The organism is Acidiferrimicrobium sp. IK (genome assembly GCF_025499425.1).
Lineage (GTDB): Bacteria > Actinomycetota > Acidimicrobiia > Acidimicrobiales > Palsa-688 > Acidiferrimicrobium.
This window is the reverse complement of record NZ_JAIMCB010000013.1, coordinates 56,329-113,999: the sequence shown is the minus strand read 5'-3', so window position 1 is coordinate 113,999 and position 57,671 is coordinate 56,329. Positions and strand designations below refer to the sequence as shown.

50 protein-coding genes (2 of these 50 only partly in view) are annotated in these 57,671 nt (G+C 72.0%); 15 read left to right on the top strand and 35 right to left on the bottom strand.

Annotated elements, in window-relative coordinates; all coding sequences use genetic code 11:
• From K6U06_RS19335 to ilvD, 6 genes are all read right to left on the bottom strand, one after another.
• Positions 1-82 carry the start of a hypothetical protein gene (locus K6U06_RS19335; protein ID WP_262323608.1) on the bottom strand. Its footprint begins 1,616 nt before the window's first position, so only the first 82 of its 1,698 coding nucleotides appear in the window; it begins with the start codon at positions 80-82; the stop codon falls past the left edge of the window.
• Positions 83-151: 69 nt separating this feature from the next.
• Positions 152-595, bottom strand: a complete 444-nt coding sequence (locus tag K6U06_RS19330; RefSeq protein WP_262323607.1) for a MaoC family dehydratase — start codon at positions 593-595, stop codon at positions 152-154.
• Positions 596-659: 64 nt separating this feature from the next.
• Positions 660-1,688, bottom strand: a complete 1,029-nt coding sequence (gene ilvC / locus K6U06_RS19325; RefSeq protein WP_262323606.1) for a ketol-acid reductoisomerase — start codon at positions 1,686-1,688, stop codon at positions 660-662.
• Between the two features lies 1 nt (position 1,689).
• Complete coding sequence (ilvN, locus tag K6U06_RS19320) at positions 1,690-2,223, bottom strand: acetolactate synthase small subunit (RefSeq protein ID WP_262323633.1); 534 nt, start codon at positions 2,221-2,223, stop codon at positions 1,690-1,692.
• On the bottom strand, positions 2,223-3,980 hold the full coding sequence (locus tag K6U06_RS19315; protein WP_262323605.1) for an acetolactate synthase large subunit: 1,758 nt from the start codon (positions 3,978-3,980) through the stop codon (positions 2,223-2,225). Before K6U06_RS19315 ends, ilvN begins: the two co-directional genes overlap by 1 nt.
• A gap of 250 nt (positions 3,981-4,230) precedes the next feature.
• Positions 4,231-5,913, bottom strand: coding sequence for a dihydroxy-acid dehydratase (gene ilvD, locus K6U06_RS19310; RefSeq protein ID WP_262323604.1), 1,683 nt, complete (start codon positions 5,911-5,913; stop codon positions 4,231-4,233).
• 161 nt (positions 5,914-6,074) lie between these two features.
• Between ilvD and K6U06_RS19305 the strand changes: the two genes are divergently transcribed.
• Together K6U06_RS19305 and K6U06_RS19300 are read left to right on the top strand one after the other, a co-directional pair.
• Positions 6,075-6,992 (top strand): DUF4333 domain-containing protein, encoded by a 918-nt coding sequence (locus K6U06_RS19305; RefSeq protein ID WP_262323603.1) that lies wholly within the window; start codon positions 6,075-6,077, stop codon positions 6,990-6,992.
• An 82-nt stretch (positions 6,993-7,074) separates the two neighbouring features.
• Positions 7,075-7,773, top strand: coding sequence for a glycosyltransferase family 2 protein (locus tag K6U06_RS19300; protein WP_410051103.1), 699 nt, complete (start codon positions 7,075-7,077; stop codon positions 7,771-7,773).
• Between the two features lie 17 nt (positions 7,774-7,790).
• On the opposite strand, the gene gatB is transcribed toward K6U06_RS19300, so the two are convergent.
• The 3 genes from gatB to gatC are packed head-to-tail and all read right to left on the bottom strand — an operon-like array spanning position 7,791 to position 10,977.
• Positions 7,791-9,224: an Asp-tRNA(Asn)/Glu-tRNA(Gln) amidotransferase subunit GatB gene (gene gatB, locus K6U06_RS19295; protein ID WP_262323601.1), complete on the bottom strand. Its 1,434-nt coding sequence runs from the start codon at positions 9,222-9,224 to the stop codon at positions 7,791-7,793.
• Positions 9,221-10,678 carry an Asp-tRNA(Asn)/Glu-tRNA(Gln) amidotransferase subunit GatA gene (gatA, locus tag K6U06_RS19290; protein ID WP_262323600.1) on the bottom strand — a complete coding sequence of 486 codons (1,458 nt, stop codon included), beginning with the start codon at positions 10,676-10,678 and terminating at the stop codon, positions 9,221-9,223. Before gatA ends, gatB begins: the two co-directional genes overlap by 4 nt.
• The gene (gatC, locus tag K6U06_RS19285) at positions 10,675-10,977 is read right to left on the bottom strand and encodes an Asp-tRNA(Asn)/Glu-tRNA(Gln) amidotransferase subunit GatC (protein ID WP_262323599.1); all 303 of its coding nucleotides are present in this window, start codon (positions 10,975-10,977) and stop codon (positions 10,675-10,677) included. The genes gatA and gatC overlap by 4 nt, the downstream gene beginning before the upstream one ends.
• Before the next feature lie 96 nt (positions 10,978-11,073).
• Between gatC and K6U06_RS19280 the strand changes: the two genes are divergently transcribed.
• On the top strand, positions 11,074-11,493 hold the full coding sequence (locus K6U06_RS19280) for an SCP2 sterol-binding domain-containing protein (RefSeq protein ID WP_262323598.1): 420 nt from the start codon (positions 11,074-11,076) through the stop codon (positions 11,491-11,493).
• Between the two features lie 213 nt (positions 11,494-11,706).
• Here the strand turns inward: K6U06_RS19280 and K6U06_RS19275 are convergent, their stop codons facing one another.
• Positions 11,707-13,908: a Stk1 family PASTA domain-containing Ser/Thr kinase gene (locus tag K6U06_RS19275; RefSeq protein ID WP_262323597.1), complete on the bottom strand. Its 2,202-nt coding sequence runs from the start codon at positions 13,906-13,908 to the stop codon at positions 11,707-11,709.
• A 239-nt stretch (positions 13,909-14,147) separates the two neighbouring features.
• Between K6U06_RS19275 and K6U06_RS19270 the strand changes: the two genes are divergently transcribed.
• The gene (locus K6U06_RS19270) at positions 14,148-14,918 is read left to right on the top strand and encodes a polyprenol monophosphomannose synthase (protein ID WP_410051096.1); all 771 of its coding nucleotides are present in this window, start codon (positions 14,148-14,150) and stop codon (positions 14,916-14,918) included.
• Between the two features lie 5 nt (positions 14,919-14,923).
• Here the strand turns inward: K6U06_RS19270 and ligA are convergent, their stop codons facing one another.
• Positions 14,924-16,981 (bottom strand): NAD-dependent DNA ligase LigA, encoded by a 2,058-nt coding sequence (gene ligA / locus K6U06_RS19265; RefSeq protein ID WP_262323596.1) that lies wholly within the window; start codon positions 16,979-16,981, stop codon positions 14,924-14,926.
• Positions 16,982-17,122: 141 nt separating this feature from the next.
• On the opposite strand from ligA, the gene K6U06_RS19260 reads away from it, so the two are divergent.
• From K6U06_RS19260 to K6U06_RS19240, 5 genes are read left to right on the top strand one after another with little or no spacing between them, the layout of a single operon-like run.
• Entirely contained in the window at positions 17,123-17,479 is a 357-nt protein-coding gene (locus K6U06_RS19260) for a hypothetical protein (protein ID WP_262323595.1), read from the top strand.
• Positions 17,480-17,485: 6 nt separating this feature from the next.
• Positions 17,486-18,433: an FAD:protein FMN transferase gene (locus K6U06_RS19255; RefSeq protein WP_262323594.1), complete on the top strand. Its 948-nt coding sequence runs from the start codon at positions 17,486-17,488 to the stop codon at positions 18,431-18,433.
• Positions 18,427-19,164, top strand: coding sequence for a ferric reductase-like transmembrane domain-containing protein (locus K6U06_RS19250; RefSeq protein ID WP_262323593.1), 738 nt, complete (start codon positions 18,427-18,429; stop codon positions 19,162-19,164). The genes K6U06_RS19255 and K6U06_RS19250 overlap by 7 nt, the downstream gene beginning before the upstream one ends.
• The gene (locus K6U06_RS19245) at positions 19,161-20,477 is read left to right on the top strand and encodes an NADH-ubiquinone oxidoreductase-F iron-sulfur binding region domain-containing protein (RefSeq protein WP_262323592.1); all 1,317 of its coding nucleotides are present in this window, start codon (positions 19,161-19,163) and stop codon (positions 20,475-20,477) included. Before K6U06_RS19250 ends, K6U06_RS19245 begins: the two co-directional genes overlap by 4 nt.
• Positions 20,474-20,758, top strand: coding sequence for a ferredoxin (locus tag K6U06_RS19240; RefSeq protein ID WP_262323591.1), 285 nt, complete (start codon positions 20,474-20,476; stop codon positions 20,756-20,758). Before K6U06_RS19245 ends, K6U06_RS19240 begins: the two co-directional genes overlap by 4 nt.
• On the opposite strand, the gene mnmA is transcribed toward K6U06_RS19240, so the two are convergent.
• Both mnmA and K6U06_RS19230 read right to left on the bottom strand, forming a co-directional pair.
• Positions 20,716-21,768 (bottom strand): tRNA 2-thiouridine(34) synthase MnmA, encoded by a 1,053-nt coding sequence (gene mnmA, locus K6U06_RS19235; RefSeq protein ID WP_262323590.1) that lies wholly within the window; start codon positions 21,766-21,768, stop codon positions 20,716-20,718. The two genes, K6U06_RS19240 and mnmA, sit on opposite strands and share 43 nt — an antisense overlap.
• Before the next feature lies 1 nt (position 21,769).
• Positions 21,770-22,948 (bottom strand): cysteine desulfurase family protein, encoded by a 1,179-nt coding sequence (locus K6U06_RS19230; RefSeq protein ID WP_262323589.1) that lies wholly within the window; start codon positions 22,946-22,948, stop codon positions 21,770-21,772.
• A 178-nt stretch (positions 22,949-23,126) separates the two neighbouring features.
• On the opposite strand from K6U06_RS19230, the gene K6U06_RS19225 reads away from it, so the two are divergent.
• Positions 23,127-24,113, top strand: coding sequence for an HIT domain-containing protein (locus K6U06_RS19225; protein ID WP_262323588.1), 987 nt, complete (start codon positions 23,127-23,129; stop codon positions 24,111-24,113).
• 40 nt (positions 24,114-24,153) lie between these two features.
• On the opposite strand, the gene K6U06_RS19220 is transcribed toward K6U06_RS19225, so the two are convergent.
• From K6U06_RS19220 to K6U06_RS19200, 5 genes are all read right to left on the bottom strand, one after another.
• Complete coding sequence (locus K6U06_RS19220) at positions 24,154-25,446, bottom strand: Ig-like domain-containing protein (protein WP_262323587.1); 1,293 nt, start codon at positions 25,444-25,446, stop codon at positions 24,154-24,156.
• Positions 25,447-25,504: 58 nt separating this feature from the next.
• On the bottom strand, positions 25,505-27,811 hold the full coding sequence (gene glgB, locus K6U06_RS19215) for a 1,4-alpha-glucan branching protein GlgB (RefSeq protein WP_262323586.1): 2,307 nt from the start codon (positions 27,809-27,811) through the stop codon (positions 25,505-25,507).
• An 80-nt stretch (positions 27,812-27,891) separates the two neighbouring features.
• On the bottom strand, positions 27,892-29,343 hold the full coding sequence (locus K6U06_RS19210) for a phosphotransferase (protein WP_262323585.1): 1,452 nt from the start codon (positions 29,341-29,343) through the stop codon (positions 27,892-27,894).
• On the bottom strand, positions 29,340-31,040 hold the full coding sequence (gene treS, locus K6U06_RS19205; RefSeq protein WP_262323584.1) for a maltose alpha-D-glucosyltransferase: 1,701 nt from the start codon (positions 31,038-31,040) through the stop codon (positions 29,340-29,342). Before treS ends, K6U06_RS19210 begins: the two co-directional genes overlap by 4 nt.
• Positions 31,041-31,047: 7 nt before the next feature.
• Complete coding sequence (locus K6U06_RS19200; protein ID WP_262323583.1) at positions 31,048-33,024, bottom strand: alpha-1,4-glucan--maltose-1-phosphate maltosyltransferase; 1,977 nt, start codon at positions 33,022-33,024, stop codon at positions 31,048-31,050.
• Between the two features lie 123 nt (positions 33,025-33,147).
• On the opposite strand from K6U06_RS19200, the gene glgP reads away from it, so the two are divergent.
• Together glgP and K6U06_RS19190 are read left to right on the top strand one after the other, a co-directional pair.
• Positions 33,148-35,682, top strand: coding sequence for an alpha-glucan family phosphorylase (gene glgP / locus K6U06_RS19195; protein WP_262323582.1), 2,535 nt, complete (start codon positions 33,148-33,150; stop codon positions 35,680-35,682).
• A gap of 21 nt (positions 35,683-35,703) precedes the next feature.
• On the top strand, positions 35,704-36,723 hold the full coding sequence (locus tag K6U06_RS19190) for a class I SAM-dependent methyltransferase (protein WP_262323581.1): 1,020 nt from the start codon (positions 35,704-35,706) through the stop codon (positions 36,721-36,723).
• Here the strand turns inward: K6U06_RS19190 and K6U06_RS19185 are convergent.
• From K6U06_RS19185 to meaB, 3 genes are all read right to left on the bottom strand, one after another.
• Complete coding sequence (locus K6U06_RS19185; protein WP_262323580.1) at positions 36,720-38,264, bottom strand: hypothetical protein; 1,545 nt, start codon at positions 38,262-38,264, stop codon at positions 36,720-36,722. The genes K6U06_RS19190 and K6U06_RS19185 overlap by 4 nt on opposite strands.
• A gap of 64 nt (positions 38,265-38,328) precedes the next feature.
• Positions 38,329-39,105: an enoyl-CoA hydratase/isomerase family protein gene (locus K6U06_RS19180; RefSeq protein WP_262323579.1), complete on the bottom strand. Its 777-nt coding sequence runs from the start codon at positions 39,103-39,105 to the stop codon at positions 38,329-38,331.
• Between the two features lie 14 nt (positions 39,106-39,119).
• Positions 39,120-40,118: a methylmalonyl Co-A mutase-associated GTPase MeaB gene (gene meaB / locus K6U06_RS19175; RefSeq protein ID WP_262323578.1), complete on the bottom strand. Its 999-nt coding sequence runs from the start codon at positions 40,116-40,118 to the stop codon at positions 39,120-39,122.
• A gap of 69 nt (positions 40,119-40,187) precedes the next feature.
• Between meaB and K6U06_RS19170 the strand changes: the two genes are divergently transcribed.
• Both K6U06_RS19170 and K6U06_RS19165 read left to right on the top strand, forming a co-directional pair.
• Entirely contained in the window at positions 40,188-41,345 is a 1,158-nt protein-coding gene (locus tag K6U06_RS19170; protein WP_262323577.1) for a M20 family metallopeptidase, read from the top strand.
• A gap of 13 nt (positions 41,346-41,358) precedes the next feature.
• Positions 41,359-42,936, top strand: coding sequence for an MFS transporter (locus tag K6U06_RS19165; RefSeq protein WP_262323576.1), 1,578 nt, complete (start codon positions 41,359-41,361; stop codon positions 42,934-42,936).
• A 4-nt stretch (positions 42,937-42,940) separates the two neighbouring features.
• Here the strand turns inward: K6U06_RS19165 and K6U06_RS19160 are convergent, their stop codons facing one another.
• From K6U06_RS19160 to K6U06_RS19145, 4 genes are all read right to left on the bottom strand, one after another.
• Positions 42,941-43,519 carry an alpha/beta family hydrolase gene (locus tag K6U06_RS19160; RefSeq protein ID WP_262323575.1) on the bottom strand — a complete coding sequence of 193 codons (579 nt, stop codon included), beginning with the start codon at positions 43,517-43,519 and terminating at the stop codon, positions 42,941-42,943.
• Positions 43,516-44,910, bottom strand: a complete 1,395-nt coding sequence (locus tag K6U06_RS19155) for a hypothetical protein (RefSeq protein WP_262323574.1) — start codon at positions 44,908-44,910, stop codon at positions 43,516-43,518. The genes K6U06_RS19160 and K6U06_RS19155 overlap by 4 nt, the downstream gene beginning before the upstream one ends.
• A 110-nt stretch (positions 44,911-45,020) precedes the next feature.
• Entirely contained in the window at positions 45,021-46,541 is a 1,521-nt protein-coding gene (locus K6U06_RS19150; protein ID WP_262323573.1) for an NAD(P)/FAD-dependent oxidoreductase, read from the bottom strand.
• 180 nt (positions 46,542-46,721) lie between these two features.
• Positions 46,722-48,359 carry a glycosyltransferase family 39 protein gene (locus K6U06_RS19145; protein WP_262323572.1) on the bottom strand — a complete coding sequence of 546 codons (1,638 nt, stop codon included), beginning with the start codon at positions 48,357-48,359 and terminating at the stop codon, positions 46,722-46,724.
• Positions 48,360-48,557: 198 nt separating this feature from the next.
• Here K6U06_RS19145 and glpX point away from each other — a divergent pair, with 198 nt between their 5' ends.
• The gene (gene glpX / locus K6U06_RS19140) at positions 48,558-49,559 is read left to right on the top strand and encodes a class II fructose-bisphosphatase (RefSeq protein ID WP_262323571.1); all 1,002 of its coding nucleotides are present in this window, start codon (positions 48,558-48,560) and stop codon (positions 49,557-49,559) included.
• A gap of 40 nt (positions 49,560-49,599) precedes the next feature.
• Here the strand turns inward: glpX and K6U06_RS19135 are convergent, their stop codons facing one another.
• The 10 genes from K6U06_RS19135 to K6U06_RS19090 form a co-directional block, all read right to left on the bottom strand.
• Positions 49,600-50,562 carry a GNAT family N-acetyltransferase gene (locus tag K6U06_RS19135; RefSeq protein WP_262323570.1) on the bottom strand — a complete coding sequence of 321 codons (963 nt, stop codon included), beginning with the start codon at positions 50,560-50,562 and terminating at the stop codon, positions 49,600-49,602.
• Positions 50,505-50,915: an ATP synthase F1 subunit epsilon gene (gene atpC / locus K6U06_RS19130; RefSeq protein WP_262323569.1), complete on the bottom strand. Its 411-nt coding sequence runs from the start codon at positions 50,913-50,915 to the stop codon at positions 50,505-50,507. The genes K6U06_RS19135 and atpC overlap by 58 nt, the downstream gene beginning before the upstream one ends.
• 1 nt (position 50,916) lies before the next feature.
• Positions 50,917-52,356: a F0F1 ATP synthase subunit beta gene (gene atpD, locus K6U06_RS19125; protein ID WP_410051102.1), complete on the bottom strand. Its 1,440-nt coding sequence runs from the start codon at positions 52,354-52,356 to the stop codon at positions 50,917-50,919.
• A 94-nt stretch (positions 52,357-52,450) separates the two neighbouring features.
• On the bottom strand, positions 52,451-53,359 hold the full coding sequence (locus K6U06_RS19120; protein WP_262323567.1) for a F0F1 ATP synthase subunit gamma: 909 nt from the start codon (positions 53,357-53,359) through the stop codon (positions 52,451-52,453).
• Positions 53,359-54,897, bottom strand: a complete 1,539-nt coding sequence (atpA, locus tag K6U06_RS19115; protein WP_262323566.1) for a F0F1 ATP synthase subunit alpha — start codon at positions 54,895-54,897, stop codon at positions 53,359-53,361. The genes K6U06_RS19120 and atpA overlap by 1 nt, the downstream gene beginning before the upstream one ends.
• Positions 54,898-54,958: 61 nt before the next feature.
• A complete protein-coding gene (atpH, locus tag K6U06_RS19110; RefSeq protein WP_262323565.1) occupies positions 54,959-55,528 on the bottom strand; it encodes an ATP synthase F1 subunit delta in 570 nt (189 codons plus the stop codon).
• Positions 55,525-56,130, bottom strand: a complete 606-nt coding sequence (locus K6U06_RS19105; RefSeq protein WP_262323564.1) for a F0F1 ATP synthase subunit B — start codon at positions 56,128-56,130, stop codon at positions 55,525-55,527. Before K6U06_RS19105 ends, atpH begins: the two co-directional genes overlap by 4 nt.
• A gap of 8 nt (positions 56,131-56,138) precedes the next feature.
• Positions 56,139-56,381: an ATP synthase F0 subunit C gene (gene atpE / locus K6U06_RS19100; RefSeq protein WP_410051101.1), complete on the bottom strand. Its 243-nt coding sequence runs from the start codon at positions 56,379-56,381 to the stop codon at positions 56,139-56,141.
• Between the two features lie 63 nt (positions 56,382-56,444).
• Positions 56,445-57,230, bottom strand: a complete 786-nt coding sequence (atpB, locus tag K6U06_RS19095) for a F0F1 ATP synthase subunit A (RefSeq protein ID WP_262323562.1) — start codon at positions 57,228-57,230, stop codon at positions 56,445-56,447.
• Positions 57,227-57,671, bottom strand: partial view of an ATP synthase subunit I gene (locus K6U06_RS19090; protein WP_262323561.1) — the 3' portion only. Its footprint extends 68 nt past the window's final position; the window shows 445 of its 513 coding nt (coding positions 69-513); its start codon lies off the right edge, out of view — the gene reads right to left on this strand; the stop codon is at positions 57,227-57,229. The genes atpB and K6U06_RS19090 overlap by 4 nt, the downstream gene beginning before the upstream one ends.

The window sequence follows — 57,671 nt, the reverse complement described above, 5'->3', positions numbered from 1 at the left end:
GCCGGCGCCGGGCCCGGCGCAGGTCGGCGAGGGTGATCGCCGACGCTTGGTCGAACGAGGTTTCCTCGGCGATGGCGGCCATGGTGGCCAAACCTACTTTGATGCCGCCGCGCCGCCCAGGCGCCGGGCCTGCGTGGCCCGCGGCAGGCGTTCAGTCAGGCCGCCGGCCGAACAGGCCCCGCCCCGACATGGTCATCACCGTCTCGCCGGACTGGTTGGTGACCTCCCAGTCCAACACGAGCGTCCCCCGATCGGGGCGGGTCGCGGACGGTGTGGCCGAGGCGACGCGGACCACGGCCCGGAGGGTGTCGCCCGGGCGCACCGGGCGCAGCCAGCGCAGGGCTTCGATGCCCGGCGACCCTTGGGAGTCGGCGTCGGAGAGCATGGCGTCTACGTAGAGGCGCATGATCATCGCCGCGGTGTGCCAGCCGCTGGCGATCAGCCCGCCGAAAGGCGACGCGGCCGCCGCGGCCGGGTCGGTGTGGAACGGCTGGGGGTCGAACTGACGCGCGAAGGCCAGGATCTCGGCCTCGGTCACCGTCTTGGTGCCGAGGTCGATTACCTGGCCTTCGGGGAAGTCTTCGAAGTAGCGCACTCCCGCTGTCTACCGGAACCGGCGGTCGGGCCGGGCGGGCGGCGGGAGCGCCGGGCCGGGAGGCTCAGCCGCCGGAGACGTCCTGGACCCGCCCGCCGCCGGCGTTGATGAACGGCATCATGCTGCGCAGCTGGGCGCCGACTACCTCGATGGGATGCTCCTCGCCTTCCTTGCGCAGCGCGTTGAAGCGGTGCCCGCCGGAGCGGTACTCGTTGATCCACTCGTCGGCGAACGCGCCGGAGCGGATCTCGTCGAGGATCTTCTTCATCTCGGCCTTGACGCCGTCGCTCACGATGCGCGGCCCGCGGGTCAAGTCGCCGTACTCGGCGGTGGTCGAGATCGAGTAGCGCATCCCGGAGATGCCCTGTTCGTAGATCAAGTCGACGATCAGCTTCACCTCGTGGAGGCACTCGAAGTACGCCGACTCGGGGGCGTAGCCGGCGTCTACCAGGGTCTCGAACCCGGCCTGGATGAGGGCGGTGAGCCCGCCGCAGAGCACGACCTGCTCGCCGAAGAGGTCGGTTTCGGTCTCCTCCGAGAACGTGGTCTCGAGCACCCCGGCTCGGGTGCCGCCGATGGCGTACGCGTAGGACAGGGCCAGGTCCCGGGCGTGGCCGGAAGCGTCCTGGGCCACCGCGATCAGCGACGGCACGCCGCCGCCGCCCTCGTAGGTGCGCCGTACCAGGTGGCCGGGGCCCTTCGGGGCGACCATCGCTACGTCGACGCCTTCGGGGGCTTGGATCAGCCCGAAGCGGACGTTGAAGCCGTGAGCGAAGAACAACGCGTCGCCGGCCTTCAGGTGGGGGGCGATGTGCTCCTCGTGGATGGCCTGCTGGTCGGTGTCGGGGGCCAGGTTCATGATCACGTCGGCCTCCGCGGCGGCGTCGGCCATGGTGGCCACCCGCAGGCCGGCGGCTTCGGCCTTGGCCGCGGAGCGCGAACCGGGGCGGAGAGCGACGATGACCTCCACCCCCGAGTCGCGCAGGTTCAGGGCGTGGGCGTGGCCCTGCGAGCCGTAGCCGATGATCGCCACCTTGCGGCCCTTGATCAGGCCGGGGTCGGCGTCTTTGTCGTAGTACACGGTCGCGGCCATATCAGCTCGCCTTTCCTGTCACGTTGCGCAGGCGCGGGGCCTGTCGCTCCAGTCGGGGCAGCGCCACCCGTCCGGTGCGCTGCAAATCGGTGATCCCGTAGGGTCGCAGAAGTTCCTCGAGGTCGTCGAGTCTGGCCGGTTCACCGGCCAGCATGACGGTGAGGGTGTCGTAGCCGACGTCCTCGATCTTGCCGTTGAACAAGTCGACCAGCTCGACGACCTGGCTGCGGTTGTCGCCGGCCGCGTTGACCGTGGCGAGCAGCAGTTCCCGCTCCACGCTGTCGGCGGGGTCCAGCTCTGTGATCTTGACCACGTTGACCAGCTTGAAGAGCTGCTTGGTGATCTGCTCGACGGAGGTGGTCTCGATGTCGATGACGATGGTGATGCGGGAGAACGCCGGGTCGTCGGTCGGGGCCACCGCGAGGGAGATGATGTTGTAGCCCCGCCGGGCGAACAGGGAGCTGACCCGGGCCAGGACCCCGGAGCGGTTCTCGACGAGGACCGACAGCGTCTGGTGGGTGGCGCGCCCGGCCATCACTGCACCACCCGCTCGCCGCCGGGGGCCTGCGACGGGTGCACGACGACCTCGTCGTTGGACGCCCCGGCGGGGACCATCGGGAAGACCTTCTCGCTGGCGTCGGTCCGGAAGTCGATGACGACCGGCCGGTCGTCGATGCTGTTGGCCTTGTCGATCGCCGGCTGCACCTCCTCGGGGTGCTCGACGCGGATGCCGACGCATCCCATGGCCTCCGCCCACTTGACGTAGTCGGGCAGGTCCGGGGACAGATACACCTCCGAGTAGCGCTCCTCGTAGAACATCTCCTGCCACTGGCGGACCATGCCGAGGTAGGCGTTGTTGAGGATGGCGACCTTGACCGGGATCCGCTCGCTGGCCGCGGTGGCCAGCTCCTGGGCGGTCATCTGGAAGCAGCCGTCGCCGTCGACGGCCCACACCGTGCGGTCGGGGCGGCCGACTTTGGCGCCGATGGCGGCCGGCACCGAGAAGCCCATGGTCCCGAGACCCCCGGAGTTCACCCACGTGTACGGGTGGTTGAACTTCCAGAACTGGCTGGCCCACATCTGGTGCTGGCCGACGCCCGACACGAGGATGGTCTCCTCGGGGGCGGAGTCGCGGAGGGTCTCCATCACCATCTGCGGCTTGAGGGCGTCGCCCTCGACCTGCGGGTCGTAGTGCAGCGGGTAGCGCTCCTGCCATCCGGAGATCCGGGAACGCCACGGGGTCCGGTCCGGGGTCGGGGGAGCGTCGTCGGCCCCGTCCAACTGGCGCAAGGCCCGGACGATCTCGGTGATGACCTGGCGGCAGTCACCGACGATGGGCACGTCGGGCTTGCGGATCTTGTTGAGCTCCGCCGGGTCGATGTCGACGTGGACGACCTTGGCGTCGGGGGCGAACGCACCGACTCTTCCGGTGACCCGGTCGTCGAAGCGGGTGCCGAGCGCGATCAAAAGGTCGGACTGTTGCATCGCGGTGATGGCCGTGTAGTTGCCGTGCATGCCGGGCATGCCCAGGCACAGCGGATGGTCGTCGGGGAACGCGCCGCGGGCCATGAGGGTCGTGACCACCGGGATGCCGGTGGCCTCGGCGAGCTCCTTGAGCGCCTCGGCGGCCCGGGCCTTGAGGATCCCGCCGCCGGCGTAGATGACCGGCCGCTCGGCGGCGGCGATCAGGCGGGCGGCCTCTTTGATCATCCGGGGGTGGCCCTTGGTGGTCGGCTTGTAGCCGGGCAGCGACGCGGCCAGGTCGGCGTCGGTCGGCCACCACCAGTCGAGCTCGGCTTGGAGGATGTCCTTGGGCACGTCGACGAGCACCGGGCCGGGGCGGCCGGTGGTGGCCAGGTGGAACGCCTGGCGGATGATCAGCGGCAGCTCGTCGGGGTCCATCACCAGCTCGTTGTGCTTGGTGACCGAGCGGGTGATGCCGACGGTGTCGCACTCCTGGAAGGCGTCGGTGCCGATGAACGGGCGACCGACCTGTCCGGTGATGGCCACCATCGGGACCGAGTCCATGTAGGCGTCGCACAGCGGGGTGACCATGTTGGTGGCCGCCGGGCCGCTGGTCACCATGGCCACGCCGGGGCGGCCGGTGACGTGGGCGTACCCCTCCGCCATGTGGCCGGCGCCTTGCTCGTGGCGGACCAGGATGTGACGGATCGGGGAGTCGAGCAGCGGGTCGTAGGCGGGCAGGATGCAGCCGCCGGGGAGGCCGAAGATGACCTCGACGGACTCCATCTCCAGGCTCTTGATGAGCGCTTGTGCTCCGGTGAGCTTCATGGCGGTCCTTCTGAGAAAAGGGCGGGAGTGGCGGGGAGTGTGCGGGCAAAAGAAAACGACCTCCCGTTTGGGAGGTCGTTGGACGCACGCACGGAGGAACCGGGCGTGCGTCAGGTGATGAGTACGAGAATGAGGCGTGCGCCGGTCACGCCGGCCACTTTGCCACAGGCCCGGTGGCCTTGCAACACGTCGAGGTTGAATGTCCAGTTGTCCCCGGCCAGCGGTGGGCAACTGGACGTCGAGCCGGGCGCTACGGCTCGGTGACCGCGCCTCGCTCGGCGCCGGTGACCAGCTTGGCGAACTTGGCCAGCACCCCCGAGCGGTAGCGGGGTTCGGGCAGCTTCCATTCGGCTTTGCGCCGTTGCAGCTCGGCGTCGTCGATGGCCACGTCGATGGTTCGCCCGGCGACGTCGATGGTGACGATGTCGCCGTCGGCGACGAACGCGATGGGGCCGCCGTCGACGGCTTCGGGGGCGACGTGGCCGATGCAGAACCCGTGGGTGCCGCCGCTGAAGCGGCCGTCGGTGAGCAGCGCGCAGTCGCCGCCGCGCCCGGCGCCTTTCATGGCGCCGGTGACGGCCAGCATCTCGCGCATGCCGGGGCCGCCCTTGGGGCCTTCGTAGCGGATGACGAGGACCGTGCCCGGCTCGATGCTGCCGGCCAGGATCGCCTCCATCGCCCCGTCCTCACCGTCGAACACCCGGGCCGGACCCTCGAAGCGGTCGGTGTCGATGCCCGCCACCTTGACCACCGCGCCCCGCGGCGCCAGGGACCCGTGGAGGATGGCGATGCCCCCGTCGACGTGGATCGGCGCCGACAGCGGATGGACCACCGACCCGTCGGGGGCGGGCGGGTCCAGCGCGGCGAGGTTGTCGGCCATGGTCTTGCCGGTGACGGTCATGCAGTCGCCGTGGAGGAGCCCGGCTTCGAGCAGTTCGCGCATGACGACCGGCACGCCGCCGATGCGGTCCACGTCGGCCATGTGGTACCGGCCGTGGGGTTTGGTGTCGGCGATGTGCGGGGTGCGCTTGCCGACCCTGGTGAAGTCGTCGAGGGTCAGCTCGACGCGGGCCTCGTGGGCGATGGCCAGGAGGTGGAGCACCGCGTTGGTGGAACCTCCGAGGGCCATGGTCACCGCGATGGCGTTCTCGAACGCCTCCTTGGTCAGGATGTCGCGGGGCCGGATACCGGCTTCGAGCAGGCGGACGACGGCCTGACCGGACGCGTAGGCGTAGTCGTCGCGGCGGCGGTCGACCGCCGGCGGGGACGCGCTGCCGGGGAGGGCCATGCCGAGCGCCTCGGAGACCGACGCCATGGTGTTGGCGGTGAACATCCCGGCGCAGCTGCCCTCGGTCGGGCACGCGTTGCGCTCGATCAGCGCCAGCTCTTCGTCGGTCAAGGCGCCGGTGGCCCGGGCGCCGACCGCCTCGAACACCGAGGTGATGTCGAGCGCCTCGCCTTTGGCGCCCCGGCCGGGGAGGATCGAACCGCCGTAGAGGAACACCGAGGGGAGGTTGAGCCGGGCCGCGGCCATGAGCATGCCGGGCAGCGACTTGTCGCACCCGGCGAAGGTCACTAGGCCGTCGAAACGCTCCGCGTGCATCACCGTCTCGACCGAGTCGGCGATGACCTCGCGGCTGACCAGCGACGCCCGCATGCCCTCATGTCCCATGGAGATCCCGTCGGACACCGCGATGGTGACGAACTCCAGCGGGAACCCGCCGGCGTCTCGCACTCCGACCTTGGCCCGCTTGGCCAGCCGGTCGAGGGGCATGTTGCAAGGCGTGACCTCGTTCCACGACGAGGCCACCCCGATCTGGGGCTTGTCCCAGTCGCCGTCGGTCATGCCAACGGCGCGCAGCATCGCCCGCGCTGGCGCCCGCTCGAACCCGTCGGTGACGTCATGGCTGCGGGGACGGCGATCGATCGGCATGTCCCCAACGATAGGGCGTGACGGTGTCGGAGCCCGGCGCAGCGCGGCCGGCGCGGTCGGGGTCCGCCAAAGGGACGGCGGAGCAGGCGGCGAATCCGGGGAATCCCCCGAATCCGGGGAAGCCTGCTCAAGCCTGGGCCGGCCCGACCGACACTTTCGGTGTGGGACGTGTCGGGTGGGTTCCCGCTCTGGCCGCGACGGGCATGATCGTCGTGGGGGCAGCCAGCTGCTCGGCCGTGCCGAACCAGACCCTCGACACGGTGTCGCTGCAGCAGCGGATCGCGACGTGGCTGGCATCCCGCTACGACTTGCCGGCGCCGGCGGTCAGCTGCCCGACGCGGGTGTCGGGGCGGCCCGGGTCTCACTTCGACTGCACCACCGCCGTCGCCGGGTCGGCGATCACGGTGACCGGCACGGTGTCTGACAGCTCGGGCCGGTTCAGCATCACCCTCAACCGGGCGGTCATCGACGCCAAGAAGGCCGGCAAGGCGCTGGCCGCGCAGCTCCACGCCGAGGGGGCGGTCGCCCCGATGGTGGACTGCGGCCCGGATCGGGTCCGGGTGGTGGCGCCTGGAGGCACGATCACCTGCACCGCGACCTCCGGTGGGGTCACCCAGACGGTGACGGGGGTCGCGTCGGGGACCTCCGGCGAGGTCGCGTTCTCCGTGCTGGTGCCGCCGGTGCCGGGCGGGGCCGCCTCGCCGGGCTCGACCACGACCACCACCGCCCCCGAGTCGCCCCCGCCCGACACGGCGCCCTCGACGACGCTCCCATCGAGCGCCCCTCCCTCCGCCATCCCGCCCTCCGCCATCCCGCCCTCCGCCATCCCGCCCTCCGCCACCCCGCCCTCCGCCACCCCGCCCTCAGCCGGTCAGCCCTCGGCCACCGCCCCCACCACCACGGCGCCATCCACCACCGTGCCGGGCGCCACCGGCTCCTCGGCGCCGCCCAGCGCGCCTGGCCCGTCCGCCGCGGCGGGAACGACGCCGCCTACCTCCGCTCCTTCCGCCGCGACCCGGCCGGCCCCGACCGAGGCCACCGGCTCGACCTCGACCGCCACCGCGACGGCCGCCGGGTAGGGGCACCGACGCTAGAGTCCGGCTCATCTCGCACGCAGATGACGCCCCCCGGACCGGGCCCGCAGGTGGGGAAGCGGCCTGCCTGTCGGTGATCGTGCCGTGCTACAACGAGCAGGACACGGTGAGCGAGCTGCTCGCCCGGGTGCTGGCGTCGCGGTGGGTGGCCGAGGTCATCGTCGTCGACGACGGCTCCACCGACCGCACCCTCGAACTGGTCCGCTCGCTTCACGACCCGCGGCTGCGGGTCGTAGCCCAGGGCGTCAACCGGGGGAAGGGCGCCGCGTTGCGGCGGGGCTTCGCCGAGGCCCGCTCGGAATTCGTGGTGGTCCAAGACGCCGACTTGGAATACGACCCCGGCGAGTACGGCGACCTGCTCGGCCCCCTGCTCGGCGGGCACGCCGATGTCGTCTACGGCTCCCGGTTCCTAAGCGGGCGACCGCACCGGGTCTTGTACTTCTGGCATTCGCTCGGCAACCGGGCTCTGACGCTGCTGTCCAACGCGTTCACCGACTTGAACCTGACGGACATGGAGACCTGTTACAAAGCCATGCGCCGGGAGGTTCTCGACTCCTTGGTGATCGAGGAGGACCGGTTCGGTTTCGAGCCGGAGATCACCGCCAAGCTGGCGCGCGGCGGCTGGCGGATCTTCGAGGTGGGCATCTCCTACCGCGGCCGCACCTACGCGGAGGGCAAGAAGATCGGCTGGAAGGACGGCCTGCGGGCCTGTTACTGCATCGTCCGGTACTCGACGCTCGGCGAGTGCCTCCTCCGGCGGGGCTGACCCGCCGGAGGAGCGGCTCAGCCCCGGCGGGCCCGAAGCAAAGCGCTGGCCTCTTTCAAATCCGCGTTGCCGCCGGTCGCGGCCTTGATCTTGCCGATCAAGAACCCCTGCACCTTGTCCTCCCCGGCCGCGAAGCGGTCCCACTCCCCCGGGTTGTCGGCGATCACCTGGTCGATGACCCCCGACAGGGCGCCGGCCGCCATCGCCTCGAAGCCGTGGGCCTTGGCGATGGCCGCGGGGTCGCCGCCGTGCTCGAGGAGCTCCTTGAGCACCGTGCGGGCCTGGGCGGTGGTCAGCTCTGAGCGGCTCTCCATCCCGACCACGGCGGCGAACGCCCGCGGGTCGAGGGTCGAGGCCTGCTCGAGGCCGGCGGCGACCTCGTTGGCCAGCCGCTTGACGGCCAGCTCGCCGTCGGCCCCGGCCGCCACCGCGGCGTTGAGCAGCGGGTCGAGGTCGAGGCGGACGACGGTCACGACCGGGTCGGCGTCGGGGGCCATGCCGGCGGCTTCGGCCACCGCGGCCCGCCGGTCGGCGGGCATCGGCGGCAAGGCATCGGCGACAGCCTTGACCCACTCCGCTGACGGGGCGATGGGCACCAGGTCGGGCTCCGGGAAGTACCGGTAGTCGTAGGCCTCCTCCTTGGAGCGCATGGTGGAGGTCCGTCCGAGCGTCTCGTCCCAGTGGCGGGTCTCCTGGCTGATCGTGCCGCCGTCCTCCAAGATGGCGATCTGGCGGGCCGCCTCGTACTCGATGGCCCGCCCGAGGCTGCGCAGCGAGTTCATGTTCTTGATCTCGCAGCGGGTGCCCAGCTCGGGGGCGCCCCGCCGGCGGACCGACACGTTGGCGTCGACGCGCAGCGACCCTTCTTCCATCTTGCCGTCGGACGCTCCCGTCGCCACCAGGATCGCCCTCAGCTCATCGACGTAGGCCCGGGCGTCCTCGCTGGAGCGCAGGTCGGGGCGCCCGACGATCTCGACCAGCGGCACCCCGGCCCGGTTGTAGTCCACCAGGCTGTAGTCGGCGCCGTGGATCCGCCCGCTCTCACCGACGTGGGTGCTCTTGCCGGTGTCCTCCTCGATGTGGGCCCGTTCGATGCCGACCCGCCGCCCGTCGGGCAGCGCCAACCAGCCGTCGGCGTTGATCGGCACGTCGTACTGGCTGATCTGGTAGTCCTTCGGCATGTCCGGATAGAAGTAGTTCTTCCGGTGGAACAGCGAGGATTGCACCGTGCAGTGCAGCGCGGTGCCGATCCGCATGGCGTACTCGACGGCCATGCGGTTGAGGACCGGCAGCGACCCGGGGAGGCCCAGGCACACCGGGCACACGTTGGTGTTGGGCTGGTCGCCGAAGTTGTTGGCGCACCCGCAGAACAGCTTGGTGGCGGTGCACAGCTCGGTGTGCACCTCGAGGCCGATGACGGTCTCCCACTCGGTCGCCGTGGCGGCGGTCATCGGGCGCTGCTCCCGGGCCCGGCGGGGGCCATCGCCTCGAGCGCGGCCGCTACTTGGAACATGACGGTCTCCCCTAGGGCGGGGGCCAGGATCTGCACGCCGAGGGGCAGGCCGTCGGCGCCGGCGCCCCACGGCACGCTCATCGCGGGGTGCCCGGCCAGGTTGGACGGGATGGTGCACACGTCGTTTAGGTACATGACCAGCGGGTCGGCGGTCTTCTCGCCGAGCGGGAACGCGGTGCCGGGCGCGGTCGGCGACAGCAGCACGTCGAAGGACTGGTAGGCGGCGTCGAAGTCCCGGATGATCAAGGTCCGGACCCGCTGCGCCTGCCCGTAGTAGGCGTCGTAGTAGCCGGCGGAGAGGGCGTAGGTGCCGAGCATGATCCGCCGTTTGACCTCGGCCCCGAACCCCTCGCTGCGGGTGGCGACGTACATCTCGGTGATGTCGGCGGCCCCCTCGGCGCGGTGCCCGTAGCGGACCCCGTCGTAGCGCGACAGGTTGGAGGACGCCTCGGCCGGGGCGATCAGGTAGTAGGCCGACAGCCCGTAGACCGTCGCCGGCACGCTGACCTCGTCGACCTTGGCCCCGGCGGCGGCCAGCGCGTCGGCCGCGGCGCGGGTCCCCGCGACGACCTCCGCCGAGAGGCCCTCGGCGCCGACCAGCTCGGTGACCAAACCGACGCGCAGCCCCTCGACCCCCTCCCCCAGGCGGGCGGAGGCGACCGGAGCGGCGCCGGGCAGGGACGTCGAGTCGGCCGGGTCGTGACCGGCGATCACGTCGAAGAGGAGCGCGGCGTCGCCGACGGTGCGGGCGAAGGGCCCGACCTGGTCGAGCGACGACGCGAAGGCCACCAGCCCGTAGCGTGACACCACCCCGTATGTCGGCTTGACGCCGACCACGCCGCAGAGCGCGGCGGGCTGGCGGATCGAGCCGCCGGTGTCGGAGCCGAGGGCCAGGGGGGCGTAGCCGGCGGCGACGGCCGCCGCGCTGCCGCCCGACGAGCCGCCCGGCACCCGGGACAGGTCGAGGGGGTTGCGGGTCGGCCCGAACGCGGAGTTCTCCGTCGAGGACCCCATGGCGAACTCGTCGAGGTTGGTCTTGCCCACCGCCACCGCGCCGGCGGCCGCGACGCGGGTCACGACCGTCGCGTCGTACGGAGGCTGCCATCCCTCGAGGATCCGCGACGAGCAGGTGGTCGGGATGCCTCGCGTGCACAGGTTGTCTTTGAGGGCGATGGGCACCCCGGCGAGCGGGCCCGGGTCCTCACCGCGGGCGACCGCGGCGTCGACCTCGCCGGCCGCGACCCGCGCCCTTTCTCCGAGGACGGTGTTGAAGGCGTGCACGTCCGCCTCGGTGGCGTCCACCCGGGCCAGGTGCTCCTCGAGCACGTCGACGGCGGAGCGCTCGCCGCGCCGGACCGCGGCGGCCAGGTCGAGAGCCGGGTTGGCGGTCACGGTGCCTCCCCGAGGATGCGCGGCACCCGGAAGCGCCCCGACTCGGAGGCCGGGGCCTGGGCCAGGACCTCCTCGCGGTCCGCGCAGGGGACCACGACGTCGTCGCGCAGCACGTTGTCGATCGGCAGCGGGTGCGCGGTTGGTGGCACGCCGGTCGTGTCGAGGGCCTCGACGTCGGCGGCGTGGGCCAGCACGGCGGCCAGCTGCCCGGTGAACTGCTCGAGCTCCTCGTCGGTCAGCGCCAGGCGGGCCAGGCGGGCGACGTGGGCGACATCGGCGGTGGAAATGGGGGTCGCCATGGCCGGTCATGCTAGGCGGCGGTCTTGCTACCGTCGGCGGGACATTTCCAGCGGTCTCCTGCAGGCGCCCGCGGGGTCGCCGGCGAAAGAGGTGCAGTGGCCAAGTTTGCGTTCCTGAGCGACGAGTGGGTCGAGGAGGCCCGGCGCATCCGAGCCGAGTACGCCGGCCGCGCCCCCGCGCCTCCCGTCCCGGTCCGAATGAACCAGGTGGTCAAGGGGGTCCCCTTCGGCGACGGTGTCGTCGAGGCCCACCTCGACACCACCTCCGGGGACCTCGACCTCGAGACCGGGCACCTGGAGTCGCCGGATCTGACCATCACCGTCGAGTACGAGACCGCCCGGGCGATCCTGGTCGACGGCGACCCCCAGGCGGCCATGCAGGCGTTCATGTCCGGGCGGATCAAGGTCGACGGCGACATCACCAAGCTGCTCACGCTGCAATCGAGCGGGGTGATCGGGGCGGTCGACCCGGCGTCGATCGAGATGGCCCGCCGGATCCAGGAGATCACCGAGTAGCCAGACCGCCGTCTCAGCCAGACCGCCGCTTCGCCCCCGCGGTGCGCCCGGTCCGGTCGGTTCGGGAGGGGCGGCGGCACCGGCAGTGGCTGGGGATCACTGCCTCAGCTCACCGCCCCGCCCGAAACGACCTGTGCTCAAAGTGTAGGACGGCGGCGGGCCCACGCGGCGGGCGGCCCCGAAACATCTCGCCGGGCGGCTCCGCCGTGACGCTCAACCGGTGACGATGGTCACCTGGGCGCCGCGGTGCACCACGGTGCCGGCCGCCGGCGACGTCCCCGAGACCGCCGCGGTCGGGTTGCCCGACACTCCCGTCACGCTCAGCCCGGCGGCGGCGAGCTGCTCGGCGGCGGCCGCTACCGAGGCTCCTTGCACCGACGGGACGGTGACCACGTCGGGGCCCTTCGACACGACGACTGTGACGCCGGTACCGACCCGGACCTTGGTGCCGGCCGCCGGCGAGGAGGCGATGACCTGGCCCTTGGGCACCGTGTCGCTGAACTGGTCGTTCTCGCTGGCCGGCAGGCCCAGCGCGGAGAGCGCGGCCTGAGCGGCGGTGAAAGTCGAGTCGAGGGAAGGGACGGTCACGAACGGCTTGCCGGCGGAGACCGTCAAGGCGACGGGCTGGCCGGGCAGCAAGGTCCCCGACGACGGCGACGAGCTGATGACCTGCCCCTCGGGGACGGTCAGGCTGTAGCTCTGGGTGACGGTCCCGACCTTCAGCCCGAGGGTGGTGAGAATGGTCGTCGCGTCGGCCTGGGACTTGCCGGCCAGCCCGGCGGGGACCGGGATCGGTTGCGGTCCGAGCGACAACGTGACGCCCACCGTGGACCCCTCGCGGAGGGTTCCGCCCGAGGGGACCTGGGTCAGGATCTCGCCGGCGGGCACCACCGGGTCGTAGGAGCGTCCGGTGACCGCCAGGTGCAGGTGCAGGGGGGCCAGTACCGCGCCGGCGCGGGCCTGGTCGAGGTGGACCAGCGCCGGGACCGGGTGGCTCGGCGGGGGGCGGGTGAGCTCGTACGCGGCGGCGCCTCCGCCGGCCAGGATCACCACCGCCAGCACCGCCAGCAGCCACCGGCGCCACCGGCGCCGCCGGGGGGCGTCGCCGCCGTCCTCGTTGTCGTCGTCAGCGGCGGCGGGCCCGCCGACCGTCGCGACAGCGGCGGGCGTGCCCGCGCCGAGCGCGACCGTGTCATCGGGCCTGGCGCCGAGCGCGACCGTGTCATCGGGCCTGGCGCCGAGCGCGACCGTGTCGTCAGGCCTGGCGCCGAGCGCGACGGTGTCATCGGGCCTGGCGCCGAGCGCGACGGTGTCGTCGGGCCTGGCGCCGAGCGCGACGGTGTCGTCGGGCGCAACCCCGCCCGGGTCCGAGCCGGGCCCGCCCCGCAGCGCTCCGGCCGGGGCGGCGGGCTGGCCGGTCGCGCCGGCGGGGGCCGGGGGCGCGCCAGGGGCGGGCCGGGCCGCGCCCTCCAACGCCTCGATGTCGAAAGGGGCGGGGCGCCCGCCCGGGATCGCGGTCGGCGCGTCGTCGCGCTCGACGTCGTCGCGCTCGAAAACGCCGACGAGGGGCAGGCGGCTCGGCGGCGGGAGGCGCAGCGCGGCGGCTTCCAGCGCGTCGGCCATGCCGGCCGCGTCCAGGCGCCCTTCGCGCTCGACGGTGCCGGCGGCGGCCACCACCTCGGCGAGAGGCCCGAGGCCGGTGCCGGGATCGATCGGGCGTTCCAGGCGGGCCATCACCGTGCCGACCGTGTTGTCCGACGCGAACGGCACGCTTCCGGTCACCGCCTCGACCATCACCAGGGCCAGGGCGTACACGTCGGCGCGCCCGTCGAGCACCTGGTCGCGGACCTGCTCGGGAGCGGCGTAGCGGGCCGTTCCGAGGATCCCGCCGATCGGCTCGGTCCACGTCGCGGCGGCCAGCGCCCGGGCCAGGCCGAAGTCGGCGACGGTGGCTCGGCCTTCGTCGTCGAAGAGCAGATTGGCCGGCTTGATGTCGCGATGCACCACCCCGTGACGGTGGGCGTAGTCCAAGGCTCGCGCCACGTCCGCGCCGACCCGGGCCGCCTGCGAGGGGGTGAGCAGCTGGCCTCGGTCGAGCAGGCTGCGCAGGCTGCCGCCTTCCAGCAGCTCCATGACCAGGTACGGCGTCCCTTGGTCCTCGCCGGAGTCGTACACCTGCAGGATGTGGGGGTGGCGCAGCCCGGCCGCGGCGTGGGCCTCGGCCCGGAACCGCCTGGTGAACGCCTCGTCGCCGGCCAATCCAGGATGGAGGACCTTGACCGCGACCCGCCGGCGCAGGGTGATGTCGTCCGCGGCGTAGACGTGCGCGCTCGCACCTGTGCCTATGGGGCGAGTCAGGCGGTAGCGGTCACCGAGGACGCGACCCACCAGCTCGACGCTGCGTGACGGCGCCACACCCTGAGGCTAGCGACGGGCCGGCCCGAACCGGGGGATGGCCCGCAACCCCGCCGGCCCCGACCGCGACCCGGTCGGCGGCACCACTCGGGGGGCGAAGCGGCACCCCGCTATGATTTCCGCCCAACATCGGCCTGGGCCGCCGGCAGCGCCGGGCAGCCAGGGAAGGACCAGGTATCTCTGCGTCGAGCGACACGACCGAAAGCGAGGGCAGGCCCCGGACCCGCCTCGCGATCGCGGTGCCGACCTACGACGAAGCGGAGTCGCTGCCGCTCCTGGTCGCCGCTCTCGACGACGTGCTGGCCGGGCTCGACGACGTGCTCGCCACTCTGCTCGTCATCGACGACAACTCCCCGGACGGGACCGCCGCGGTCGCCGAGGGGCTGGCAGCCGACGGAGCCCACCGGCACCTGAACATCGAGGTGCTGCACCGGAAGGAGAAGGCCGGGCTCGGCCGGGCCTACATCGCCGGTCTCAGCCACCTCCTCGAGCGCGGCGGCTTCGACTTCGTGCTCCAGATGGACGCCGACTTGTCCCACGACCCCCGCCACATCCCGGCGATGCTGCAGCAGGCCGCGACGGCCGACCTGGTCGTCGGGTCCCGCTACCTCCCGGGCGGCGCCACGCCGGACTGGACCGCGTACCGCAGGCTGGTCAGCCGGATGGGCAACCTGTACGCCCGCCTGTTCCTCGGGTCGCGCATCACCGACTACACCGGCGGCTTCAACCTGTTCAGGACCGGCCTGCTCGAGGCGCTGGACCTCGCCGGGCTGCAGGCGGAGGGGTACGGGTTCCTCATCGAGCTGAAGTACTCGGCGCTGCGGACCACCAACCGGGTGCAGCAGGTTCCGATCGTCTTCGTGGACCGCCGGGTCGGCGCCTCGAAGATCCCCCGCAACACCATCTTGAAGAACCTCCTGCTCGTCCCCCGGGTCCGCTTCCAGGGACCGCCGGCGACCGGCGAGCCCCCCCGCCTGGTCCGCTCGGGTTCTGGCACCACGAGCCGGTGAGCGGGTCAGCCCGGGCCCGGGTCCTGGCTGGCTGAGGGGACCTCGCCGGTCTCGAGCAGGGCGGCGAAGCCGGCCTCGTCGAGCACCGGGACCCCGAGCTCATTGGCTTTGGCCAGCTTGGCCGCCCCCGGCTCGGCGCCGAGCACCACCGCGGTCGTCTTCTTCGACACGCTGCCGGGAGCCTTGCCGCCCCGGCCCTTGATGGCCTCCTCCGCCTCCTCGCGGGTCCACCCGGCGAGGGTGCCGGTGACGACCACCGACTTGCCGGCGAGGAGCTGCGGCAGCGCCGGCGCCTCGGGGCCTTGCATGTTGACGCCGGCGGCCCGCAGCCGTTCGACGACGTCGCGGTTGCGCTGCAGAGCGAAGAACTGGTGGACGCTGGCCGCGATGACCGGCCCCACCCCCTCCACCTGCGCCATCTCGTCGGTCGAGGCGGCGAGGATGCGATCCATGTGGCCCATGGCCCGGGCCAGGGCCCGGCTGCCCGTGGTCCCCAGGTGGCGGATCGACAGCCCGACGAGCAGGTTGGCGAGCGGCCGGTCCCGCGACGCGTCGACGGCCCGGCGCAGGTTGTCGACCGACGTCGGCCCCCAACCCTCGAAGGTCGCCACCCGGTCGTAGTCGAGGGTGTAGATGTCCGCCACGTCGGTCAGCAGCCCGGCCTCGACGAACGCCCGGACGGTGCGCTCGCCCAGGTGCTCGATGTCCATCGCCCCTCGCGAAGCGAAGTGCGAGATGCGCTGCACCTGCTGGCCTGGGCAGTCGACGTTCACGCAGAACGTGTCGCTCTCCCCCTCCAGGCGTACCAGCGGCTGCCCGCACGCCGGGCACGTCGAGGGGAACACCCACGGCGCCAGGCCCTCGGGGCGGGCGGCCAGCACCGCGCCGCGCACCTCGGGGATCACGTCGCCGGCCCGGCGGACCACGACGGTGTCACCGGGACGGACGTCTTTGGCGGCCACCTGGTCCTGGTTGTGCAGCGTGGCCAAGGAGACGGTGGCCCCGCCGACCACTACCGGCTCGAGCATCGCGAACGGTGTGGCCTTGCCGGTGCGGCCGATCGACACCATGATGTCGCGCAGGAGGGTGGTCCGCTCCTCCGGCGGGAACTTGTACGCGATCGCCCACCGGGGCGCCTTGGACGTCGCCCCCAGCTCCCCCCGCTGGGCCAGGTCGTCGACTTTGACCACCGTGCCGTCGATCTCGTAGTCGAGCTCGTGGCGGTGCTCAAGCCAGTGCCGGCAGTACTCGTCCACGGCTTCCAGGCCGTCGAGCAACCGGATCTCCGGGTTGACCGGGAAGCCGGCGTCGCGCAGCCACTCCAGCGTCTCCCAGTGCCTGGTGAAACGAGGTCCGCCCTCGATCGCCCCCATCTGGTAGGACCAAAACGACAGGTCCCGCGAGGCGGTCACCGCCGGGTCCTTCTGCCGCAGCGAACCGGCCGCGGCGTTGCGGGGGTTGATGAAGGTCCGCTCCCCGGCGGCGGTCTGGCGGTCGTTGAGCGCGTCGAACGCCGTCGTGCTCATGTAGATCTCGCCGCGGACCTCGACCAGGTCCGGCGCGCCCGGCCCCAGCGTGCGAGGAACGGCCCGGATGGTCTCGACGTTGGCGGTCACGTCCTCGCCGACCAGCCCGTCGCCGCGGGTCGCGGCCTTCGTCAGCCGGCCGCCCTCGTAGAGCAGGTTCATGGCCAAGCCGTCGATCTTCAGCTCGCAGGTGAAGCGGACCTCGCCGCTGATGTAGCGCTCCATTCGCTTCCCCCACGCCTGCAGCTCCTCGTAGCTGGTCGTCTTGTCCAGCGACATCATCGGCTGGCGGTGAGTGACCGGCGTGAAGAGGGCTGACACCGCCCCGCCGACGCGTTGGGTCGGGGAGTCGGGCCGGACCAGCTCCGGGTGGGCGGCCTCCAGCCCGGCCAGCTCGTCGAGCAGAGCATCGAACTCGGCGTCGGTGATCTCCGGCGCGTCGTCGAGGTAGTAGCGGCGGGAGTGGTGCTCGATCAGCTCCCTGAGCGCATCGACGCGCGCCGCGGGATCGGCGCCAGGCGACATTCCAGACGGCATCAGCCGGACCCTACCCGCCGGCTGCGACGATCCCGCCGGGAGGGCCTCCCGGCGGGGCTACCGGGCCGCCCCGGCCAGCGGCGCGCAAACCTTGGGCGCCGCTTCACCGAATCTTCAGATCGGCCCCGTACCTTCACACCCATGATCCCCCCGTCATCCTCAGATCGCCTGGCCCGCCAGCGCCTCCGGGAACAGGCGAGCCGCCGGGTCACCAACGCCACCAAGACCCTCGGGGTGCTCTCGGTAGCAGGCGCCGGCGTGCTCGGCGTGGTCTTCACCCACTCCACCCACACCGCCGGCCGCAAGGTGACCTCGGCCAGCCCGGCCGCGGCGTCGCCCGCCACCGCGCCGGCGTCTTCGGGCACCAGCCCGACCACCGGCTCCTCGGACGCCAGCCCGGCCACCGCGCCGGCGACCACCCCGGCGACGATCACCCCGACCACCCAGGCGCCGCAGATCACCTACCAGGCCCCGGTTGCCACCTCAGGAGGCAGCTGACCTCCGATGAGGCCCGCCCTCTTGGCCGTCGCTCGCTACGAGTGCCAGGCCATCGGCACCGGATGCGTGCTCGCCGTCGCCGGCGAAGACCCGATCCGGCCCGAGCTGACCGTCATCTTGCACCGGGAGCTGGAGCGCGTCGACCTCCTGGCGTCGCGGTTTCGCGACGACTCTGAACTGACCGCCCTCAACCGGTCACCGCAGCCCACGGTGGCGGTCAGCGCCGGGCTCTTCGATCTGATCGCCGCGGCCCTCTGGGCCGCGGAAGCTACTCACGGCGCCGCCGACCCCACCGTCGGCCGGGCGGTGGTGGCGGCCGGCTACGACCGGGACTTCGCTTCGGTACCCGCCGTCCGGCCGGGGAGGATCTCGCCGGTCGCTTCCCCGGGCTGGGCTTCGCTGCGCTTGGACCCCGACGCCCTCACCGTCACCCGCCCGCCCGGGACGGCCGTCGACCTGGGCGCCACGGCCAAGGCGGTCACCGCCGACCGCTGCGCCCGAGCCGTCGCCGACGCGTCCGGCCTGCCGACGCTGGTGTCGCTCGGCGGCGACATCTCGGTGGCCGGGCCGGTCCCCGACGAAGGTTGGAGCGTCGGCATAGCCGAACAGTGGTGGGCTGACGCCCCCGACCGCATCGCGCTGCGTACCGGCGGGGTCGCCACCTCGAGCACCACCGCCAGGCAATGGCGGATCGGCGACCGCGACGCCCACCACATCATCGACCCGGCGACGGGACGCCCGGCCGACGGTCCGTGGCGCTCCGCGACCGTCGTCGCCGCGGACTGCCTCCAGGCCAACGCGGCGTCCACGGCCGCCATCGTGAAGGGGAGCGGAGCCCTGACCTGGCTGGAAAGCCTCGACGTGCCGGCCCGCCTGGTCGGCCACGACGGGCAGGTCGCGGTCACCGACGCGTGGCCCCGAGCCGACGCCCCCCGGCAGGCGACGCCGTGCTGAGCGCGGTGGCGGCCACGACGCCGGTCAGCCCCATGTGGGCGGCGACCCGGGCGACGGGCATCGTGGCGCTGGTCCTGCTCACCGGCACCCTGGTGCTCGGCATCACCGCCGCGGCGGGCCTGACGACGACGAGATGGCCGCGTTTTGTGTCCCAGGACCTGCACCGCAACCTGTCGCTGCTGTGCGTCGCGCTGATCGCGGTCCACGTGTTGACCACCATCTGGGACGGATACGTCCCGGTCGGGCTGATCGACGCGGTCGTCCCGTTCCACTCCCCATACCGGACCGTGTACGTCGGTCTCGGCGCGGTGGCCTTCGACCTGTTCCTCGCGCTGCTCGTCACCAGCGGGCTGCGGCACCGGATCGGGTTCGCGGCGTGGCGAGGGGTGCACTGGATGGCGTACCTGTGCTGGCCGATCGCGATGGTCCACTCGCTCGGCACCGGCACCGACGCCCGCAACCATCTGGTCACTTTCATCGACGTGGTCTGCGGGGCCGCGGTGTTGGCGGCGTCGCTGGCGTGGGTGGTCCGCCGGCGCGACCTGCAACCGAACGTCCGCGCCGCGGGAGCCGTCGGCGCCATCCTCGCGGTCCTGGCCATCGTCGTGTTCGCCGCCGCCGGCCCGCTGCGCGCCGGGTGGGCCCGCCGGGCCGCTCCAGCGGCGCCGTCCACCGTCGCGGCGCTGGCCGCCGCGACCCCGACGGCTGTCACCCCGGCGGCCGGCCGATGAGCGCCGTGCTGCCCCGGCTGCTGCGGGGTCTCGGTCCCGACGGGGCGAGCATCGACCTCGCGGGCCACCTGGACCTGTGGGGGGCGCTGCCCGCGGCGGACCCCGGACGGCTCATCGACGCGGTCGGCGACGCCGGCCTGAGAGGCCACGGCGGCGCCTGGTTCCCGGCAGCGACCAAGTGGCGGGCGGTCGCCGGCGCCGGCCGGCGGGCGGTGGTCGTGGCCAACGGGGCGGAGGGCGAGCCGGTCAGCGCCAAGGACGCCCTGCTCCTCGAACGACTCCCCCACCTGGTCCTGGACGGGGCGGTGGCCGCGGCCGAAGCGGTCGGCGCCGGCCGAGTCATCGCCTTCGTCCCGTCCCGGCGCCGGGCCAGGCTGCGGGAGGCCATCGAGGCCCGGCGCCGAGCGCGTATCGACGGGATGCCCATCGAGTTGGCGATCGCCCCCGACCGGTTCATCTCCGGCCAGGAGACCGCGGCGGTCAGCTTCTTGAACGGCCGGGGCGGCCTGCCGACCTCCGCCCGTCTAGAGCCGGTCTGGCGCCGCGGCGTGGACGGCGCCCCGACGCTGCTGCACAACGTCGAGACGCTGGCCCACGTAGCGCTCATCGCCCGGTTCGGCCCCGACTGGTACCGCCAGGCCGGCCGTCCCGACGCCCCCGGGACCGTGCTGCTAACCGTTACCGGCACCGACGGGCGCCCGACGGTGGTCGAGACCCAGAAGGGGGTTGCGCTCGGCGCTGCGGTCGGGAGCATCGACCGGCGGCGCTGCCGGGGTGTGCTGCTCGGCGGTTACGGAGGGACCTGGCTCGATCCCGACTCCGCCAACACCCTCCCCGTGAGCGAGGAGGCGGCCAGAGCGGCTGGCGCCACCCTCGGGGCGGGCATCGTCGCCCTGCTCCCCCACGACCGCTGCCCGCTGGCCGAGACCGCTCGCCTGGTCCGCTACCTCGACGGGGAGAAAGCCGACCAGTGCGGCCCGTGCGTGCGTGGCCTGACCGGGTTGGCCTACGAGCTCGAGGCGCTGGCGTTCGGTCCGCGGGTGGTCGGTGACGCCGGGCGGCGCATCGAGCAGCTGTGCGACCTGGTCGAAGGCCGCGGCGCCTGCCGCCATCCCGACGGGGCGGCCCGCCTGGTGCGAAGCGCGCTTCGGGTTTTCGCCGACGAGGTCCGCCAGCACCAAGAGCGCGGCCCCTGCCCCGAGGCGGGCGCCGCGGCGTGGCTGCCCACCGGCGACGACGGCCGGCGGCGGCCTTCGCCCCGGCCGGGCCCGCCGCGGCCGGCCGGCATGGCGAGCGCGTCGAGGTTCCGGTGACCCGCCTGGCGCCCCAGGTGATCGTCGTGGACCCCGTCGCCTGCGACGGCCACGGCGTGTGCGCGGAGCTGCTGCCGGAGATGATCAGCCTGGACCCGTGGGGGTACCCGATCATCAGCGGCGACCCGGTCCCCCCCGGCTTGCTGCGCGAGGCTGAGCGGGCGGTGGCGTCGTGCCCCCGCCTGGCGTTGCACCTCCTCCCGGCGCCGGAGGTCCCGCCGGTGAAGCCGGCCCGCCGTCAGGTCGCGATGCCGCCCCCGAGGACCCGGTCCCGGTCGTAGAGGACCACGCTCTGCCCGGGGGCCACCAGCCGGACCGGGGCGCTCATGGCCAGCGTCGCCACCCCGTCCCACACCGCGCCTACCGGCGCGCCGTGCGCGCTGCTTTGCACCTCGACGGGTGATCCCGGCGCGGGTCGCGCCCCGCACCACGTGACGCCGGTGACCTCCACGGTGCTGGTCATCAGGTCCTCGAGGGAGCCGACTGTCACCGTGGCGGCGGCGACGTCCACGCCCAGCGCGTACCGCCGGTCGGCGCGCGTCGGCGGCCCGGTCGTGTGGCCCAGACCTCGGCGCTGCCCGACCGTGACCAGCTCCACCGCCGGTACCGTCCCGACCGGGTGACCTTCCCCGTCGACGACCCGGCCCGGCCGGAGCGGGATGCGAGCGCCGAGGAACGCCTCCCTGCCTCCGGAACGGGAGATGAAGCACACGTCCTGGCTGTCGGGCTTGGCCGCGGTGCGCAGCCCGAGCTCGCCGGCGCGGGCCCGGACCTCCGCCTTTGGGAGGTGCCCCACCGGCAGGAGGACCCGGGACAGCTCCCGCTGGCCGAGCATGTGCAGGACGTAGGACTGGTCCTTGGCCGGGTCGGCGCCGCGTCGCAGGACCCAGCCGTCGCCGTCGGGGGCTGACCGTTCGATCTTGGCGTAGTGACCGGTGGCCACCGCGTCGAAGCCCATCTGCTCCGCGCGGCGCAGCAGACGGTCGAACTTGAGGTGACGGTTGCAGGCGACGCACGGGTTGGGGGTCCGCCCTGCGGCGTGCGCCGCGACGTAGGGGTCGACCACGTCACGGTCGAATTCGGCGCTGAAGTTGGCGACGTGGTGGGAGATGCCGAGCTGCTGGGCCACGCGGGCGGCGTCGTCGACATCAGCGACCGAGCAGCACCCGGAGTCGGACGGGCCGCCCCACAGCTTCATGGTCACCCCCGTCACCTTGTGGCCGGCTTCGATGAGCAGCGCGGCGGCCACCGACGAGTCGACGCCGCCGGACATCGCGACCAGGACCCGCATGTCAGCGCCCTGCCCGCAGCCGGGCCACTGCCGGCGGGACGACCCGCAGCGCGGCGTCGATGTCCGCGGCGGTGGTGGTCCACCCGAGGGAGAAGCGGATGCTGCTGGCGGCGTCCGCCGGGACGAGGCCCATGGCCAGCAGCACGTGGCTCGGTTCGAGGGCGCCGCTGGCGCACGCGGAGCCCGCCGACGCGCACACCCCTTCCTCGTCGAGGAGGACCAAAAGCGCCTCGGACTCGACGCCGGGGAAGCGGAGATGGCAGTTGCCGGCCACCTTCGCGGCCCGGCGGCCGGTCTCCCGGGCGTCGCTGATCTCGGCGATAAGCCCGTCGGCCAGGCGGTCGCGATGCGCGGCGACGCGGGCGGTCTCCTCGACGCGCGACGCGTCCGCGGCGACCAGCGCGGCGGCCATGCCTGCGATCCCGGCCACGTTGTGGGTCCCCGATCTCCGTTCGCGCTCCTGGCCGCCCCCGAAGACGATCGGGGCTACCTCGGCGCCGCCTCGGACCGCGAGGGCCCCGACGCCTTGCGGGCCGCCGAACTTGTGGGCGCTGATGCTGATCAGGTCGGCGTCGGCGGCCGCGGTCCGCAGGTCAAGCCACGCCGCGGCCTGCACCGCGTCGGTGTGCAGCACCGCGTGCGGCGCCCGGCGGCGGACCAGCGCGGCCACCCGGTCGAGTGGTTGGACGGTGCCGATCTCGTTGTTCACGAGCATCACCGACACGACCCGCACGTCGTCGTCGAGCACCGCGGCCAGCCGTTCCATGTCCACCATGCCGTCCCCGTCGAGCCCGACGGTGCGCACGTCGGTGGCGAACCCCTTGGCCGCGTGGAGGACCGCGTGGTGCTCGGCGCCGGTGGTCACCACCGCGCCGGGCCGGGCCCGCAGCGCGCCCCCGACCGCCAGGTTGTCGGCCTCGGTGCCGCCGCTTGTGAACACGATGCCCGCCGGCGCGACGCCGAGCAGACCGGCGACGGTGTCGCGGGCGTCGTCGACCGCCGTCCGGGCGGCGCGGGCGACGGGATGGGATCCCGACGGGTTCCCGAAGCGCCCGGTCAGCCAAGGGAGCATGGCGTCCCTGGCCTCGGGCCGGACCGGCGTGGTGGCGGCGTGATCCAGGTACACGACCCTCGCCGGCGCGTCGCGGGGAGCCAGGGCCTGGGCGCCGGAGGCGGACATGACGCCAGGCTACCGGCGCCTCCGCGAGGTCGGTCCCGCGGCGCCAAAGCGGCCCGCGACGCGCCCGGCGACTCGGTGCGCGCCGCGCCGCCCGGCGGAGCGCTACCGTCGGTCTGTGCCCTCGTGTCACCGGTCGTCCCGGTAACCCCCCGATGAGCCAGCCCCCGCGAGCCGAACAGTGAGCCAACTCCGCCTCGATCCCCTTACCGGCCGGTGGGTGATCATCGCCGGCGAGAGGGCCGAACGGCCCTCGGCGTTCGTCAGCCGGCGCCTGCCGGTGGAGGGCGACCCCGGGCGGGCCTGCCCGTTCTGTCCGGGCCACGAGGACATCGGCCCTCCGGCGCTAGAGAGCTACGGGCCTGGCGGCGCTTGGCAGGTGCGGGTGGTGCCCAATCGTTACCCGGCCTTCAGCGGGGCGGAGCCGATGGTGGTGACCCACCTGGGGCCGATCTTCACGCAGGCGCCCGCCAGCGGGATCCACGAGGTGTTCGTCCTCACCCCCGACCACGACTCCAGCTGGGCCGATCTATCCGACGCCCACGCCGCTTTGGTCATGGCCGCGCTGCGCGACCGGATGGCCGAGCACGCCGCCATCCCCGGCCTGCGCTACAGCCAGGCCGTGGTCAACTCCGGTCGCGAGGCCGGCGCGTCGCTCAGCCACCCGCACGGGCAGCTGATGTCGATGCCGTTCGTGCCCGGCGAGACCGCCAGCGAGATGGCCGGTTTCGCTCGTTTCCAGGGCAACTGCCTGCTGTGCGCGGCCATCGACGCCGAGGAGGAAGCCGAACACCGGATCATCCACGCCGACGACCGGGTGGTGGCGTTGACCCCGTTTTGGAGCGGCACCCCTTACGAGATGCTGCTGATCCCCCGCCAGCACGGCCCGCACCTGTACCGGGCGTCCGACGACGACCTGGCCGCGGTCGGCCGGTCGGTGAAGCTGGCGCTGTCAGTGCTGCGAGCCAACTTGGGCGACGCGGCCTACAACATCATGTTCCACTCGGCGCCCTACCGGGTGAGCGGTGACTACCACTGGCACGTCCACGTCGTGCCCAAGGTCACGACCCGAGGCGGCTTCGAGCTGGGGTCGGGGGTGCTCATCAACGTGGTCCCCCCCGAGCAGGCCGCCGACGAGCTGCGAGCCTGGGTGGCCGCCCCGGCGTGACGCCCCGGGGCTGACCCGCTTCGGCGCTGTCGGGGAGCGCTCAGAGCTGGGCGACGGTGGCGGGGGTGAACTGGCTCCACGCGGTGTCCCAGTCCATCACGCCGTGATCCCCGTAGACCGGAGGGCGGGGGCCGCCGACGACCTGGATGATGTCGCCGATCTGGCTGAAGGCCATAAAAGCGGCCGCGTTGGCCGGCGCCAAGTTGATGCACCCGTGGGACACGTTGGTGTTTCCCTGGGCGTTCACCGACCACGGCGCAGCGTGGACGTACTCCCCGCTGTCGGAGATGTGCACGTCGCTGTAGACCATCTCGTCGTAGCCGGCCGGCGAGTTGACGGGGATCCCCACCGTCGACGACACCATGTGGACCACGCTCTCCTTGTCCATGGCGATGTGGATGCCGTTCATGGTCGGGTACACCGTGGAGCCGGCGCTGATCGGGTAGGTGGCGACCACGTTGCCGTTGTCGCTCACCGTCATGACGTGGGTGTCGAGGTGGGCGACGGAGATGTGGGCGTCGCCGATCGAGAACTTGACGTTTACGTGGCCGGCCCCCCATCGCCCGGCGCCGGCGTCCCAGCCGTTGAGGTCGCTGGTCACCGAGATCTTCTCGCCGGTCGGCCAGTACGCCTCGGGCCGGAAGTGCAGCTCGTATTCGCTGAACCAGTGCCATCCACCGGGCACCGGCTGCGATTCGGCGACGGTCAGATGCAACAGCACCGACGCCTGCTCGGCCGCGGTGGAGATGGGGTGGTTGAACCGCACGACCACCGGCTGGCCGACGCCGACGACGTCGCCGTCGAGGGGAAAGAGGGTGTTGGTCACCGTCTCGGTCGGGGTGAGGGTGGTGAACGACGAGTGGAACGGGGCGGTGATCCCGTCGGTGCCGGCCACCTCGCCGGTGACGGTGTAGGTGGTGGCGACCGCCAGCGGCGCGCTGCTAGTCCACTGCTGAGAGCCTGCAGCCATCGTCCCGGCGACGGCGGCGCCCGCGGCGCTCGACACGATGACGTTGGAGAGCTGACCCTCGGTGGTGGTGACAGTCACCGGGCTGCTCGGGACGACGGCGGTCGCGCCCGCGGCGGGGCTGACGGTGACCGCAGAGGCCAGCTTGGCCGCCAGCTGGGCGCGGGCTTGCTCCTCGCTGGCCTGGCGTTGGGCGGCGTCGGTGGTGGTGGTCTTGGGCGCCGACGCGCTCGGGGGTGGCGAGCCGCCGGAGTTGGTGATCACCAACACCAGCGCCCCGACCACGATGACGGCCAGGGCCGCTACCCCGCCGACCAGCCAAGGCGACGCTCCCCGCCGTGCTGCGTGCTGCTTGTGCTGAGCCACCAAGAGCGAAGGTTAGGCGACGCTACGCATCAAACACTGGTCGGGGTCGGGCAAACGGTCACTCCGCGTCCGGCGTCAACCAGAGCACCGCGAGGGGCGGCAGCACGAACGCCGCCGACGCCGGCTGGCCGTGCCACGCCCGGTCCTCGGCGTGCACCCAGCCGCCGTTGCCGAGGCCGCTGCCTCCCCATTCGGCGGCGTCGGTGTTGAGGATCTCCTGCCATCGCCCCGCCCTCGGCAACCCGATCCGGTACGCCTCCTGAGGCACTGGGGTGAGGTTGGCGACGCATACCACGACGTCGTCGGCCGGGGCGGGAGGCGCCGGCCACGCCGGCGGAGCGCCGGTGCCGTCGGAGGCCGGCGGCCGGCGGCGCATGAACGAGAGGACCGAGCGCTCGACGTCGCTGGCGTCGATCCAGGCGAAGCCGTCGGCGGTGAAGTCGGCTTCCCACATGGCCGGGTAGGCCCGGTAGAGGGCGTTTAGGTCGCCGACCATCGCCTTGAGGCCGCGGTGCTCGGGACGTTCGAGCAGCCACCAGTCCAGGTCCCGGTCGTGGTTCCACTCCCGTTCCTGGCCCAGCTCCGCTCCCATGAACAGCATCTGCTTGCCCGGGTGGGCCCACATCCAGGCGTACAACGCCCGCAGGTTGGCGAGCTGCTGCCAGCGGTCGCCGGGCATCTTGGCGAGCAGCGACCCCTTGCCGTGGACGACCTCGTCGTGAGACAGGGGCAGCACGAAGTTCTCGGTCCACGCGTACACCAGCCCGAAGGTCAGCTCGTTGTGGTGGTAGCGCCGGAACAGGGGGTCCTGCGAGAAGTACTCGAGGGTGTCGTGCATCCAGCCCATGTTCCACTTGAAGCCGAAGCCCAGGCCGCCGAGATAGGTGGGACGCGAGACCGAAGGCCACGCCGTCGACTCCTCGGCGATCATCGTCGCGCCCGGGTAGGTGCCGAACACCGCCTCGTTGGCCTCGCGGAGGAAGGCCACCGCTTCGAGGTTCTCCCGTCCGCCGAACTCGTTGGGGACCCACTCCCCGGCTTTGCGGGAGTAGTCGAGGTAGAGCATCGAAGCCACCGCGTCGACGCGCAGTGCGTCGATGTGGAACTCCTCGATCCAGTACAAGGCGTTGGCTACGAGGAAGTTGCGGACCTCGTTGCGCCCGAAGTTAAACACGAGGGTGCCCCAGTCGGGCTGGGACCCCTTGCGGGGGTCGGCGTGCTCGTAGAGGGCGGTCCCGTCGAAGCGAGCCAACGCGAACTCGTCCCTCGGGAAGTGCGCCGGGACCCAGTCGACGATCACGCCGATCCCCGCTTGGTGCAGGGCGTCGACCAGCGCCCGGAAGTCGTCGGGGGAGCCGTAGCGCGACGTCGGGGCGTAGTACGCCGACACTTGGTATCCCCATGATCCCGAGAACGGGTGCTCGGCGACCGGCATCAGCTCCACGTGGGTGAACCCGAGCTCGGCCACGTAGGCCGGTAGCTGCTCGGCCAGCTCCAGGTAGGTGAGCGGCCGGCCGCCGCCGGCCCCGTCGGAGGTGTGCAGCCACGAGCCGAGGTGCAGCTCGTAGACCGACATCGGCCGGCCGAGCAGGTCGGTGCGGGCCCGCTGGTCGATCCACGAGTCGTCGCGCCACTCGTGGCGGGCGGGATGGGCGACGATGCTGGCGGTGGCCGGCGGCACCTCGGTGGCCCTCGCCATCGGGTCGGCCTTGAGCACCGTGCGCCCGTCGGCGCCGATGACCTCGTACTTGTAGCGGCTCCCGGCGGCCACGCCGGGGATGAACAGCTCCCACACCCCAGACGAACCGAGGGAACGCATCGGGTGCACCCGGCCGTCCCAGAAGTTCCAGTCGCCCACCACCCGCACGGCTTGGGCGTTGGGGGCCCACACCGCGAATGACACGCCGGCCATGCCGTCGTGGACGCGGGGGTGCGCGCCGAGCACCTCCCACAACCGCCGGTGGCGACCTTCGCCGAAGAGGTGAAGGTCGAGGTCGCCGAGCGTCGGCCACGAACGGTACGGGTCGTCGAAGGCGAAAGTGGAGCTGGCCTGCTCGGTGCCGTAGTCGGCCTCGAGGCGGTACTGCTCGGCGCGGTCGTCGAGTCGGCCTTCGAAGACACCCGCCGGGTGGATCCTCGTCATCGGTACCGCCTCCCCGCCGCCGGCGACCAGGCGCATCGCCGTGGCCTCCGGCCGGTAGGCCCGCACCACTCCGCCGTGACGGCCGAGGATCCGGTGCGGGTCGGTGTGGCGGCCGGCGACCACCTGCTCCAGCTCCGCGGGGTCGATGCCGTCGGCGGCCACCGGGCCCGGGCGGGCATCGGTGGCGGTGGTCGGGCTTGAGCCTGCGCTGGACGTCGCCATGGGCGTGTCCTACCCCCGAAGGATGGTGGGCAGTCGCCGCCGGGCGCGACCAGCGGTTCGCCGGCCGGCACCGCAGGCGCTCAGCTCGACAGCCGTCCCACGATCCGGGCCACCGCGTCGGTCGGGATGTCCACCCAGTCAGGCCGGTAGGCCCGCTCGTAGTCGACCTCGTAGAGGGCTTTGTCCAGCTCGTAGGCGGCGGCCACGGCGTCGATGACCTCCCCGTCGGGGAGCACCCCGTCGATGTCGGGGGTGGAGTGGTAGCCGAGGAGGAACGCCTCCCGGTTGTGCACCTCCCACGCGTCGGCCCGGACCTGGAGCCGGTCCAACTCGCTGTCGGTGCGTTCCCGGAGGACGAAACGGGCCGCGTACTGCAACGACCTGACCATGCCGGTCACGTCCTTGAGCGGCGACGACGCCCGCTGGCGGTCGTCGAGCGCCCGGGCCGGCTCGCCCTCGAAGTCGAGCACGTACCACCCGGTATCGGTTCGCATCACCTGCCCCAGGTGGTAGTCGCCGTGCACCCGGATCGCCGGTCCCGGGTCGCGCACCGCCCGCAGGCGGGCGAGGACCGCCCCGGCGCGCTCCGCCAGCGCCGGCGCCCCGGCGTCGAGCACCGGCGCCAGGCGACGCTCGACGTCGTCGAGCAGCCGGGCCCAGCCGTCCGCGGCCAGCGTCGAGTGGTCCACCCCGTAGATGTCGGCCAGCGAGAGGTGCATCCGGGCCGTGACCCGCCCCAACCGCCCGGCTTCGCTGGCGAAGTCGCCGCCGCTCTCGGCGGGGTCGTCGACCACGGCGCTGTAGAAGTCCCGCAGCGAGGTCAGCGCCAGCGCCCACCCCTCGGATGCGCCGGCCAGGAACTCCTGGGCGAACATCAAGTCGACGGGCGCGTCGGAAGATCCGACACTGCCCCGCCACGCCGCTACTGGGTGGGCGACGTGCTCGAAGCCGTTGGAGGCCAAGGCGACGGTGACCTCGACGTCGGGGTTGGGCCCGTCCATCAGGCGCCGGAACACTTTGAGGATGATCCGGTCGTCGTAGACCAGCGAGGTGTTGGACTGCTCGGCGGTGATCGGCCGGACCCGCTCGGCGGTGTGCGCCCCGTCGCTGATCATGGCCAGCAGACCGAGGCTCAGCTCCGGGTCGAGGGCGGCGTCGTAGAAGTACGAGCCGTCGTCGGAGCCGAGCACGGAGCCTTCCCGCCCGGAGAGGAACTCTGCCGGCTCGCCGTCGGGGCGCTGCCCGATGAGAAGCTGGTAGCGGACCCCTTCGGCCTCGACCACCGCCCACCAGAGGCTGGCTTGGGCGACGTCGGAGGGCAGCAGGCGGGAGTCGACCACGTCGAGTGACCCCGGCTCGCCGCTGCCGGCGAACCACCGCTGCCGGCCGAGGTAGGGCCCGACCAGCCGGCGCAGGCCGGCGGGGAGCGGGGTGGTGCCGGCCAGGGCCGTCGCTGCTTTGTCCCCGAGCAGCCCGCTGTCGGGGGTCCGGTCGTCGGGGAGGCGGTCGTCGGGGAGGCGGTTGTCGCTCATTGGTCGCTCAGCTCGAACCAGTAGAAGCTGTAGGGCGCGAGGGTCACGAAGTACGGCAGCTCCCCGATGCGGGGGAAGCTGACCCGGCCGAGCAGCTCGATGGGGACCTTGCCTTCCCAGCGTTGCAGCGGCAGCTCGGCGGGCTGCGCGAAACGCGACAGGTTGCACACGCAAAGCACGGTGTCGGTCGACTGCTGCTGGCCCTGCGCGTCGAGCGCGTCCTCCTCGGTGGAGGTCGGAGCCAGCGCCCGGACGTAGGCCAGCACCGACGGGTTCTCGGTGGAGACCACCTCGAAGGTCCCGGTCCCGAATACGGGGTGCTGGCGGCGGACCTCGAGCATCCGTTTCATCCAGTGCAGCTGCGAGGAGGGGTTCCGCATCTGCGCCTCGACGTTGACCGACTGGTAGCCGTACACCGGGTCCATGAGCGGTGGCAGGTACAGCTGGGCGAAGTCGGCCTTGGAAAAACCGGCGTTGCGGTCCGGGGACCACTGCATCGGCGTGCGGACGCCGTCTCGGTCACCGAGGTAGATGTTGTCGCCCATCCCGATCTCGTCGCCGTAGTAGAGGATCGGCGACCCCGGGAAGCTGAAGAGCATGGCGTGGAGCAGCTCGCCGACACGGCGGTCGTTGTCGACGAGGGGGGCCAGCCGGCGGCCGATCCCGATGTTGCGCTTCATGCGCGGGTCCTTCGCGTACTCCTCCCACATGTAGTCCCGCTCCTCGTCGGTGACCATCTCGAGGGTCAGCTCGTCGTGGTTGCGCAGGAAAATCCCCCACTGGGCGCCGTCGGGGATGTCGGGGGTGCGGGAGAGGATCTCGGTGATCGGGTGACGCTGCTCGCGCCGCACCGCCATGAACATGCGGGGCATGACCGGGAAGTGGAAGCACATGTTGCACTCGTCGCCGTTCTCGCCGAAATAGGCGACGACGTCTTCGGGCCATTGGTTGGCTTCGGCGAGGAGGACCCGACCCGGATACACCGAATCCACTTCTTTGCGGAGGCGCTTCAGGTACTCGTGGGTCTCGGGCAGGTTCTCGCCGTTGGTCCCGTCGCGCTCGAAGAGGTACGGCACGGCGTCGAGGCGGAACCCGTCGAGGCCGATGTCGAGCCAGTAGCGGCAGACGTCGAGCATGGCGTCGGCGACCTCGGGATTGTCGTAGTTGAGGTCGGGCTGGTGGGAGAAGAACCGGTGCCAGTAGTACTGGCCTCGCTGCTGGTCGAGGGTCCAGTTGGACTTCTCGGTGTCGACGAAGATGATCCGGGCTTCGGGGTAGCGGGTGTCGTCGTCGCCCCACACGTACCAGTCGGCTTTGGGGTTGGTGCGGTCCTGGCGCGACTCGAGGAACCACGGGTGCTGGTCGCTGGTGTGGTTCATGACCAGGTCGGCGATGATCCGGATGCCTCGGCGGTGGGCCTCCTCGATCAGCTCCACCGCGTCGCCCAGGTCGCCGTACTCGGGGAGGATCGTCCAGAAGTCGCTGATGTCGTAGCCGCCGTCGCGCAACGGCGACTGGTAGAAGGGCAGCAGCCACAGGCAGTCGACGCCGAGCCACTCGAGGTAGTCCAGCTTGGCGGTGATCCCCTTCAGGTCACCGGTACCGTCGTCGTTGCAGTCGAAAAAGCCCCGGACCAGAACCTCGTAGAAGACCGCCTTTTGGAACCACCGCGGGTCCGACTCACCAGTGATAGACACCGCTGTCCTATACCCCCGTGCCGGCGGCTGTCACCGCGGCGGGGGCGGCGGAGCCGGCGACGGGGTCGACGCGAAGATCGAGGATGTGGGCGACCCTGGTCGCCGGGTCGAGCCGGACGTAGGGCTCGGCGCCGGTCCAGAGGAACAGCTCGCCGGAGAGCTCGTCTCGTACGTAGAACGGGCGGTCGGTCGGCAGACCCAGGCGGTCCAAGTCGAGGTGCAAGGTGGTCTCCTGCGGGTTGTAGGGGTCGAGGGTCACCGCGCAGAGGACGACATCGGCACCGTCGTCGCTTACCTTCGCGTAGGCGAAGACATTCGGGTTGTCGCTCGGGATGAGGATGGTGCTGCGCAGCCGGGCCAGCGCCGGGTGCCGGCGGCGGATGGCGTTGACCGCACCCATGAGCGGCGCCAGCGTGCCCTCCCGGTCGAAGTCCCGTACCCGCAGCTGGTACTTCTCCGAGTCCAGGTACTCCTCGTTGACCGGGGACGCCGGTTGGTTCTCGTAGAGCTCGAAGCCGCTGTACACGCCGTAGGAGGGGGTCAGCGTGGCCGCCAGCACGTAGCGCAGGGCGAAGGCGCTGGGCGGCCCGTCGCGCAGCGGGCCGGCGAGGATGTCGGGGGTGTTGGGCCAAAAGCTCGGGCGCATGTAGTCGGCTTTCGGCCCGTGGGCCAGTTCTTCCATGTAGGCCCACAGGCCTTCCTCGCCGTCGCGCTCGGTGCGCCACGTGAAGTACGTGTAGCTCTGGCTGAACCCGACCTCCGCCAGCTTGGCCATCACGTGGGGCCGGGTGAACGCCTCGGCCAGGAACACGACGTCTGGGTGCTGCGCTTGCACCTCGGGGATCACCCACTCCCAGAACGCGATCGGCTTGGTGTGGGGGTTGTCGACCCGGAAGATCCGCACGCCGGCCTCGATCCAGTGCTCGAGCACGTCCTTGCACGCCGACCACAGCGCCGCCCGGTCGGCGTCGTCGGCCGGCCAGAAGTTGAGGGGGTAGATGTCCTGGTACTTCTTGGGGGGGTTCTCGGCGTAGGCGATGGACCCGTCGGGGCGCTGGTGGAACCATTCGGGGTGCTCACGGACCCAAGGATGATCGGGGCTGCACTGCAGGGCGTAGTCGAGGGCCACCTCCATGCCGTGCTCGGCGAGGACGGAGAGGAGGTGCGCAAAGTCGCCGGCGTCGCCCAGGTCCGGGTGGATCGCCAGATGCCCCCCGTCGGCCGAACCGATCGCCCACGGGGAGCCCGGATCGTCGGGACCGGCGTGAAGCGTGTTGTTGGGCCCCTTGCGGTGGCTGGTGCCGATCGGATGGATCGGCGGCAGGTACAGCACGTCGAAGCCCATTTCGGCCAGCGCCGGCACCCGTTCCGCGGCCCCTTTGAACCCGCCGTAGCTGCGGGGGAACAGCTCGTACCACGCCCCGACCAGGGCCCGCTCCCGGTCCACCCACAGCGGCTTGGGCGCCGCCGCGGTGAGGTCCGCGGCCACCCGCCGCGGGTCGGCGAGGGCGGCCGCCACGTCGGCGCCGAGCGCCGCTTCGAGACGCGCCGCGGGGGGCAGGCCGGGGTCGCTCAGGGCTCGCCGGGCCGCGTCGACGGCCGGTCCGGGCGCCGCCGCGTCGAGCAGGGCCAGGCCCTCGGCGATCTCGACGTCCACCTCCTGGCCGGCCTCCAGCTTGACCGTCGCCTTGTGGGCCCACGTAGCGTGCCGGTCGGTCCACGCCTCGACCACCACCGCGTGCCTCCCGAGCGCCGAGGGCACGACCGTCGCGGCCCACTCGTCGTTGCCGAGGGCCACGAGCGGTGCGACCACCTCGGGCTCCTTGCGGCCGGCGGAGTACAGCGACACCCGGGCGGCCAGCACGTCGTGGCCTTCCTTGAAGATCACCGCTCGCACCGGTACCGCCTCGCCGACCACCGCCTTGGCCGGGTAGCCGGCGGGCGTCGAAGGCCGGACATCGTCGATCACAACACGTCCCGTCACCCGCTCCACGCTACGAGCTTCTCTGCGGGTGGGCGAAGGGGCCGCCGTCGGGAGGCGGCCGTCACGTCGTGTTCACACACCCCCGCTGGCACCCGGACCGGATGTCCCGTAGCTTCCTTCCACATGAAGGCGCTGCGCAGCTTCACAGTCCGGGCCCGCCTCCCTGAGCCGCTGGCCCCCCTGCAGGAGCTGGCCGTCAACCTGCGCTGGTCGTGGGACGAGCGGACCAGGGACCTTTTCCGGTGGGTCGACCCGGAGATCTGGGAGCTGAGCTTCCACGACCCGGTCCGCCTCCTCAGCCTGGTCGGGCGCCGGCGCCTCGAGCAGTTGGCTGCCGACCCGGCGTTCATGGGGTTCCTCGGTGAGATGCACGACGACCTGCGCCGGTATCTGGAGGCGCCGCGCTGGTTTCAGAACCGCCCGGCCGGGCCGCTGTCGGCGGTGGCGTACTTCTCGCCGGAGTTCGGTATCGCCGAGGCCATCCCGCAGTACTCGGGCGGTCTGGGCGTCCTGGCCGGCGACCACCTGAAAGCCGCCAGCAGCCTGGGTGTCCCGCTCACCGGCATCGGTCTCATGTACCGCATGGGCTACTTCCGCCAGGCGCTCAACGCCGACGGCTGGCAGGAGGAGCGCTACCCGGTTCTCGACCCGCACAGCATGGCCCTGACCCTGGTGGACGACGCGAAGGTGTCGGTCGACCTGGGAGGGTCCGCACTGGAGGCTCAGGTCTGGTTGGCGCAGGTCGGGCGGGTGAAGCTGTACCTGCTCGACGCCGACGTCGACGCCAACACCGACGAGCTGCGAGGCGTCACCGACCGGTTGTACGGCGGCGGCACCGAGCACCGGATCCGTCAGGAGATCCTCCTCGGTATCGGCGGCGTGCGCGCCCTCGACGCGGTCGGCGCCGCCACCCAGGTGTTTCACACCAACGAGGGTCACGCCGGCTTCCTCGGTTTGGAGCGGATCCGCAAGCTGATCACCGAAGACGGTCTCAGCTGGGCGGAGTCGATCGAGGCGGTGCGGTCGGGGACCATCTTCACGACCCACACCCCGGTGCCGGCGGGCATCGACCGCTTCAGCCGGGAGCTCATGGAGCGCTACTTCACCGGGTGGGCCGAGCAGTGCGGGATCGACATCGACACCCTCATGCAGCTCGGGCACTTCCCGGGGGAGGCCCCCGACGCTCCGTTCAACATGGCGGTGATGGGGCTTCGCCTGGCCGGGATGTCCAACGGCGTGGCCCGCCTGCACGGCGACACCAGCCGCAGGATGTTCCAGTCGTTGTGGCCGCCGGTGCCGGTAGACGAGGTGCCGATCGGGTCGGTCACCAACGGCGTGCACGGCCGCACGTGGGTGTCCTCCGAGATGGGCGACCTGCTGTCGAAGTACGTCTCACCGGCCTGGGACGAGGCCGGCCCCGACGAGTGGTCCCGCATCGACGACGCCCGCGACGACGAGCTGTGGCGGGTCCGCGAGCAGGGCAGGGAGGCGCTGGTCACCTTCGTGCGGGACCGCCTGCACCAGTCGTTGCTGCAGCACGGCGTGCCGGCCTCAGACGCCATGTGGGCGGAGGACGTCCTCGATCCCCGCTTCCTAGTCGTCGGCTTCGCCCGCCGCTTCGCCGCCTACAAGCGGGCCACCCTGCTGTTGTCCCAGCCCGACCGCCTGAAGGCGCTGCTGCTCGACGAGTCCCGCCCCCTGCAGCTGGTCTTCGCCGGCAAGGCCCACCCGGCCGACGACGTCGGCAAGGAGATGATCAGCCGGATCCTGCAGTTCTCGCGAGACCCGGAGGTCCGCCACCGCATCACCTTCATCGAGGACTACGACATCTCCGTCGCCCGCATGCTGGTGCAAGGCAGCGACGTGTGGCTGAACACGCCCCGCCGGCCGCAGGAGGCCAGCGGGACTAGCGGCGAGAAGGCCGCGCTCAACGGCGCCCTCAACTGCTCGGTCCTCGACGGCTGGTGGGACGAAATGTACGACGGTGACAACGGGTGGGCCATCGCTTCGGCCGAGGCCATCGACGACTTGGACCAGCGCGATCAGGTAGAGGCCAACAGCCTCTTCGAGATTCTCGAGACGCAGGTGATCCCCGCCTTCTACGACCATGGCGGCGGCCGCTTCCCGCGGCAGTGGGTGGCGCGCATGCGGGCGTCGCTTCGCGGGCTGGGCCCCAAGGTCCTTGCCACCAGGATGGTGAAGGACTACGTGAGCGAGATGTACGAGCCCATCGCCGCCCGCAGCGTGGCGCTCGGCGCCGGGCAGCACCAGCGGGCGCGCGCCCTCGCGGTGTGGAAGCAGCGGGTGGCTTCGGCGTGGCCGGACGTGCGCATCGTCGCCGTCGACGGCGAGACGAGCGGCCAGGTGGACCTCGGCGAGGTCCGTTACGTGACCGCGGACGTCGACCTGGGCGCCCTCGAGGAGGGCGACGTCGCGCTGCAGCTCCTGCACGGGCCGGTGGTCGGCGGCGACGAGATGGCCAGCACCGAGGTGGTGCACATGACCCTGGAGCGTCCCGCGAAAGGCGCCGGCACCGCCCGTTACACCGGGTCGTTCACCTGCGACGCCGCCGGGCGCCACGGCTACACCGTCCGCGTGGTGCCCGCCCACCGCGACCTGGCTTTCGCGGCCGAGATGGGGTGCGTGGCCTGGGCCTGAACCGCCGCTAGCCTCACGCTTGTGGACCCGAGCGGCGCCCCGACCAATCCCGGCATCCGGGAGCGGCTGCTTTGGGGCATAGACCTGGCGACCAGCCGAGGCTTGGAGATCGGGCCGCTCCACAACCCGCGCCTCACCAAGCACGAAGCCGACGTCCGCTACCTCGACCACGCGAGCAAGGCCGAGCTGCGGGAGAAGTACCGGGGCAACCGCGACGCCGAGCCGTTCGCTGACCGGCTGGTCGACGTCGACTACATCTGGCAGCCGGGCCGCACGTTGGCCGAAGTGCTCGGGGACTGGTCACCGGTCGGGTTCGTTATCGCGTCGCACGTCATCGAGCACGTGGCCAACCCGATCCAGTGGTTGCAGGACATCTCCGCCATCCTCATGCCGGGAGGCGTCCTGTCGCTGGTGGTACCCGACCGCCGTTACACCTTCGACGCCCGCCGCCGGGATACCGGGCTGGCGCAGCTGATCGACGTGTACCTGCGCGGGATCGATACACCAACGCCTCAGCAGATCTTCGATCATGAAGCCGAGTTCATGGGCGACATCTCCGCCGATGCCTTGTGGGGCGGCTTCGACCCGGCGTCGCAGGCCCGCACCGACGCAGATGACCCGTTGCGCTTCGCCTTCGATGTGTGCCGGGCCCAGCTGGCGACCGGAGAGTACCGCGATGTCCACGCCAGCACGTTCACGCCCACGTCGCTGCTCGAGCGTCTCGCCGAGATCGTCCGGCTCGGGCTCACCGATCTGTCGATCGCCGAGATCTTCCCGACCGACCGCGGGTCCTACGAGTTCTTCCTGACCGTCGTGAAAGATGAGGCGGCCGACGACGCCACCCGGCTCGATCGGATTGCCCGAGCCCGAGCCAAGGTCGCGGCGTTCGAGGCCGCTGCTGCGTCCACCGAGGCCGAGCCGGCGCCCGCGGCGCAGCTTCTGCTGAGCGACCGGGAGCGGCGGTTGATAGAGATCAAGCGGGCCGCCCTAGAGCGGGCGGCTCCTTTCCGCCGGCGCATCGCTGCTCGCCGGGGGCGCTAACCGCCCCGTTGCCCGGGAGCGTGCCGGTCGGGGATCCCGAACGCCTGCTCGCAGGTGAGGTCGATCTTCCATACCGGTCCAGGGGCGTTGCTGACGACCACCCGGCTGGCCCCGCCGGTCCGTACGCAGGTGGAGCGGGCGGCCGCGACGTCGTGCTCCCACGCGCTGAGCGGCGCCCGGCTGAGCGACAGCGGGACGTTGAGGACCAGCACGGTCGCCAGATAGACCAGCACGACGGGCCGCGCCCGCAGCCACCCGGCCGCCACCCGGCCGCCGTTGACGGGCGCCGTCGCGGTGCCGTTGACAGAAGCCGTCGCGGTGCCGTTGACGGCCGTCGCCGCGATGCCGTTGACGCCCGATGCAGGGCCGCCGTTGACGGCCGGCGCCGGGCCGTCGTCGGGGGGAGCCGGCCGCCGGCGAGGCGAGTCCAGGTAGACCAGCACAGCCATGACGAGGAGCACCCCGGAAGGGCCGAAGTACCGGCTGGCGACGGGGAACGCCCGGTCGGGGCCGTTCAGGACGAACGCCAGGTCCGGGAGGGCGCCGAGGTCCCGGAGGATCACCCCGATCGCCAGCAGCCAAAGCGACAGCCCGAGGCACACCAGCATCAGCGGCCGGACCCCCGGAGGGCGGGCCCGGAGCGCGAGCAGCGCCAACCCGACGAAGATGACCGCCCCGAGCGCGGCCGCACCCGGCAGCGCCAGCCAGTGGTACACCGTGTAGTCGAAGCGCAGCCCGACCGCCGAGGCGTCGACGGTCCGCACGGTGAACAGGTTGAAGATGGCCCGCGGGCTGAGGTGCAGCGGCGTCGGGTCGTGAGCCTTGAAGTGCCCGTAGGCTTGGAGCACGGTGCCGATCCCCACCCCTGCGACGACCGCCACGTCGAGCGGCCGGCGCCGCCGGTAGGTGACTACCGCGATGACCGGCGCCGTGAGCGGGATCAGCGGCGAGGTCAGGGTGGCGACGGCCAGGAGGACGGCGACGGGCAGCGGGCGGGCCGTGTGCCCGGCTGCCCAGGCGACGATGAAGACGACCGCGCCCGCCTCGCAGTACCACTGGACGTAGGTCAGCGACTCGGAGATCTCGAACCCCGACGCGGGCAGCAGGAGCACCGTCCCGGCGAGGACCGCGGCCGACGGGGTCGACAGCCCCACCCCCAGACCGCACTCGTAGGCGACGGCGGCGACGAACGCGGCGACGAGCACCGAGGTCATCGCGAAGATCGGGGGTGTCCAGCTGAGAGGCAACGCCGACGCGATCGCCGACGCGATCCTGGGCACGGCGTGGTAGTAGCCGGCGTAGATCGTCGTGAACGAGTGGAGGATCCCGTTGGCCCGGGACTGCTGGATGAAGATGCTGCTGTCCTCGCCGAAGAGCGAGAACCGCTGGCTGGCGTTGATCGGGCGGAACAAGTCGACGACCACCGCCGCCGCGAAAACCACCAGCGTCCGGGATAGGCGCGCCGCTCGGGCGCCCGGGGCCGGCCGCTCGGGCTGGCGCGGCGCGGCGTCCACGGGCACGGCGGCAGCGAAGTGGGTCATCGGCTGAACTGTCCCTTCCTGGAGATGGCACCCGCGGCCCGGTCGGGGCCGAGCATCGGCGGTGTCAGCGGCCCTTGAAGGCGGCCTTGCCCGGACCGTTGTCGAGGAACGAACGGACGCCGTTGGCGGCGTCCTCGGTCCGGAACACCTCTACGAACAGCTCCTGCTCGAGGTCCAGGCCGGCGGCGAGGGGACCGTCGAGGCCGGCGTCGACCGCCCGCTTGGCGTACCCGGCGGCCACCAGCGGGCCGGCCGCCAGCTCCGCGGCGAGGGCCACAGCGGCGTCGAGCTCCTCGCCGGCGGGGACGACCCGCTCCACCAGCCCGATGGCGTGAGCCTCGGCCGCGTCGACGTGACGCCCGGTCAGGATCAGCTCCTTGGCCCTCCCAGCCCCGACCAGCCGACTCAGCCGTTGGGTTCCTCCGGCGCCGGGGATCAGGCCCAGCTGGATCTCCGGCTGGCCGAAGCGGGCCTTCTCCGACGCGATCCGCAGGTCGCAGGCCAGCGCCAGCTCGCACCCGCCGCCGAGGGCGTAGCCGGCGACCGCGGCGATCACGGCGCGGGGAAGGGCGGCCAGCTTGTCGAACGCAGCCCGGAACTGTCGGGCGTACACCGCCGCCTCGTCGGGGCCGCCGAAACCGGCGATGTCGGCGCCGGCGGCGAAGATCTTCGGACCGCCGGTCACGACGACCGCTCCGGGCAGGTCCGCGGCCAGGCCGTCTGCGGCCGCCTCGAGCTGCGCCAAGAGCTCCACCGAGAGCGCGTTGGCCTTCGGGCGGTCGAGGGTGATCACCGCCACCCCGTCGGGGCGCCGGTCGACATGGACGAAGGTGTCAGCCACGCCCCGACGCTAGGTCAACGAGCCGGTGGCGTGCCCTCGACGCTGCCGATCAGGTTGATCGCGGCCTGGTAGGGGTCGACCCGGCGGCCCACCACATCGTCTAGGGCGCCGGCCCAGCGGGCGCCGCCCTCCAGCTCCCGCACGTCGCGTTCGAGCAGGCGCAGCACCACCGCGCCCATCTCGTCTTCGAGACGCCGCCGGCGCCGGGCGGCCAGCTCGCCGGTGGCCTCCAAGTGGGCGACGTGGGCGTCGACGGTGGCCCACAGCTCGTCGACACCTTCGCCGGTGTGGGCCACCGTGGAGAGGATCGGCGGCCGCCACGCCCCCATGTGGGTGTCGAGGTCGAGCATGTTGTCGAGATCCCGGCGGGTCTCGGCGGCGCCGGGCCGGTCGGCTTTGTTGATGACGAAGATGTCGGCGATCTCGAGCAGCCCGGCCTTGTTGGCCTGCACCGAGTCGCCCCACCCGGGGTTGACCACCACGATCGTGGTGTCTGCTTTACCGGCGATCTCCACCTCGACCTGGCCGACACCGACCGTTTCGATCAGCACGACGGGGAGGCCCACCGCGCCGAGGACCCGGACCGCCTCTGGCGCAGCGAGGGCCAGACCGCCGAGGTGGCCTCGGGTGGCCATGGAGCGGATGAACACCCCGTCGTCGGTGGCGTGGCCCTGCATCCGGACCCGGTCGCCGAGTATCGCCCCGCCCGAGAACGGGGAGGAGGGGTCGATGGCCAGCACCCCCACCTGACGGCCGGTCGCCCGCACCTCTGCGATGAGCCGGTCGGTGAGCGTCGACTTGCCCGCCCCCGGGGCGCCGGTCACGCCGACCACCCGCTCGATGGCGGCCGACGGGGCGAAGGTCAAGCGTCCCACCGCCCGGGCCGGCGCACCGCCCCGCTCAACCAGCGACAGCAGGCGACCCGTCGCCGCCCGGTCGCCGGCCTGAGCCGCCCGGAGCAGCTCCTCGGGATCGCGCCGGCTCCGGCGGGACGGTGGTGTCGGTTCGGCCATAGACGGGCCAGTATGCCAACGGGCCTGGGGCGGCAGTCCAGCCCAGGGCGGAGGCGTAGGCTCGCACCGGTGCGAGACCAGGTAGACATCGACGCGGTAGTGGCACTGACCTCGGCTCTCGTCGCGGTCGACACCCAGAACCCGCCGGGCAACGAGCGGCCGATCTCCGACGCGGTCCACGACGCGCTGGCCGGGTGGCGTCCCCTGTGGCGGGAGGTCGAGCCGGAACCGGGGCGCCTGTCGCTGATCGCGGAGGTCCCCCACCCCGACGGCCCCGGGGATCGACCGACCCTCATCGTCAACGGCCACCTGGACGTGGTGCCGGCCATCCGGGACGCGTGGACCCACGAACCGTTCGAGCCGACCGTCGAGGACGGCCGGCTTTACGGACGGGGCAGCGCCGACATGAAAGGCGGCATCGCGGCCGCGGTTTGCGCCCTGGACCTGCTGGAGCGGGCCGGTCGGGCGCCGGGCTGCAACTTGGTGTTCCACTTCGTCGCCGACGAGGAGGTCGGCGGCCGGCTCGGCACCCAGGCCCTGCTCGAGATGGGCCTGATCAAGGGCGACGCGTGCCTCGTCCCGGAGCCGACCAGCATGCAGTTGTGCATCGCGGAGCGCGGCTTGCTGCAGGGTCACGTCACGGTGCACGGCCGGCCCGGTCACGGCAGCCGGCCCAGCGAGGCGGTGTCGGCCATCGAGCACGCCGCCCGCCTCGTCGTCGGGTTGCACGGCGCCGAGTTCGGCGAGGGGCGCCACCCGCTCCTCGGCCGGCCGACCTGCAACATCGGGACCATCGAGGGCGGCAACGGCCTCAACGTGATCGCCGAGCGATGCCGCTTCGGCGTCGACCGTCGGGTCCTTCCCGGCGCCACGGCGGAGGGCAGCGAGGCCGAGCTGCGGGAGCGGATCGCGTCTCTCGGCGTCGAGGGGTTGAGTTACGACTTCGACTTGAAGGTGTTCGGCGAAGCCAGCGAGCTGCCGCCCGACGACGCTTTCCTCGAGCAGGTGCGCTCCGCTTTGGTGAAGGCCACCGGGGAGCAGCCCGAGGTGATAGGGATGAGCTTCACGACCGACGCCCGTTTCGTGCGCAACGGCGCCGGGATCCCGGCGGTGGTCTGCGGGCCGGGCAACGTCGAGCAAACCCACGCCGTGGACGAGTGGGTCGGGGTGGACCGCCTGGCCGACGCGACCGCCGCCTACGCGGAGCTCTACGCCGCCTTCTCCTGAGGCAGCGGCGCCGGTGCAGGTCCAGACGCGCTGCCGCTGCGACCCTGACGCGGTCGCCGCGATCGTCGCGCCCCGCACCGGGGTGGTGGAGGAGCAGCCCCTGGCGGCCCCTCCCGGCGAGTACCGCTTCGGGCAGGGAGAGGGTCCCCTCGCCGGCTACCGGCGGGAGGTCGTCGTCACCGCGTTACCCGGCGGCGGGTACACGGTGGAGCAGCGCGTCGGGCTCACCGTCGGGTTGCCGCTGGTGGCGTGGCTGTTCGCGCTCCCCCTCCGCCGCCGCCTGGGCCGGGTCGGGCCGGAGGGGCCGCTGCCGTGGTGGCTGCCCCCCGCCCGCCTGTCCCGGCGGGCCGCGGTGGTCCTCGTCACCCTCTGCGCGGTGTCGGTCCTGGTCGGCTATCTGAGCGACCTGCTCGCCTACACCATGACGTACGCGGCCAGCGAGTTCCGGGTCGGGTCGACCGGTCAGGGGGTGGCGCTCGGCGTCAGCCGGATCGCCGCGCTGGGAGCGGTCGTGGTCCTCGTCGCCGCCGACCGCCGAGGGCGGCGGCCGGTGCTGCTGGCGGCGCTATTCGCCGGCGCGGCGGTCACCGGGGCGAGCAGCCTGGCCCCGTCCCTGTCGTCGCTGACCGCCATGCAGGTGGTGGCCGGGGCGATGGCCGCCGCGGCCGGGGTCCTCGTCGGGGTGCTGGTCGTGGAGGAGATGCCGTCGGGGACCAGGGCGTGGGCGCTCGGGGTCAGCGGCATGTGTTTCGGGCTCGGCTCCGGTCTGGCCCTGGCCGCGCTCCCGCTGGCGGGCACCGGAGCGGGCGGATGGCGTTGGCTGTTCGCCCTCGGCCTGCTCGTCGTGCCCGCCGCCGCGGCCGCCGCCCGCTGGTTGCCGGAGAGCTCCCGGTTCGTCTTGGCGCAAGCCGCTGAGGGCAGAGCGGGGCACGCCGACCCGGGCGGCGCCGCGCCGGGCCGGCGCCGGCATCGATGGGCGCCCCACGACCGGAGGGTGCTGGTGCTGCTCGGGGCCGGGGCGTTCCTGCTGGCCCTCTTCGCCGACCCCGGCGGCGCGCTCCAAAACCAGTACCTGCGCCATCAGCGCCACCTTTCACCGCTCCACATCTCGATCCTGCTGCAGGTGACCGGCACCGTCGGCGGCCTCGGCACCCTCGTCGGCGGCCGCCTGGCGGACACCCGCGGGCGGCGTCCCGTCGCCGCGGTCGGGGTCGCAGCCCTGGCCGGCTCGACGCTCGGCGTGTACCTCACCGGCGGCGTGGCCCTTTGGTGGTGGGAGGCGGCCTCGAGCGTGGTCTCCTACGGCATCGGGCCGGCGCTCGGCGTCTACGGCGCGGAGCTGTTCCCGACCGGGTTGCGGGGCCGGGCCGGCGGGGTCATCACCGTCCTCGGCGCGGCTGGCGGGCTGGTCGGGCTGGCCGCCGCCGGCGGCCTGACCAGCCTGATCGGCACGATCGGGCCGGCCCTGGCGGTGCTTTCTGTCGGCCCCGCGGTCCTCGCGGTGCTGGTCGTGGTCGCCTACCCGGAGACCGCGGCTCGCTCCCTCGAGGAGCTCAACCCGACCGACGCGCCCGCCGCGGAGGTGCTGTGAGCCTTCAGGCGGGACGGACCAGCGTCGGCCACTGCTCGGACAGCCACGCCACGACCGTCGAGGCCACGGCGCTGTCGGCGTTGCGGAGGCCGTGGTCCTTCCCGTCGATCCAGCGGTGAGTGACCGGCCCGGGGATCGCCGCGGTCGCCTCCTCGAGCTCGGAGGGCGAGCCGAACGCGTCCTTGGTCCCGGACACGAACAGGCAGGGGACCGACAGCTGCGGAAAGTGCTCGCTGCGCAGCCGGTCGGGCTTCCCCGGCGGGTGCAGCGGGTAGCTGATCAAGACCAGACCGGCGGCTTGGGGCACCAGCCCGCCGGCGACGGCCATCGAGCACATCCGCCCGCCCATCGACCGCCCGCCGAGGACCAGCGGACCGGCGCCGGCCAGCGCCGAGGCCTGCTCGACGACCGCCGCGATCAGGACCGGAGCCCGGTCGGGGGCCTTGCGCCCGGCCAGGCGGTAGGGGAAGTCCATCCGGGCCACCGTCACCCCGGCCGCGGTCGCCGCCTCGTCGGTGGCGACCAGCTGCGGTTGGTCACGCCCGGCGCCCGCGCCGGGGGCGAGCAGCAGCCCCAGGATCACACCAGCTCGCGTAGCGCGTCGCGGAGGCTGACGGCCTGCGACGCGACGATGTCGGGGTCGGCGCTGTGCTCGAGCGCGTCGGCCAGCGTCCGGGTCCGGCGCCGCAACCCGAGCCACTTGCCGTCGTCGAACCCGATGGGGGTGGGGCCCTCCACCGCGCCGGCGTTGGCGATGACATCAGCGACGCGTTCTTTGTCGTCGGGGTCGCCGGCGAGGCGGTTGACCGCCGCGAAAAGCTCTTCCAGCTCCCGGTACCGGGCCTCGTCGTCCTCGTCGTCCCCGGCCCCGCCGACCTGGTCGAACAGCGCCTCGACGGCGGCCTCGTCGACGCTCGGGACCACCAGGTCAGGGCCGTCCCATGCGTGGGGGATGGCCCGGTCCTCGAGCAGGACGGTCAGCAACGCTCGCTGCTCGGGTAGCCACTCGGGCACCTCGTAGGAGGTCTCGGGCCCGCCGCCGAGGAGCCGGACGTCCTCACCGTCGTCGTCCTCACCGTCCTCGCCGGCGACGTCATCGGGGGCGGCGGCGCCCTCGCCGGCACCGCTGTCAGGGCCGGCCCCGAACACCGCGGCGGCGGAGCGGGCCACCTCGCTGTCCTCCAGCGCTACGGCGTCGTCGAGCGCACCGTTGGCCAGCGCCGGGTTGCCCGTCGCCGGGCCGGACCCCGCCGGGGCGGCGTGTTCGCCGTCGTCGCCGGTCGCGCCGCGCGCGCCTTGGGCGGAGCCGATCCCGGAGGAAGGAAGCGACGGGGTCGCCACCGCCGGGCGCAGCAGCGTCACCAGGACCGCCGCCTGCTGGCGGATCTCGTCTTCCAGCGCCTCGTCGGCTCCCAGCGCGGCGAGGAGCCGGCGGGTCACCCGGCCGATCGCCGCCCACTCGTCGGGGGTCACGCCGGGATAGTCCTCGGTCATGAACACCCCCGCCGACGCTTCGGCCACGTCCCCGTCGGCCTCCATGTCGGTCGGGTCCACCCGCAGACGCTGGGCGGCCTTGAACATCATCTCGACCGCGAGGACCACCTCCCCGTCGACGGCGCCGGCGTAGGGCCGCGCGCCCCCCTCGTCGCCACCGGCGAGGGCCGGGCCGGCCGGATCGGCGGCCACCTCGGCCAGCTCCTCCACCAAAGCGTCGACGCGTTCCTCGTCGGTGACGGCCACCACCAGATCGTCGTCCTCGAAGCGGTGAAGGATCCGCTCCGCCACCAGGGCCTCGATGAGCCGGCCGCGGGCCCGGTCCTCCCAGTCGACGATCCGGTAGCCGACCTCCTCGTCGTCGTCGCCGGGCGGCAGCGACGGCAGCGGGGACGCCACCAGCTTCTGGCGGCACAGGTGGCACCGGCCCTTGGAGTCCACCTCGTAGCCGCAGTTGGCGCAGTACCAGATCTTGCTCATGAACGGGGTCCTCTCGGGGCGTGGCAGGTGAAGCAGGTGGGCGGCGTCACGCTCTCATACTTGCCCAACACCACCCGCCGGCCGCCACCTGGCGGCGGCAGCCGTCGGGGTCAGCCGGCGGCAGGCCGCTTGGGCAGCACCGGAGCGTCGCGCCCGGTACCCGACGTGCGGCCCCGGCCGTCACCGATCTCCTCGTGGTACTCCTCCTCGACGTTGACCGACCACGTGTCGTGGCTGGCCCCGAAGAGGTTCTCGACCGCCAGCATGGCTGTGTACATCGAGTGGTCGGCGTTGTTGTAACGGTGCATGCCGTTGCGGCCCACCGGCCACACGTTGGCCACGTTGGCCTCCAGCCACCGCCGGATCGTCTCGACGTTGTCCCCGTACTGGGCGTCGTAGTACGGGTACGCCTTGGGCATCCGCACGACGTAGCCGGTCTCGACCCGGGCCGGGTCCACCAGCTTCAAGTTGCCCAGCTCCTGCTTGGCCCGCTCGACGAGAACCTCGTCGGGGGCGCTCCAAGTGGCGTCACCCTCGACGACGGTGTACTCAAGGCCGAGCACGTTGCGGCCGTCTTTGACCATGTGCGGCGACCACGAACCGAAGTTCTGGATGCGCATCGCGGTGGTCCCCTTGTCGTGCAGGTAGATCCAGTTGTCGGTCCAAGGCACCTCGTCGGCGGGGACGACGAGAGCCACGGTCAGGAAGTCCCGGTACGACAGGTCGTCGGCGGCGGCGATGACCTCGGCCGGCGCCGGGGGGTCCATCGCCTTGACCAGCGCGCCGAGCGGCATCGACGAGATCACCGAGCTGGCCTCGTATTCGGTCACTCCCCCGTCGGAGGTGGCTTCGATGGTGACCGCCCGGCCGCCCTCGTGGCGGATGCGGGTGACCCGGGTGTTCATGACCACCTTCGTGCCGGCAGCCTCCACCAGGTCCCGGCAGCGCTCCCACATCATCCCGGGGCCGAGGCGCGGGTACTCGAACTCCTCGATGAGGGAGGTGATCTCCTTCTGGTTGCGCTTGGGCAGCAGCGCGTTCATGATCGCCGACGCCAGCGACAGGTTCTTGATCCGCTGCGCGGCCCAGTCGGCGCCCATCTCGGACCCGGGGTGGCCCCAGACCTTCTCGGTGTAGGTCTTGAAGAAGTGCCGGTACAGCCGCCAGCCGAAGCGGGCGGCGACCCAGCCCTCGAAGTTGGACTGGTCCTTGGGGGGATGGACCTTCACCCACACGTACGACAGGACGCAGCGGACGGCCTCGATGACGCCGAGGTTGGTCAGCGCGTTCATGGCCTTCAGCGGGTAGTCGTAAAACTTGCCCTTGTAGAAGATCCGGCTCTTGCGGGGCCGGAGCATGAAGTCCTCAGCGGGGAGGATCTCGTGCCACAGCTCCTCTACCGGGGTGACCTTGGTGAAGAAGCGGTGGCCGCCGATGTCGAAGCGCCAGCCGTCTCGCTCGACGGTCCGGCTGATCCCGCCGACGATGTCGTCGCTCTCGAGAACCGTGGAGCGCTTGCCGGCCTTGGACAGCTGGTAGGCGGCGGTGAGGCCGGCAGGCCCCGCCCCGATCACCACGACGTTGTCCGCCGCGCCGTTGGCGTCAACCACCCCGGCCTCTTGGTCAGTCAAACCGTGCGCTCCTTAGTCGTGTGCAGGCCCGATGCGGGCGTCTGGCAAACCGCTGCTGCAGTCGCGGCGCCGGCTCTCCGGCGGGCGCCGCGAGGGGCCGTCCAGCGCTCCAGCGGCTGCCCAGGATAGCTGGCAGGGTCGAAAAAGGGCGGTAGCCCCGAAGCGGGCGGCGCCGTGGGGTCAGCTGGGATAGCGCACCAGGTTTTCGAACTCGTAGAACTGATGGCCGTTGGCCGCCACCACCTGCTCGCCGGTGGGGCGCAGCAGGTTCAGCCAGCTGCGGAGCTGGCCGCAGTCGCCTCCAAGCCCCGGATATCCGTCGCGATAGACCAGCCACAGCGTGTGGTTGGCACCGAGACGGCTGAGCATCTGCTGGGCGAACACGTCGACGTGGGTGGCGGCGATGGTGGCCTTGTAGTCCACCCAGTTGACTCGCTGCGGGCCGATGGCCCTCGGGAAGGTCAGCTCCGACACCTGCGGCACCTTGAGGAGACGGTCGACCGCCGGGCCCAGCTGATCCGGGCAGTAAACGACCAGGTCCCCGGGCTGGGCCTGAGCGTTGAGGACCGCCGCGACCTGCACCGCCTGGGTGCGGGCCTGCCCGTTCTCGCCCAGGCCGGTGAGCACACCGGCGATCGACAGGACCGCCACGGCCAAGGCTGCCACCTTCCGGCTGAACAGCCCGACGCCCATGGCGACGATGAGCAGGAACAGCGGCAGCACGACGGCCGCGTACCGGGCGACGAACGCGGCCTGGGCCAGCGCCCCGGCGACGACGGCGAGGACCAGCGTGCCGGCGACCACCCCGACCAGGCCGGCGACGCGCCGGCGGGGGGCGGTGGTCAACAGCACCGCGGCCCGGCCGGCGCCGGGCGCCCCGGCCGGCGCCGGGCGACCGAAGACGCCGAGGGCGCCCAGCGCGAACAGCCCGTAGGTGAGCAGCTGTCCCCACGGTCCGCTCCCGCCGAAGTCACCGAAGACGCCGAGCAGGTCGGCGGGGCCGGCCGCTCCGGTCCACGGGGTCCCGGTGTGCAGAGACTGGTATACGAACACCGGCGACCATGGCAGCCAGGCCACACCGCCGAGCACCATGGCGCCGAACACCGGCCGGATGCCGGCGTTGCGCGCCGCGATCGGCTCCCCGCGGCTGTCCCGCCAGATCCGCCACAGCAGCCACGCGCCCACGGTGGTCACCAGGTAGATGGCCCAGTAGTGGGTGTAGAGCAACGCCGCGGTGACCGCGGCCACCTTGAGCAGGTTGCGCCGGGTGGGCGCCGCCAGGGCCTGGGTGAAGGCCAGGTAGCCGACCAGCGCCCACAGGATCATCAGGGAGTACATCCGCGTCGCGGTCGCGTACTGGATCGCGAACGGAGAGCTGATACCGAGGAACAGCGCCACCCACCCGACGGTGGGACCGCCGAGGCGGCGACCGGCCCGCCAAAACAGGGGGATGGTGCACACGGAGATCAGCCCGGAGAGGGCTCGCACCGCGAAGTCGCCGCGGCCGAAGACCAGCATCCACACGTGGAGGAGCAGGTAGTACAGCGGCGGCGCCCCGTCGTGGGCCAAGGCGCCGGGGATCTGGGTGACCGGGAGCTTGGCGATGTTGACGCTGATCGTCTCGTCGAGCCAGAGCGGGCTCGGGGCGTAGAACCGCAGCGCCACGCCGCCGACGGTGACCACCGCGGCCAGCCCGACGAGGATCCTGGCCGAACGGGGTCCCGACCAGGCCTCCGCGACCACCCGGCGGACCTCGCCGCGAAGCGTCGGCTCCGCCTGCACGGTGGGGCTCAAGGTGCTGGTCACGGCGGTGGTCACGGTGCCGAAAGGTTACCCACGCGAAGGGAACCTCAGGCGTCACCGGGCCCCGGCGGCGGCGGCACCCGCCGTCGGCCGCCTCCAGCGACCCCGGGAGGGCCCCGCCTGCACCCCCGGGAGGGCCCCCGCAAGCACCCCCGGGAAGGCCCCGCCGGCACCTCCGGGAGGGCCCCGCCGGGGAGGGGGTAGGGTCACGAGATGAGCACCACACGGGCCCGGCAGGCCCCCGACCGCAACCTGGCGCTCGAGCTGGTGCGGGTCACCGAGGCCGCGGCCATGGCTGCGGCGCGCTGGATGGGTCGAGGCGACAAGGAGGGGGCCGACGGGGCCGCGGTGGACGCCATGCGCATCGTCCTCGACGGGGTGCCGATGGCCGGGATCGTGGTCATCGGCGAAGGCGAGAAGGACGAAGCGCCGATGCTCTACAACGGGGAGGAGATCGGTAACGGCACCCCGCCGCTGACCGACGTCGCCGTCGACCCGATCGACGGCACCACCCCGACCGCCCTAGGCCGCGGCGGCGCGCTGTCGGTGATCGCGGTCGGCGAGCGGGGCACGATGTTCAACCCCGGGCCGTGCGTGTACATGGAGAAGCTGGCGGTGGGTCCCGAGGCCGCCGGGCAGGTGAGCATCGAGCTGTCGCCGTCGGAGAACATCGCCGCGGTGGCGAAAGCCAAGAAGGAGTCGGTGCGCGACGTGACCGCGGTCATCCTCGACCGGCCCCGCCACGCCGACCTGATCGCCGAGGTCCGCTCCACCGGCGCCCGGATCTCCCTCATCACCGACGGGGACGTCGCCGGCGCCATCGCCACCGCGTGGCCGGCCACCGGCGCCGACATCCTCTTCGGCATCGGGGGCACACCGGAGGGGGTCATCGCGGCCGCGGCCTTGAAGTGCATGGGCGGCGAGATCCAGGGCCGGCTGTGGCCCCGCGACGACGCCGAGCGGGCCGAGGCGATCCGCCAGGGCTACGACTTGGACAAGGTCCTGACCCACGACGACTTGGTGCAAGGCGACAACTGCTTCTTCGCGGCGACGGGCATCACCGACGGCGAGCTGCTCCGCGGTGTGCGCTACGACCGCAGCGGCGCGCTCACCGAGTCGCTGGTGATGCGCTCCAAGTCGGGGACGGTCCGGCGGGTCACCGCCTCCCACAAGCTGAAGAAGCTGGCCCAGTACTCCTCGGTAGCGTTCGAGTAATCGGTAGCGTTCGAGTAACCCGCGGCGCGGCGCGCCCCGGTCAGCCGAGCGGCCGGGACCACACCGAACGGGCCCGGTAGAAGCCGGCGGGACCCTCGGCCGACAGCGACGGGCACGCCCAGCCTTCCCGGCGCACCGCGTCTTCCACCGCGGCGAGGAGGTGGGTGCCCACGCCGGTGCCGCGGTGCTCCTCGGCGACGACCACCCGGATGTGCCCGCCGTCGTCGGCCAGCCACGCCGCGCCGATCCCGACCAGCACCCCCTCCCGGTGGGCGCTGCGCACCACCCGCCGGCGGGGGGTGGCGGGGTCGACGAGCGCCGCGACGCCGGGCTCGCCGAGCAGGCCCAGCGCGGACGGGTCGGGGGTCCGGGCGGCGGTGATGGTCAGCTCCAGACCGCCCCGGCCCACCACCGCGGGCGGCCCGAACGCGACGTCCGCGAGGGGCTCCCAGCGCCGCCCGCCGGGGGCGTGGACCTCCTCCAGCAGCGTCACCCGCTCCAGCACCACGGCCAGCACCAGGCGGCCCAACGCCGTCACCAGGGCGTGGATCGATTCGGGGGGAAGACCGTCGGCGAGGGTGACGTGGGGGACCCACGGCCACGACAGGGGCCTCTCTAGCGGCGGGGCGAACGCCGCGTCGCGAAGCGCCCGCAGCGCGGCCACGTCGCCTGCCACCCCCAACAACAGCACCGGGTTGGCCGGCAGGAACGTGGCCGGCGGCCCGACGCTCACCTCGATGCGGGCTGGCGCCGCCGCGGCGGCTGAGCGCAGCCTGGCCAGCGCGGCGTCGAGGTCCGCTGCTTTCAAGTTGAGCGGCGGGACCAGGGTGATGTGGGGGCGGATCCGGTCGATCGCCCCGTCGCCGACGGCCCGGCGCACCCCGTCGATCCAGTCACCGGCCGGCGGGTCGATCAGGGCGACGACGCCGACGCGCCGGCGGCCGCTCAGCTGCCGGGCACCCCGGAGGAGGACCCGGCCAGCTCCAGGCGGACCTCGGCCCACCGGCGGTCCTCGGCCGCGGTCTCGTCGTCGGAGTCCCGACCGAGACGGCTGTCGGCGTCGCGCAGGTCGGCCCGGGCGGCGTCGGTGTCGATGTCGGCGGGCAGCTCCGCGATGTTGGACAGCACGCTCACCTGGTTGTCGCGGACCTCCACGAAACCGCCCCGCACCGCCGCCGAGGTGTCCTGCCCGCTCTCGGGCACGACCTTCACGTAGCCGATGCCGAGGGCGCCGATGAAGGGCGCGTGACCGGTCTGGAAGGCGATCTCGCCTTCCGTCGTGCGGCACACCACCATCGCCGCCTCGTCGTCGAAGACGATCCGCTCGGGCGACACGACCTTCACCGACAGGGTCACCTCAGGACTCGTCCTTCTTGAACTGCTCCGACTTCTTCAGCACGTCGTCGATGCCGCCGACCGCGACGAACGCCTGCTCCGAGACGTCGTCGAACTCGCCGGTGGCCAGCTTGTCGAACGCCTCGATGGTCTCGGAGAGGGGCACGGTGGTGCCGGGCTGGCCGGTGAAGGTCTCCGCGACGTACATCGGCTGGCCCAGGAACTTCTCGATCTTGCGGGCCCGGCCGACGAGGACCTTGTCCTCCTCGGCCAGCTCGTCGATGCCGAGGATGGCGATGATGTCCTGCAGCTCCTTGTAGCGCTGCAGGATCTGCACCACCCGCCCGGCGACCCGGTAGTGCTCGGCGCCGACGACATCGGGCTGGAGGATGGTGCTGGTCGACGCCAGCGGGTCGACCGCCGGGAAGATGCCCTTGGCGAACACGTCACGGGACAGGTTGGTCGTGGCGTCGAGGTGGGTGAAGGTGGTGAACGGAGCCGGGTCGGTGTAGTCGTCGGCGGGCACGTACACGGCCTGCACCGAGGTGATCGAACGGCCCCGGGTCGAGGTGATCCGCTCCTGCAGCTGTCCCATCTCGTCGGCCAGGGTCGGCTGGTAGCCCACCGCGGACGGCATCCGTCCGAGGAGGGTCGACACCTCGGAGCCGGCCTGCACGAACCGGAAGATGTTGTCGATGAACAGGAGCACGTCCTGGTCCATCTCGTCGCGGAAGTACTCGGCCATGGTCAGCGCGGAAAGCGCGACCCGGAGACGGACGCCGGGCGGCTCGTCCATCTGGCCGTACACCAGGGCGCAACGCTCGAGGACGCCGCTCTCCCCCATCTCCAGCCACAAGTCGTTACCCTCACGGGTCCGCTCCCCCACCCCGGCGAACACCGAGGCGCCGCCGTGCTCCTTGGCGACGCGGGTGATCATCTCCAAGATGAGGACGGTCTTGCCGACGCCGGCGCCGCCGAACAGGCCGATCTTGCCGCCCTGGGCGTACGGCTCGAGCAGGTCGACGACCTTGAGGCCGGTCTCGAACATCTTGCGCTGCGGCTCGAGCTGGTCGAAGTTCGGCGGCTCGCGGTGGATGTCCCACCGCTCCTCGATGCCTTCGATCGCCTCGCCGCGGGTGTCGAGCGGCTCGCCGATCACGTTGAAGACGTGTCCGAGGGTGGCCCGGCCGACCGGCACGCTGATACCCCGGCCGGTATTCTTCACCACCGCACCGCGGCGCAGGCCATCGGTCGGCTTGAGGGCGATGGCCCGAACCCGGTCCCGGCCGATCTGCTGGGCGACTTCGGCGGTGATGGTGATCGTCTTGTCCTCGACCTTGGTCTCGAACGTGACCGCCATGTTGACCTCGGGCAGCTGGTCGGGGGGGAACTCGATGTCGACGACGGGACCGACGATGGCGACGATCCGCCCGTCCTTAAGTTCGGTCTGCGGCGATTCGATGGTGGTCACAGCTGGGCTCCTCGGCCTGTCGGTCCCGTTGGGGTGCGGGATCGGGTGGGGAAAGTGGACGGGATGGCGCCGGGCGCGGTGGCCATCAGGACCCGCTGCCCGCGGCGAGGGCCGCCGCCGCGCCGGTGACCTCGACCAACTCGGTCGTGATCGCCTCCTGGCGCACGCGGTTGGCCTTGCGCTCGTAGAGCTTGATGAGATCGCTGGCGTTGTCGGTGGCCGACTTCATGGCCCGCTGGCGGGCCGCGTGCTCCGACGCGGCCGCTTCGAGCAGGGCCGAGTACACCCGGCTCTCGACGTAGAGCGGAAGCAGCCGCTCCAGGATCGCCTCCGGCTCCGGCTCGAACTCGTAGGCGGCCTCCGGGCCGCTGTGCTCGCTGCCGCCGCCGATCTCCTCCAGCGCGGAGCGGTCGAGGGGCAGGAGGCGGCGGGTCGCGACCTTCTGGTTGCCGAGGGACAGGAACTGGGTGTAGATCAGCTCCAAGCGGTCGATCTCCCCGGCCACGAAATCGTCGCGGATCGCCCCGGCGATGGCCCGGGCGTCCTCGGCGCGGGGCAGCTCCGAGAAGCCGGTCCAGCTCTGAGCGACGTCTTGGTGGCGGAACCTGAAGTAGTTGACGCCCTTCTTGCCGGCCACGTACACCTTCGCGTCGAGGCCGTCGCGGCGGGCCGCGGCGACCGCCTGGTCGGCGGCGCGGGTGACGTTGGCGTTGTAGCCGCCGGCCAGGCCCTTGTCGGCGGTGATGGCCAGGATCCCGACGGTGCGGACCGGGTCCCTGGTCTCGAGGAGCGGCTGGTCGAGGTTGGCGCCGGCCTTGGTCAGGTGGGCGACCACCGTCGTCATCAGCTCCGCGTAGGGGCGCGCCGCGGCGACCCGCTGCTGGTCCTTGGCGATGCGGCTGGCCGCGATCAACTCCATGGCCCGGGTGATCTTGCGCACGTTCTGGTTGCTGCGCACCCGCTGGCGCAGGGCGCGCTCCTGACCGCCGGCCACTAGCTTGCGCTGTCGCTGTCGGCCTGCTCGCTCGTCTCGAAGCGGGCCTTGAACTCCGTGATGACCGACTCGAGCTCCTCTTCGGGCAGCCCGCCCCCGTCGCGCATCCCCGCCATCATGTCCTTCTTGGTGGAGCGGACGTGCTCGAGCAGCTCGGCCTCGAAGCGGCGGATGTCAGCGACGGGCAGGTCGTCGAGGTGGCCGCGGGTCCCGGCGTAGAGCGACACGACCTGCTCCTCGACTCGAAGCGGGGCGCCGTTGGCCTGCTTGAGCAGCTCCATCAGCCGCCGGCCCCGGTCGATGAGCGCCTGGGACGCCTTGTCCAGCTCGGCGCCGAAGGAGGCGAAGGACTCCAGCTCACGGAAGTTGGCCAGGTCCAGCTTGAGACCGCCGGAGACCGCCTTCATGGACTTGATCTGCGCCGAGCCGCCGACCCGGGACACCGAAGTGCCGACGTTCATCGCCGGGCGCTGCCCGGAGTTGAACAGGTCCAGCTCCAAGAAGATCTGGCCGTCGGTGATCGAGATCACGTTGGTGGGGATGTACGCCGAGATGTCCCCCTCCTTGGTCTCGATGATCGGCAGCGCGGTGAGGCTGCCGCCGCCCAGCTCGTCGGAGAGCTTCGCGGCCCGCTCCAGCAGGCGGCTGTGGAGGTAGAACACGTCGCCCGGGTAGGCCTCGCGCCCCGGGGGCCGGCGCAGAAGCAGCGACATCTGGCGGTACGCCTCGGCCTGCTTGGACAGGTCGTCGTAGACGACGAGGGCGTGCTCGCCGTTGTCCATCCAGTGCTGGCCCATCGCGCAGCCGGTGTAGGGCGCCAGGTACTTGAGGGGGGAGGGGTCCGACGCCGGGGCGTCGACGACGACGGTGTAGTCCAGCGCGCCGGCCTGGCGGAGCGTGTCGACGATCTGGGCGACCGTCGAGTTCTTCTGGCCGACCGCCACGTACACGCACTTCACCCCCAGCCCCTTCTGGTTGATGATCGTGTCGATGGCGATGGAGGTCTTGCCGGTCTTGCGGTCGCCGATGATCAGCTCCCGTTGCCCGCGCCCGACCGGGGTCATCGCGTCGATGACCTTGATGCCGGTCTGCAACGGCTGCTTCACCGGCTGGCGGTCGACGACGCCGGGGGCCTGGATCTCGATGCGGCGCAGCTGGGTGTTTTGGATCGGCCCTTGACCGTCGATCGGCTCGCCCAGGGAGTTGACGACCCGCCCGAGGAGTCCGTCGCCGACAGGGACGTTGATGATCCGGCCGGTGGCCTTGACCGGCTGGCCCTCCTCGACCTTCTCGGCCTCGCCGAGGAGCACCGCGCCGATCGACGTCTCGTCGAGGTTGAGCGCCAGCCCGAGCAGGCCGCCCTCGAACTCCAGCAGCTCGTTGACTTCGGCATCGGGAAGGCCCGACACCCGAGCGATGCCGTCACCGACCTCGATGACCCGGCCGACCGTCTCCGCCTCCGCCTTGGGGCTGTACTGGTCGAGGCTGCGGCGCAGGGCGGCGGCGATCTCGTCTGCGTTGAAGGTCAGGTCAGTCATTGGGTCCTCGGGGTATCGTCTGGTGAGGGCGTGAGAAGGGCGTGTGACGGTCAGACCGGCGTCAGCCGGCCTCGTGGGTGGTGTCCGCCGCTGCGTGGCGCGCCGGGGTCCGCATCGACCGGCGGAGCTGCTCGAGTCGGTGTCCAATCGTACCGTCGATGATGGTGTCGCCGACCCGGGCGACCACGCCGCCGATCACGCTCGGGTCGATCACGGTGCGCACGACCACCTCGCGCCCGAGGGTGCGAGTCAGGCCTTGGCGGAGCCGTTCGAGGCGGTCCGCGTCGAGCGGCTCGGCGACGCGGACCTCGGCGACGTACTCGTTGCGCTCGTCGGCCGCCCGGGCGACCAGCCGGTCGATGATCTCGGGGAGGTCCAGGGCTTGGTTCTCCCCGACCACCCACGCCGCCAGCTGCGCGGTGATCGGCGAGACCTTGCCTTCGAGCAGCTGGGCCAGGGTGGCCTGGCGGGCCTCGACGGGCACGCTCTGGTCCGACAGGACCCAGAGCAGGCCGTCGTTGGCTTCCAGCGTCCGCGCGACGCGGAACAGCTCCTCCTCGACGGTGTCGAGCTGGCCTTGGTCCTTGGCCACCTCCAGGAGGGCGGACGCGTACGCGTCGGGGGTGATCACTGGAGCGCGGCGCCTGCGTCGCTGGTCGGGCCGGCGTTGAGTTCGTCGATGAAGCGGTCGATGAGCGCCAGGTTGGTGTCGCGGTCGAGGTTGGCGCCGACGACCTTCTCGGCCAGGTCGAGGGCAACCTCGCGAACCTGACCCTCGAGCTCGCCGAGCACCCGCTCCTGGGCGGCCTGCAATGCGGAGTCGTTGCGGGCCCGCAGCTCGGCGGCCTCCGCCTCGGCGCGGGCCATCAGGTCCTGGCGGACCTGCTCGGCGGCCTGGCGGGCCTCGTCGAGGATGTGGCTGGCCTCGGAGCGGGCCTCGGCCAGCTCCCGCTTGTAGTCCTCGAGGGTCTGCTGGGCCTCGACCCTGGCCTGTTCAGCGCTGGAGAGGTCGTTGGCGATCCGCTCCGTCCGGTCCCGCATGAGCTTGACCAGCGGCGGCAACGCCAGCTTCCAGAGCACGACGAACAGCACCACGAACGCCAGCGTGCCCCAGACGATCTCGGGGACCGTGGGCAGGATGGGGTTCTTGGACTGGGCGTTTTGGCACGAGATGCCCGCCGCGCTGCAGTCCACCTTCTGTGTGGCGGCCACCAGGCCGGCAGCGAAGAGCACGGTCGAACTCAGCCGACGAAGAGGACGAGGATCGCCACCACGAAGCCGATGAGGGCGAGGGCCTCGGTGAAAGCGATGCCGAGGAACATCGTGGTCCGGGCGACACCGGCCGACTCCGGCTGGCGGGCCATGGCCGTGATGGCGTTACCCACGACGATGCCGATGCCGACACCAGGGCCGATGGCGGCTGCGCCATAGGCGATACCGGCGCCGATGCTCTGACCGGCCTTCTGGACCTCCTTGGTTCCGATGTTGACGTTGCTGGCGGCTTGTAGGGCGTCGATCACCCTGTTCCTCCTGTTGGTTGGTGGTGCCTAGTGCTCGGGGTGAAGCGAAGGTCCGAGATAGACGCCGGTGAGAATGGCAAAGATGAACGCTTGCAGCACCGCGATCAGCACCTCAAAGATGATGATCACGATCTCCATCAGCACCGGCAGGACCCCGATCGGGATCGTGGCCGTAACAGTGTTGTGGAAAAACAAGGCGTCGGCCATCAGCGCGAAGGTCACCAGCAGCAGGTGGCCGGCGAGCATATTGGCGAAGAGCCGGATGGCCAGGGTGAGCGGGTTGAGCAGGAACCGCTGGGCGCCTTCGATGACCGCCACCAACGGGACCAGGAAGCCGGGAACCCCGGGTGGGATCGTCGAGTTGCGGACGTACGCCCGGAAGCCCTGGCGTTTGATGCCCGCATAGTTGTACACGCCCCACACGATCAGCGCCAAGACCAGCGGATTGGCCATGCGGGCGTCGGCAGGGAACTGGAAGATCGGGATGATCTCGAAGATGTTGCAGAGGAAGACGAAGCAGAAGATCGCGAGGATGAACGGGAGATAGCCCAGCCCGTCGGCGCCCATCGTCTCCATGATGATCTGGCCGTTGACGAACTCGATCAGCGACTCGGCGATGTTTTGCGTGCCGCGGGGGACCATCGCCTTTCGCCGGGCGGCGTGGAAGAACAGTCCGAGGGTCAACGCGACGGCGAGTACATCGATCAGGGCGGTCTTGTTGAACCCCCCGGGGCCGATGTTCTTCCAGTTGAGCAACTCCCCGATGGGCGGGAAGTCAAGGCCGGCGACGAGGTGGGGTACGGCGGGGATCATCGGTCAGTTCCGGGGTCTGTGGTGGGGGCGGCGGGGGTGGTGCGGGCACGGCGGCTGGCCCGGGTCGGGAAGTGGAACTCGCTGTTGGGCTTCAGGCCTGGGTTGGCGAGCGTGGCCGAGACGTAGCGCATCTCCCAAAACAGCAGCCCGAGGTGGGTGACGAGGAGGGTGATGCAAAGCGGGATGACCGGGAAGTGCCAAAACGGGTGCACCGCGAACACCGCTACGCCGAGCAGGATCAGGCGCAGCAGGAACCCGCCGAGCGCGGCGCCGGCCAGCGCGGCGGCACCCCGCCGGGCACCCCACGCCAGGAGCCCGGCGGCCAGGAGGAAGTTGGTGACGATGAGGCCGACGCCGTAGGCGGCGGCCAGCGCACCGTCCCAGCCCCAGAAGGTCCCGCCGATGAGGATCAGGACCGGCGCTACGGGCAGGGCCCGGCGG

Excerpts from the sequence above, each read along its gene's own strand:
- K6U06_RS19210 (WP_262323585.1), bottom strand. The coding sequence starts at position 29,343 with ATGAGCGACAACCGCCTCCCCGACGACCGCCTCCCCGACGACCGGACC.
- ilvN (WP_262323633.1), bottom strand. The coding sequence starts at position 2,223 with ATGGCCGGGCGCGCCACCCACCAGACGCTGTCGGTCCTCGTCGAGAAC.
- ilvD (WP_262323604.1), bottom strand. The coding sequence starts at position 5,913 with ATGCCGATCGATCGCCGTCCCCGCAGCCATGACGTCACCGACGGGTTC.
- K6U06_RS19255 (WP_262323594.1), top strand. The coding sequence starts at position 17,486 with ATGAGGCCCGCCCTCTTGGCCGTCGCTCGCTACGAGTGCCAGGCCATC.
- atpB (WP_262323562.1), bottom strand. The coding sequence starts at position 57,230 with ATGATCCCCGCCGTACCCCACCTCGTCGCCGGCCTTGACTTCCCGCCC.
- K6U06_RS19315 (WP_262323605.1), bottom strand. The coding sequence starts at position 3,980 with ATGAAGCTCACCGGAGCACAAGCGCTCATCAAGAGCCTGGAGATGGAG.
- K6U06_RS19155 (WP_262323574.1), bottom strand. The coding sequence starts at position 44,910 with ATGAGCAAGATCTGGTACTGCGCCAACTGCGGCTACGAGGTGGACTCC.
- gatB (WP_262323601.1), bottom strand. The coding sequence starts at position 9,224 with ATGACCGCCGCCACGGCGACCGAGTGGGAGACCGTCATCGGCCTCGAG.
- glgB (WP_262323586.1), bottom strand. The coding sequence starts at position 27,811 with ATGGCGACGTCCAGCGCAGGCTCAAGCCCGACCACCGCCACCGATGCC.
- ilvC (WP_262323606.1), bottom strand. The coding sequence starts at position 1,688 with ATGGCCGCGACCGTGTACTACGACAAAGACGCCGACCCCGGCCTGATC.
- glpX (WP_262323571.1), top strand. The coding sequence starts at position 48,558 with ATGAGCACCACACGGGCCCGGCAGGCCCCCGACCGCAACCTGGCGCTC.
- glgP (WP_262323582.1), top strand. The coding sequence starts at position 33,148 with ATGAAGGCGCTGCGCAGCTTCACAGTCCGGGCCCGCCTCCCTGAGCCG.
- K6U06_RS19260 (WP_262323595.1), top strand. The coding sequence starts at position 17,123 with ATGATCCCCCCGTCATCCTCAGATCGCCTGGCCCGCCAGCGCCTCCGG.
- ligA (WP_262323596.1), bottom strand. The coding sequence starts at position 16,981 with ATGCCGTCTGGAATGTCGCCTGGCGCCGATCCCGCGGCGCGCGTCGAT.
- gatC (WP_262323599.1), bottom strand. The coding sequence starts at position 10,977 with ATGGCGACCCCCATTTCCACCGCCGATGTCGCCCACGTCGCCCGCCTG.
- mnmA (WP_262323590.1), bottom strand. The coding sequence starts at position 21,768 with ATGCGGGTCCTGGTCGCGATGTCCGGCGGCGTCGACTCGTCGGTGGCC.
- K6U06_RS19245 (WP_262323592.1), top strand. The coding sequence starts at position 19,161 with ATGAGCGCCGTGCTGCCCCGGCTGCTGCGGGGTCTCGGTCCCGACGGG.
- K6U06_RS19185 (WP_262323580.1), bottom strand. The coding sequence starts at position 38,264 with ATGACCCACTTCGCTGCCGCCGTGCCCGTGGACGCCGCGCCGCGCCAG.
- K6U06_RS19230 (WP_262323589.1), bottom strand. The coding sequence starts at position 22,948 with ATGTCCGCCTCCGGCGCCCAGGCCCTGGCTCCCCGCGACGCGCCGGCG.
- meaB (WP_262323578.1), bottom strand. The coding sequence starts at position 40,118 with ATGGCCGAACCGACACCACCGTCCCGCCGGAGCCGGCGCGATCCCGAG.
- atpA (WP_262323566.1), bottom strand. The coding sequence starts at position 54,897 with ATGACTGACCTGACCTTCAACGCAGACGAGATCGCCGCCGCCCTGCGC.